Annotated in this window: 42 protein-coding genes and 1 pseudogene; 10 read left to right on the forward strand and 33 right to left on the reverse strand. The window is 43.6% G+C overall.

The features are described from left to right. The 12 genes and pseudogenes from HMPREF9380_RS03570 to HMPREF9380_RS03520 form a co-directional block, all read right to left on the reverse strand. On the reverse strand, window positions 1–3,593 hold a 3,593-nt coding region (locus tag HMPREF9380_RS03570), incomplete at its 3' end, for a CshA/CshB family fibrillar adhesin-related protein (RefSeq protein ID WP_002934115.1). Window positions 3,594–3,786: 193 nt separating this feature from the next. Continuing rightward, a pseudogene (locus HMPREF9380_RS03565) lies at window positions 3,787–4,183 on the reverse strand (flavodoxin family protein). A gap of 74 nt (window positions 4,184–4,257) precedes the next feature. Continuing rightward, window positions 4,258–4,977 (reverse strand): acetolactate decarboxylase, encoded by a 720-nt coding sequence (gene budA, locus HMPREF9380_RS03560; RefSeq protein ID WP_002921628.1) that lies wholly within the window; start codon window positions 4,975–4,977, stop codon window positions 4,258–4,260. After that, window positions 4,946–5,140: a hypothetical protein gene (locus HMPREF9380_RS11860; protein ID WP_162093960.1), complete on the reverse strand. Its 195-nt coding sequence runs from the start codon at window positions 5,138–5,140 to the stop codon at window positions 4,946–4,948. Before HMPREF9380_RS11860 ends, budA begins: the two co-directional genes overlap by 32 nt. Next, on the reverse strand, window positions 5,127–6,356 hold the full coding sequence (locus tag HMPREF9380_RS03555) for a tetratricopeptide repeat protein (RefSeq protein ID WP_080560670.1): 1,230 nt from the start codon (window positions 6,354–6,356) through the stop codon (window positions 5,127–5,129). Before HMPREF9380_RS03555 ends, HMPREF9380_RS11860 begins: the two co-directional genes overlap by 14 nt. Beyond that, window positions 6,343–7,521 carry an AI-2E family transporter gene (locus tag HMPREF9380_RS03550; RefSeq protein WP_002934120.1) on the reverse strand — a complete coding sequence of 393 codons (1,179 nt, stop codon included), beginning with the start codon at window positions 7,519–7,521 and terminating at the stop codon, window positions 6,343–6,345. The genes HMPREF9380_RS03555 and HMPREF9380_RS03550 overlap by 14 nt, the downstream gene beginning before the upstream one ends. A 170-nt stretch (window positions 7,522–7,691) precedes the next feature. Then, complete coding sequence (locus HMPREF9380_RS03545; RefSeq protein ID WP_002934121.1) at window positions 7,692–9,065, reverse strand: sensor histidine kinase; 1,374 nt, start codon at window positions 9,063–9,065, stop codon at window positions 7,692–7,694. After that, window positions 9,062–9,718 (reverse strand): response regulator transcription factor, encoded by a 657-nt coding sequence (locus HMPREF9380_RS03540; RefSeq protein WP_002897805.1) that lies wholly within the window; start codon window positions 9,716–9,718, stop codon window positions 9,062–9,064. Before HMPREF9380_RS03540 ends, HMPREF9380_RS03545 begins: the two co-directional genes overlap by 4 nt. A gap of 21 nt (window positions 9,719–9,739) precedes the next feature. After that, window positions 9,740–10,957, reverse strand: a complete 1,218-nt coding sequence (locus HMPREF9380_RS03535; RefSeq protein ID WP_002897806.1) for an ABC transporter permease — start codon at window positions 10,955–10,957, stop codon at window positions 9,740–9,742. A gap of 12 nt (window positions 10,958–10,969) precedes the next feature. After that, window positions 10,970–11,644, reverse strand: a complete 675-nt coding sequence (locus HMPREF9380_RS03530; protein WP_002895848.1) for an ABC transporter ATP-binding protein — start codon at window positions 11,642–11,644, stop codon at window positions 10,970–10,972. Beyond that, the gene (locus HMPREF9380_RS03525; RefSeq protein ID WP_002934122.1) at window positions 11,631–12,896 is read right to left on the reverse strand and encodes an efflux RND transporter periplasmic adaptor subunit; all 1,266 of its coding nucleotides are present in this window, start codon (window positions 12,894–12,896) and stop codon (window positions 11,631–11,633) included. Before HMPREF9380_RS03525 ends, HMPREF9380_RS03530 begins: the two co-directional genes overlap by 14 nt. A 28-nt stretch (window positions 12,897–12,924) precedes the next feature. Next, a complete protein-coding gene (locus tag HMPREF9380_RS03520) occupies window positions 12,925–13,197 on the reverse strand; it encodes a YgdI/YgdR family lipoprotein (RefSeq protein WP_002895853.1) in 273 nt (90 codons plus the stop codon). A 242-nt stretch (window positions 13,198–13,439) separates the two neighbouring features. Here HMPREF9380_RS03520 and HMPREF9380_RS03510 point away from each other — a divergent pair, with 242 nt between their 5' ends. Both HMPREF9380_RS03510 and HMPREF9380_RS03505 read left to right on the forward strand, forming a co-directional pair. Beyond that, a complete protein-coding gene (locus tag HMPREF9380_RS03510) occupies window positions 13,440–14,450 on the forward strand; it encodes a lactonase family protein (RefSeq protein ID WP_002934124.1) in 1,011 nt (336 codons plus the stop codon). A 68-nt stretch (window positions 14,451–14,518) separates the two neighbouring features. Further along, window positions 14,519–14,704, forward strand: coding sequence for a hypothetical protein (locus tag HMPREF9380_RS03505; protein ID WP_002934125.1), 186 nt, complete (start codon window positions 14,519–14,521; stop codon window positions 14,702–14,704). A gap of 48 nt (window positions 14,705–14,752) precedes the next feature. Here HMPREF9380_RS03505 and mgtE read toward each other — a convergent pair whose 3' ends face one another. Next, a complete protein-coding gene (mgtE, locus tag HMPREF9380_RS03500; protein WP_002934126.1) occupies window positions 14,753–16,093 on the reverse strand; it encodes a magnesium transporter in 1,341 nt (446 codons plus the stop codon). 351 nt (window positions 16,094–16,444) lie between these two features. After that, window positions 16,445–17,749, reverse strand: a complete 1,305-nt coding sequence (gene eno / locus HMPREF9380_RS03495) for a surface-displayed alpha-enolase (protein ID WP_002897814.1) — start codon at window positions 17,747–17,749, stop codon at window positions 16,445–16,447. A 209-nt stretch (window positions 17,750–17,958) separates the two neighbouring features. Between eno and HMPREF9380_RS03490 the strand changes: the two genes are divergently transcribed. Beyond that, window positions 17,959–18,408 carry a DUF1694 domain-containing protein gene (locus HMPREF9380_RS03490; protein ID WP_002934127.1) on the forward strand — a complete coding sequence of 150 codons (450 nt, stop codon included), beginning with the start codon at window positions 17,959–17,961 and terminating at the stop codon, window positions 18,406–18,408. Window position 18,409: 1 nt separating this feature from the next. Further along, complete coding sequence (locus tag HMPREF9380_RS03485) at window positions 18,410–18,748, forward strand: hypothetical protein (protein WP_002934128.1); 339 nt, start codon at window positions 18,410–18,412, stop codon at window positions 18,746–18,748. Here HMPREF9380_RS03485 and HMPREF9380_RS03480 read toward each other — a convergent pair. From HMPREF9380_RS03480 to HMPREF9380_RS03435, 10 genes are all read right to left on the reverse strand, one after another. After that, window positions 18,711–19,862, reverse strand: coding sequence for a glycerate kinase family protein (locus HMPREF9380_RS03480; protein ID WP_002934129.1), 1,152 nt, complete (start codon window positions 19,860–19,862; stop codon window positions 18,711–18,713). The two genes, HMPREF9380_RS03485 and HMPREF9380_RS03480, sit on opposite strands and share 38 nt — an antisense overlap. Window positions 19,863–19,871: 9 nt before the next feature. Beyond that, entirely contained in the window at window positions 19,872–20,519 is a 648-nt protein-coding gene (gene serB, locus HMPREF9380_RS03475) for a phosphoserine phosphatase SerB (protein WP_002934130.1), read from the reverse strand. Window positions 20,520–20,553: 34 nt separating this feature from the next. After that, window positions 20,554–21,222, reverse strand: a complete 669-nt coding sequence (locus HMPREF9380_RS03470; protein ID WP_002934131.1) for a hypothetical protein — start codon at window positions 21,220–21,222, stop codon at window positions 20,554–20,556. Window positions 21,223–21,315: 93 nt separating this feature from the next. Continuing rightward, window positions 21,316–23,040 (reverse strand): septation ring formation regulator EzrA, encoded by a 1,725-nt coding sequence (gene ezrA / locus HMPREF9380_RS03465; protein WP_032907454.1) that lies wholly within the window; start codon window positions 23,038–23,040, stop codon window positions 21,316–21,318. A gap of 86 nt (window positions 23,041–23,126) precedes the next feature. Continuing rightward, window positions 23,127–25,076 carry a DNA topoisomerase (ATP-hydrolyzing) subunit B gene (gyrB, locus tag HMPREF9380_RS03460; RefSeq protein ID WP_002895870.1) on the reverse strand — a complete coding sequence of 650 codons (1,950 nt, stop codon included), beginning with the start codon at window positions 25,074–25,076 and terminating at the stop codon, window positions 23,127–23,129. A gap of 12 nt (window positions 25,077–25,088) precedes the next feature. Then, window positions 25,089–25,655: an HAD-IA family hydrolase gene (locus HMPREF9380_RS03455; RefSeq protein ID WP_032907539.1), complete on the reverse strand. Its 567-nt coding sequence runs from the start codon at window positions 25,653–25,655 to the stop codon at window positions 25,089–25,091. 235 nt (window positions 25,656–25,890) lie between these two features. Next, window positions 25,891–26,439 (reverse strand): DJ-1 family glyoxalase III, encoded by a 549-nt coding sequence (locus HMPREF9380_RS03450; protein WP_002934134.1) that lies wholly within the window; start codon window positions 26,437–26,439, stop codon window positions 25,891–25,893. A gap of 72 nt (window positions 26,440–26,511) precedes the next feature. Continuing rightward, window positions 26,512–27,744: an FtsW/RodA/SpoVE family cell cycle protein gene (locus tag HMPREF9380_RS03445; RefSeq protein ID WP_002895877.1), complete on the reverse strand. Its 1,233-nt coding sequence runs from the start codon at window positions 27,742–27,744 to the stop codon at window positions 26,512–26,514. A gap of 12 nt (window positions 27,745–27,756) precedes the next feature. Beyond that, window positions 27,757–28,737, reverse strand: a complete 981-nt coding sequence (locus tag HMPREF9380_RS03440) for a YeiH family protein (RefSeq protein WP_002934135.1) — start codon at window positions 28,735–28,737, stop codon at window positions 27,757–27,759. Between the two features lie 99 nt (window positions 28,738–28,836). Further along, window positions 28,837–31,281, reverse strand: coding sequence for a bifunctional DnaQ family exonuclease/ATP-dependent helicase (locus HMPREF9380_RS03435; protein WP_002934137.1), 2,445 nt, complete (start codon window positions 31,279–31,281; stop codon window positions 28,837–28,839). 135 nt (window positions 31,282–31,416) lie between these two features. Here HMPREF9380_RS03435 and HMPREF9380_RS03430 point away from each other — a divergent pair, with 135 nt between their 5' ends. Next, window positions 31,417–32,055 (forward strand): MBL fold metallo-hydrolase, encoded by a 639-nt coding sequence (locus tag HMPREF9380_RS03430; RefSeq protein ID WP_002934141.1) that lies wholly within the window; start codon window positions 31,417–31,419, stop codon window positions 32,053–32,055. Window positions 32,056–32,124: 69 nt separating this feature from the next. Here the strand turns inward: HMPREF9380_RS03430 and ftsX are convergent, their stop codons facing one another. From ftsX to prfB, 3 genes are all read right to left on the reverse strand, one after another. Beyond that, the gene (ftsX, locus tag HMPREF9380_RS03425) at window positions 32,125–33,051 is read right to left on the reverse strand and encodes a permease-like cell division protein FtsX (protein WP_002934143.1); all 927 of its coding nucleotides are present in this window, start codon (window positions 33,049–33,051) and stop codon (window positions 32,125–32,127) included. After that, window positions 33,044–33,736, reverse strand: coding sequence for a cell division ATP-binding protein FtsE (ftsE, locus tag HMPREF9380_RS03420; protein ID WP_002895890.1), 693 nt, complete (start codon window positions 33,734–33,736; stop codon window positions 33,044–33,046). The genes ftsX and ftsE overlap by 8 nt, the downstream gene beginning before the upstream one ends. A gap of 44 nt (window positions 33,737–33,780) precedes the next feature. After that, window positions 33,781–34,876 (reverse strand): peptide chain release factor 2 gene (gene prfB / locus HMPREF9380_RS03415; RefSeq protein WP_097677707.1). Its coding sequence is split into 2 segments (ribosomal slippage): window positions 33,781–34,803 and window positions 34,805–34,876, totalling 1,095 coding nucleotides; the frame shifts between segments, so codons are not numbered across the junction. Window positions 34,877–35,185: 309 nt separating this feature from the next. Between prfB and HMPREF9380_RS03410 the strand changes: the two genes are divergently transcribed. After that, a complete protein-coding gene (locus tag HMPREF9380_RS03410; RefSeq protein WP_002934151.1) occupies window positions 35,186–36,046 on the forward strand; it encodes a metallophosphoesterase in 861 nt (286 codons plus the stop codon). Here the strand turns inward: HMPREF9380_RS03410 and HMPREF9380_RS03405 are convergent. The 3 genes from HMPREF9380_RS03405 to HMPREF9380_RS03395 form a co-directional block, all read right to left on the reverse strand. Beyond that, entirely contained in the window at window positions 36,040–36,831 is a 792-nt protein-coding gene (locus tag HMPREF9380_RS03405) for a DUF2785 domain-containing protein (RefSeq protein WP_002934152.1), read from the reverse strand. The genes HMPREF9380_RS03410 and HMPREF9380_RS03405 overlap by 7 nt on opposite strands. An 88-nt stretch (window positions 36,832–36,919) precedes the next feature. Continuing rightward, complete coding sequence (locus HMPREF9380_RS03400; RefSeq protein WP_002934153.1) at window positions 36,920–39,616, reverse strand: cation-translocating P-type ATPase; 2,697 nt, start codon at window positions 39,614–39,616, stop codon at window positions 36,920–36,922. A gap of 284 nt (window positions 39,617–39,900) precedes the next feature. After that, window positions 39,901–40,287 carry a YwiB family protein gene (locus HMPREF9380_RS03395; RefSeq protein ID WP_032907456.1) on the reverse strand — a complete coding sequence of 129 codons (387 nt, stop codon included), beginning with the start codon at window positions 40,285–40,287 and terminating at the stop codon, window positions 39,901–39,903. A gap of 115 nt (window positions 40,288–40,402) precedes the next feature. Between HMPREF9380_RS03395 and HMPREF9380_RS03390 the strand changes: the two genes are divergently transcribed. Genes HMPREF9380_RS03390 through HMPREF9380_RS03375 form a run of 4 tightly spaced genes read left to right on the forward strand, consistent with a single transcriptional unit; the run spans window position 40,403 to window position 44,979 of the window. Continuing rightward, entirely contained in the window at window positions 40,403–41,704 is a 1,302-nt protein-coding gene (locus HMPREF9380_RS03390) for an HD domain-containing protein (RefSeq protein WP_002934155.1), read from the forward strand. A gap of 1 nt (window position 41,705) precedes the next feature. Continuing rightward, on the forward strand, window positions 41,706–42,515 hold the full coding sequence (gene yidA, locus HMPREF9380_RS03385; protein WP_002934158.1) for a sugar-phosphatase: 810 nt from the start codon (window positions 41,706–41,708) through the stop codon (window positions 42,513–42,515). After that, window positions 42,515–43,729 carry an aminoacyltransferase gene (locus HMPREF9380_RS03380; RefSeq protein ID WP_002934160.1) on the forward strand — a complete coding sequence of 405 codons (1,215 nt, stop codon included), beginning with the start codon at window positions 42,515–42,517 and terminating at the stop codon, window positions 43,727–43,729. Before yidA ends, HMPREF9380_RS03380 begins: the two co-directional genes overlap by 1 nt. 14 nt (window positions 43,730–43,743) lie before the next feature. After that, on the forward strand, window positions 43,744–44,979 hold the full coding sequence (locus HMPREF9380_RS03375) for an aminoacyltransferase (protein ID WP_002934161.1): 1,236 nt from the start codon (window positions 43,744–43,746) through the stop codon (window positions 44,977–44,979). A gap of 36 nt (window positions 44,980–45,015) precedes the next feature. Here HMPREF9380_RS03375 and HMPREF9380_RS03370 read toward each other — a convergent pair whose 3' ends face one another. The 3 genes from HMPREF9380_RS03370 to HMPREF9380_RS03360 form a co-directional block, all read right to left on the reverse strand. Then, the gene (locus tag HMPREF9380_RS03370) at window positions 45,016–48,900 is read right to left on the reverse strand and encodes a GBS Bsp-like repeat-containing protein (RefSeq protein WP_002934163.1); all 3,885 of its coding nucleotides are present in this window, start codon (window positions 48,898–48,900) and stop codon (window positions 45,016–45,018) included. A 64-nt stretch (window positions 48,901–48,964) separates the two neighbouring features. Then, window positions 48,965–49,723, reverse strand: a complete 759-nt coding sequence (tpiA, locus tag HMPREF9380_RS03365; protein ID WP_002900651.1) for a triose-phosphate isomerase — start codon at window positions 49,721–49,723, stop codon at window positions 48,965–48,967. Between the two features lie 201 nt (window positions 49,724–49,924). Beyond that, the coding region (locus HMPREF9380_RS03360; protein ID WP_002934165.1) for an LPXTG cell wall anchor domain-containing protein at window positions 49,925–50,115 on the reverse strand (191 nt) is incomplete at its 5' end.

Raw genomic sequence — 50,115 nt, forward strand, 5'->3', positions numbered from 1 at the left:
AAAGTAATGGATCCGTCTGGATTAATTGAATATTCACCCACACCTGGAACTGACTTCGTGGTATTACCATCATCAAAAGTCATTGGACGATCCATATCAATTGGAACTGCAGGATCACCAGCATTAAAAGTAGGGGTTCCCTTCTGAGGCTGACCTTGGATACCGCTTGATTCAGCATTGGTGCTAGTTGGGGTTACTTGCGTAACAGTTGGCTGATATACTGCTTCTGCCGTAGAACCATTGCTATCCGTTACACGAAGACGCGCTGGAGTAGGTGTTCCATGGAAATCTGGAGCTGGTTGGAAGCTGATTTCACCATTTGGTTTAACCGTATAGGTTCCTTGTAACTTGCCACTTGCGTCGCTAACTGCCAAGGTATTACCCTGTTGAACTTGTCCATCCACAACGAATTGTGGTCCTGCTGGGTTTAATGGGACTGTTTGCGTTTGATTATTAACAGTTGCTTGACCTGGCACAAAGTTAAGTTGGCTAGTTTGAAGTTGCCCTTGAGGTCCAGTAGTCTGAGTATCTTGGCCTGTTGGAGTTGCAGCTTTAACATCAGCTTGGTAAGAAGCCGTTACTTCTGTACCATTCTTATCCACACGTTTAACCGTTTCAGGATTTGGGCGACCAGTGTAGCCAGGAAGTGGTTGGAAGGTTACACGTCCTGTATTATCCACTGTATAAGTCCCAACACCTGGAACTTCCTTAGTTGATTTACCATTGTCAAATGTTGGAGCAACGGCTTCATCGATTGGCACTCGGCTATCACCTGGGTTGAAAACTAGGTTGCCGGACTGTTCTGCCCCTTGAATACCTTCAGAGCTTGCATTCTGACCTGTTGGTACAACTCGAGTAACAGTTGGTTGGTAAGTTGCACGATGCTCATTACCATTTGCATCATTCACTTGCAAGTTAACTGGGTCTACGGTCCCAACGAATGACTTGTTAGGAGTGAAGGTCACACGTCCTGTAGCTGGATCTAAGCTAAAAGTCCCAACTTCCTTGCCACCAGAGGTCGCAGGAATGCTTGTCCCAGAAACAGGGTTGCCATCAGCATCTAGGAAGGTAGCTGGATTGCTTGCAGAAGGCTGAACAGGCGTATTAGCTGGATTTCCATCAGTAAATAAAATATCTTTTACTTGCGGTAAACCTTGAGCATCTGTTGAAAGATGTTCTGTAAAGTTAAGTACCTTTGGAATGTAACGAGCATCCATGGAATTTAGCGGCTGATTGACAACAGGCTCTGAATTGTTCTTTGCAGTCCATTCGGTGCTTGCGCCGTTGCTGTCAAAACGTCGGATGTTAATCCCTGAGGTAGTACCAACGTATCCAGCTTTTGGAACGAAGACGACGTCAACATTATCACCATTTGGTGTTACCTTGTAACGTCCCTCTGCCGTTGTATACCAACCCTCTGCGTCTGGACTGAGAACCGTACCCGCATTGTCTAAAACAACAGGTGCTTTGTTAGTATCAATAGTTGCTCTTGCATTTTCATCGTCTTTGGAGAAACCACGTGGCGTAAAGCGTAGGCTTGTTTGTTGTTGCTGATCTCGCAAGCCCTTAGTTTCTTTCTTCTCACCTTTTGGTGGGTAAGTAAGGTTAACTTGTAAATCTTCTACTTCACCACTAAACGCAGTACCTGTAGGCTTCTCGATGTCTCCTTGATTCAAGGCAATACGAACACGCATCCCAAGTTTCTTAACTGTATCGTCATTCATAGGAGCATGATTTCTGAAAGTAACTGTATAATCTCCTTCGGTTGTTACTTCCGTAAAATCACTAGCTTCATTATCATCGAAGACTCCATTATTATTGAAATCAATCCATGCTCGAACATAAGCTTTGTCATTACCATTAGCAGAAGCGTGGAAACGAATTGAATAATCACCATCACGAAGACGATCTGCCCGGAAGAGCTCATGGGTCTTACCGACTAAATCATCTGGTAAAAGTTGATCGATGCCTTCATCGGCATGATCTGTATTGTCATCATGCGTCCAATCGTTTCCTGAAGTGGTATCAATATCAGCTGGCTTCCGTCCAAGATATGGTTGTGGATTTTGTCCACCAGTAGCCGCATTATAGCCAGAAATAGTATGAACAGCATTTCCATAGCTCTCAGGCGCGTCACCAGTATCGACAACCATAAACCCAATCATGGCTCCCTGTTGACCAGATGAGGCGATATAAATGCCTACTTCAGATGCCTCACGAGTCATTACGATTGGCACAGTGTGATCCTTAGACGTGTTAGGACCAAAGACTTGTGATCCTAAACCCCCAGTTCTTTGATCTGGGTTAGTAAATTTAGTCCAGTCAATTGTTGGAGTAGTCGCGTTATCACCAATATACTGACCTAATCTGTTAGGATTCATAGGCGCATAAGTTTCGGTAATCACATTACCGTTTGGCGAAACACGTTTCCATTCTGCTAGATGCTCCCAGCCTTGACCATTAGTAGTAAAGATAGCATATTCACCTGGGTTAGCTTCTTCACCATCCGCCATAACGACGGTTGCTTTAACCGGCTTATTAAGGTAAGTAGCTTCAACCTTAAACTTCACACCGTAGCTAGCACCATTTTTAGGTACCTGTAGTTGAGTTTTCCGCCCGTTGGTATCGATTCCTTGCTCACGTAAGGCCGTCCATTGGTTCATCGGCGCCCCAATGATTTTTGGACGTGCAGAATCGCCTTCTTTAACTTGGCGGTTATAATCTGCAGGAACATATCTAAACCAAGTGTTTTTGGCATCAGGATCATAGGTATCAGCATACTGAGTGCCTGCTACACGATCACGATAGATTTCAGTTGAGTGGAATGGCTTCAACTCCGTAACTGTTAATTTAACAACATAGCCTGGAGAGATTTCTTTCTCATAAACACTCCCTACTTTAAGAGATCCATCAGTATCAAGATCTCTGAACGCTTGAGAATCACCAAAATCTAACCAGTTGATTTGTTTCACTAAGTCAGCAGGACGCTTCTTCTCTGAATCTGCTAAAGTAGGTTTCGCAATTGTGTTATTAGGATCACCATCCCGAAGACCGGTAGGGGCTGCTTCACGACGTGTACGACGTGAGCGGCTTGGTTGTGGGGTTTCCACGCTAATTGCAGGTTGGGTAGCTGTAGTGTCACTAGTAGGCACAGTTGCGCTCTCAACTGGCTTAGCATCTGAAGAGGTCGCAGGTTTCTCAACAGGCTTAGCTTCAGAAGAAGCAACAACAGGTTTCTCAATAGCTGGTTGAGAAGTAGAATCATCTGCATTTGTCTGGTCATTCGTTGGCTTGACATTTGACTCAGGTGAAACTGTAGCTGAAGTATCTGTAGATACTGGTTGAGGTGTAACTGAGAAAGTCGCACTTTCTGCAGGTTGTGAACTTACAACATCCGTAGCAGTTGTTGTAGAATTGCTAATGTCAGTTCGAGTCGCCTCGTTTTGACCACTAGAAGCTGTTGCTTCATCTGCATTGACCTGTGCTGCCGTACCCAAAAGAATTAGGGTAGACAAAAGCACAGAACAAACACCCACGTTCAGTTTTCGAATCGAAAACTTACGCAAATGGGGATTGAACAAATCTTTTCCCATAATAAACTCCTAAATTATTTTTTATTATAAGCTTTATTATACACCATTTTTTTTTACTTGGCTATATAAATGTTTAATATTTAAAGATGTTTTAAATATTTTTAACTATATTGTATTCGCTTTCTTTATGATTTTTTCTTTAAATATGATTTTTTCTTTAAAAAAGAAGCCATTTCAGCTTCTTCTATATTCTTCAATTGAATAAAACCTTATCTAATTTTTCCTGCAGGGCTGCTAATTCCCAACCTTCGATTTCTTTTAGCTTATGATTAGTCACTGCCAGCCCCTCATATTTGAGTCCGCAGTTCTGGCAAAAGCGGCTCATGCACATCAGCTACTCGGTCCAACAAAGTTTTTAGCAGACCTGAAAAAGACCACCAATAAATAGGGCTGGTAAAGACCAGCACATCAGCCTGACTCAGCTGCTCATAGACTTGAAAGAACTGGTCGTTTTCTGCTGACTGGCCATATTGCTCAATGTGGTAGTCCACTAATTGAAGAGCCTCATAATCTCTATCCCGCAGAAAAAAGTGCCCCAGCTTAAAACTATTGCCATTCCTATTTGGGCTGGCGTTTACCAAATAAATCATAGCTTCTCTTCTCCTCTGTTCTTTTTCCAATTATATCAAAAAAGAGGGAAGCAAACAATGCTCACCCCTACTATTTATTCCGACTTTTCCATATCTTCTTTCATCTCATCCATATTAAATTTAGCAAAGAGATACTTGCGATCTTGTACTGGGAAACGCTGATCCAGCTGGTCTACAGCACCCAACTCGACGACACCTTCTTTGATAACAAAATCCATAACATGTCCGCCAAAAGTCAGATCGTCCGATACAAAATGCAGATGATAGCCTGCCAGACTGACCCCGTGGAAAATCTCAGGCGTCCAGATACCAACGATGGTACCTGTGACATTTTCCTTACGATACTCAGGCTGATTAACCGCTACTTCCGCAAACTTCCGCTCCGTTGTAGACTTGGGAATCATCCGAACATGCATGCGAGCGAAATCACCGTGAATCTTGATAGAGCGGAAAAGATTTTCGCCATCATAGTAAGACTCAATCCGCTTTTCCAACTCCTTGTCATCCATCTCAAAGCGCTGACGGAAAATGACCTCCGCCTGATGGGGAACAACTGCCGCGTAAGGTACTGTCATATCTGGTGACACCTCAACCACTTCTGGCACTTCTCCAGATCCCTTTGCCTGATAAGCCTTACCATTGAGAACAATGAGCTCACCATCAATAGAGTCCAGCGTTCCCAAGCCCAAATCTCCATACTGAAGCAGTTCCCCAACAGTCATACTGCCGTCGTAAAGACCAGCCATCAAAGCTCCCAAAGTATTATATTGAAATAATTTGATTGGTTCTGCCATTCTTTTTCCTTAATCTTTCTCTTCCTAAAAATATTATTGCCCATCCAGCTAAGTTTTTTTCATCTTTATTACATTGGCTTACTGAATTTCTCCGCCAATCATTATACCATAAATTGTGAGAAAGGGCTGAGCGAGTGCTTCTTGAGCTGTTATAAGCTTTCATAAAGCTCCTGCATACTCCCATCATCAGGTACTAATCTCAGGTAAGAAACAGCAGCCTTTTTAGCTTCTTCAAATCGGCCTAGTTCTCGCAAAAGATAGACATACTGCTCCAAAAACTCTGGATTGTCTTGCAATTCACGAGCCAGTTGATTATAGAGTTCCTCTGCTTTTTCAAGATTTTCCAAGGCCTGATAAGCACGAGCCAGATTCCAGCGGGTCAAGGCGTTATCGACTTCTTGCTCTGCAAATTCTAAAATATCCCCATAGCGCTCCTGCTCCAAATAAAGAGTAGTCAGACGCAAGGCAATCTCTTCCAAATCATCCGCATCTTCCTGAGCCTGCAAGAGATAATGTTCAGCCGCTTTCTCATCATGAAGTTCATAAGAAAGCTGTGAGGCTAGGAGCAAGAGCCGAGTCTCAAAAGGATTCTTAGCCAAGCCTTGCTGGGCAAGAGTCAGGGCTTCAGCCGTCCGATGCTCCGCATGAAGAGATAGGGCATAGCCATATTCGTAGCCTTCAAAATCCGGCGACAGAGTATCCAATTGCTTGAAATAAAGATTGGCCTTTTGGTATTCTTCCTGATCCGCTAATATAGTTGCGAGCTCATAAACCGCAGCATCGTCATATTCCAGCTCAACTGCTTTCTCCAAAAACTCAATAGCAGCTGCAAACTTTCCAAGACTGGCATAGCAGACTCCAATCCGCTGATAGGTTGAGACGCCTGTCTGCTCAAAGATTGAGCGATTGTCTAGCTGGGCGTATTCCTTAATCGCCTGTGAAAAATCCCCCAGCTCCAAATCTATCTCAGCCAGGCCAAAGGTTACCAAAGGCTCATCAGTCATCTCTGCTGCCTGAGCTAATTTTTCACGAGCTACATCAGGCAGCCCCTCTAGCTGATAGAGGTCAGCCTTAGCCAAGAGAGCAGCTACATACCAGTCACTGTCTGGCTGAATCTCCTCCAGATAGGCAAATGCCTGCTCCAATTCCCCATCATCACTGGCAATAGCTGCCAGACTGATATAAGAAGCTGGATAGTCAGGAGCCAACTTTTCAAAAATACGCTTGGCCTGAGGGAAAAAGCCGATACTCTCTAAGTAATCGGCCAAGTCCAATAATTCTTCTTCGCTGTCTGTAGTCAGGGCTTGCTCGAAATAGCGGTCAGCCAGAGCTAGGTCCTGCTCCTGTAAAGCTGCCAACATTTGTTCACTCTTGCTCACTGATTTCTCCTTCTTTTTCAAAATCGGCTTCATAGAGGCCACTTACTTTCTGATACCACTTAAAGATGGCTGCAATGGCTACCTTGGCTGAAGCATAGGCGGGAATTCCTAGGAAAACGCCCCAAATGCCAAACATAGTACCAGAAGTTAATAATACGAATAAAATCGTAATCGGATGAATGCTGAGCTGACTGCCCAAGACCAGGGGAGAAACAAAACGCCCCTCGATTGTCTGCTCAACGATGAAAACGACAATGACCTTAGCCAGCATCACTGGGCCGCCAGCAATCAAACCGATTGCCAGAGCTGGAAGCATGGCCAAAAAGCTGCCCAGATAAGGCACCAGATTGAGAACGCCCGCAATTACTCCAAGAGTGACACCGTAGCGCAGACCAATAATCTTGAAGAAAACAATAAACATCAGAGCTACAATGATAGCAACCGTCACCTGACCTCGCACATAATTAGCCAGCTGGCTGTTGATATCCGTCATCACTTGACCAAAAGAAGCGCGGAATTTAGTTGGCAGAAACTGGGTCACATAGCCTTTCAGATTTTTCCCATCTCTCAGCAGGTAAAAAAGGATAAATGGCATGATGATAATAGCCACGACAATCTGCGAAGTTGTACTGATTAAGTTCCCCGCCCAGTTAACTGCCCGCGATGAAAAATTGCTGGCCCAATCGGTAATCTGGCTAGACAGATTGCTAGTGTATTCCTCAATCTGCGGCTTGAAATCTGCCGAAATATACTTAGTCACGACATCGTCGATGAACTTGTCAGCCTGCTTCAGATAAGCTGGAACATTTCTGACAAAGGCCATGACCTGATGCTGCAAGCTAGGAATAGCAACAGCCAAGCCCCAGATAATCAAAAAAGCAATTAAAACAAAGACAACGGTAATAGCAACCAGTCGATTAATCTTATGCTTTTCCATCCAGTCGACGATAGGATTTAACAGATAATAAAGCAGGCCAGCTAAAATAACCGGCAGCATAATCACTCCCAAAAATTCAATGACTGGACTAAAAATAAAACTGATTTTACTAAGTATAAAAATATTCAGCCCCATCAAAAGGGTCACTAGAAATACTGTAATGGCCTTGTTATCTAAAAACCATTTAAAAAACCAGGATAGGCTAAAATCTTTCTCTTTGTGCTCCATATTCTCCTCCTTTAACTCGTCATTTCATTGTAACATTTTTCAGAGAAAAATTCTCTGCTCAACTATAGGGAAAAGCAAAAAAAGAGAGGTGCCAGAAGACTTGTATTTTTCGCAAAATACAGCTTCTGACTTCTCTCTTCTGCTCCTGCACAGCCAGCTAGAATACGAGGCTATTTTTCGACAGCTGGCAGAGAAATGCTAAAGCGCATCTTCCGCCCATCAACGGCTTCAAACTGATATCGCAGACCATGCTTGTCCAAAATTTGCTGAACGATAAAGAGTCCCAGACCAGTTCCGCCATCCTTGCGATTGCGACTGTAGTCTGGCCGATAGAAAGGCTGAAAAATCTGCTGAATTTGGTCTTTGTTCAAGACGCGTTCCGCCTCATTTTCGATGACTAGCTTACGCTCTTCCTGCCTAAGTAGAATCTGTCCACCTTCTACTGTATAATGAAAGGCATTGTCCAGAAGATTCTTGATAGCCTTGAGCAGATAGGTGCGGTTCCCCTTGACCTTCGCTTCTGCCAGCTCAACCTGAAAATGGTAGTGTCTGACATCTGCTAAAACTCGATAGGTGCTCAGATTTTCCTCCAAGACCTGCTTGAGTGAAAAGACTTCCAGTTCGGTTTCAGTCTTCATCTCCAGTTTAGAAATGGCTAAGATAGACTGAACTAACTCCGACTGCTCCTCTAGAATTTCTCGGCACTTCTGCAAGTACTTGTCTCGATCCTTGAACTCTCCTACTCCATAGATCATGCCATCAACTATCCCCATCATGCTGGTAATGGGTGTCTTGAGCTCATGCGATGTCATTCGTAAAAACTCAGCCTTTTCTCGCTCGCTTTCTGCAACCTTTTCATTTTCTAGGCGCAGAGCCTCGATACTAGTCAGCAGATTAGCATAGAGATGATTAATGTCTTGGGCCAGTTCGGCAATCTCATCACGCCCCTTGACCTGACAGGTCACATCTGGAGCCAGACTCGTCATTTGACGGGTGCTTTTAGAGATGGCTTTAATCCGCTGACTGGAAGTCCGGCTATAGAGATAGGCAGCTAGACCACCTAAACTCAGAGAAACCAGCAAGACAAATGGATAGAGATTGAGCAAAATCCGACTAGCATCAGAAACAGGCTGTAAGGAATATTCCCCTCTCAGGACAACTTCTTTACCATCTGAAGTTCGAAAGCTTTCTGATAAACTCTTGCTCTCATAGTCACTGTTGGCAATTGTTGGGACGATGGTCAGTTGCAAAGAGCTTTCATCGCCAGCTTCGAGTGAGGGATAGAGAATGGTATTGTCTTTCGCCAGCAAGGTAAACCAAATCAGATTGCTCTTTTTACTATAATCACTCAAGAGCTCGCCTATTTCCTGACTGGACTTTCCCTTGACTTGCTTGGAAACCTGGTCAAATTCTCTCTTAGCTTCTCCACTCTTAACCTGCTGATAATACACCGGCATGGCAAAGTAAAGACTGGCTAGAACGATAGTCACCACCACGAAAATGATAGACGAGGTCAAGAGAAAGTTCTTTTTGACAATTTTCACTTGTCTTCTCCTCCAAGCTGATAACCCATACCCGTAATAGTTTTCAGCGGCACACCCGGAATCTTTTTACGGATATTCTTGATATGATTATCCAGCACCCGACTATCCAGCTCGCTGTAACCCCAAATAGTATTCATCAGCTGATCTCGGGTCACCAAGTGCCCCTTCCTCTTAGCTAGAGTCTGCAAGATTTCATATTCTTTCTTGGTCAGAGGCATCTTCTCACCTTGCCAGTAAACCGTGCAGTCATCAATCGAAACCGTCAGGTCGCCAACAGCAATCTCTGAAGCAACAGTATTTCTGCGCAGAATATTCTCAATCCGTTTGACCAAGATTAGCGGTGAAAAAGGCTTGGTTACATAATCACTGATGAGATGGTTAAAGCTGACCAGCTGGGTATACTCGTCATCAAGTGCTGTCAAAATCATGACCGGAATCTGAGAAGTCTTGCGGATTTCCTTCAGTACTTCCAGACCACTCTTGGTTGGCAGCATCATATCTAAGATGACTAGATCAAAGGGTTCTTCTTCAAAAGCCTGCAAAGCATCGCCACCATCAAATACTGGCCTCACCTCATACTGACTTTCCTTTAAAAACTCGCAAATCACTTGATTAATCGTCGTATCATCTTCCACCACTAGAATCTTGTGCATACTTAGATTTTTCTCCTTTACCTATTCAAATCGCAGGGCTTCGATCGGATCCAGCTTGGATGCTTTCACAGCTGGCAGGAGCCCAAATACTACTCCTATTATACAACAAAAGAGCAAACTTACAAAGACAGAAAAGAGGGATAAAATATACGGATAGGCTAGAGACTGGGTGATGGCAAAGCCTGAGGCGATACCAGCCACCACGCCAATAATCCCTCCCATCAGAGTCAGGATAACTGCCTCAATCAGGAATTGCTTGAGAATAATCTTCCGCCGAGCTCCCAGAGCCTTTTTAATCCCGATTTCACGAGTCCGCTCTGTCACTGAAACCAACATGATATTCATAACACCAATACCTCCGACTAAGAGGGAGATGCTGGCAATACCTGCTAGCAAGACGAAGTTAGACTTGTTGAGATTGTCCAGCTGCCGTTCAAATTCCTGCAGGTTGAGCACACCAAACATATAGTCTGACGGTGGCATTTGCTGATTGAGATAATCACTGACCTTCTTGGCCACTTTCTTCAAATCATCAGCCTTGTGGGTTTGGACAGTCACTTCAGGACTGACATTAATGGTATCAAAAATCCGATGCCACTGCTGCAAGGGAATATAGGCCACCTTTTCCGCACCAGCTGTTAAACCACTCTGCTCAGTCGACTCAAACACGCCAATGACCTTAAAGGGATTACCCAAGACTTCAACATATTTGCCTATACCATCACCCTTTGGAAAAAGACTGTCATAAAGTGACTTTTCTAAATAGGTCACCTGCTCTTGATTTTTAAAGGCTTCTGAGTCAAATCCTTCACCTTCAAGCAGACGCTGCTGCTTGATGTCAGCGGCTGTCTGCGAAACAGCCTGAATCTTCCCAGATGACTTTTGGCTCAGGTAGTAAATCTTCTCATCTGTACCATAGGTCAGCAGAGCATTCTTGACCCCAGAGATTTCCTTAATCTTGCTTAATACATCCTCTCCCATAAAGGGAATATAAGAAGGCTTCTGAGCTTGAGATTTCTCTGGAATGGTCGGATCAATGGCGCTTTTCTTGTCATAGACGACCTTGATTGTGTTATTGTTGCCGCCGATGAGCTGACGCTTAGTATTTTCCGTATTTCCCTCAATGATAGAAAAGATAGCGATGATAGCGCCTATCCCAATGATAATCCCCAACATGGTCAGCATAGAGCGCATTTTATGCGACAAGATTGAATTCAGAGCTACAAAAATATCTTCCATACAGCTTCCTTTCTATCCTATCGCTTTGCTCTCTATATTACCGTCCCGCAGGATAACCGTCTGCTTGCAGAGTTGGGCTACTTCCGGCTCATGGGTAATGATGACAATGGTCTTGCCCTCATCATTAAACTGCTTGAAAAGATCCATAATCTGCACACTGGTCTTGGTATCCAGGGCCCCCGTTGGTTCGTCCCCAAGGATGAAGCTGGGATTGGTTACCAAGGCTCGTGCAATGGCTACCCTCTGCTTCTGACCACCGGAAAGCTCCATAGGCTTGAAATCACTTCTTTCTTCCAGACCGACCAATCGCAACATTTCCAGAGCTCGCTCCCGTCTCTCTTTTTTAGGAATTTTCATGTAAGTCAGAGGCAGTTCCACATTTTGGCAGGCCGTCAGCTTGGGCATGAGGTTAAAATTTTGAAAAACGAAGCCAATCTTCTGATTGCGCAAATCGGACAGCTGATTGTCAGACAGCTCAGACACATCGGTCCCCTCAATATGATAAGTCCCTGAACTTGCCTTATCAAGACAGCCGATAATATTCATCAGAGTGGACTTACCAGATCCAGACGGTCCCATGATAGCCAGAAAATCCCCCTCTTTCACATGCAGATCAATTCCTTTTAAAATTGGAAATTCCTGACTGCCCTGCTGATAAGATTTGTGGATATCCTTAAGCTTTAACATGCTGTCCTACCTCCATCCCTTCTTCCATACCTGCTCTCGGTGTTGAAATGGTATCCTGCATAGTCAGACCTTCTGTAATCTCTACTAAACGGTCAGAAACTTTCTTGGTCTTAACTTCCTGCAATTTCAGAGTCTTGCCCTCTACCTTCCAGACATAGGTCTTGCCATTTTTACTGAAAGTATAAGCCTTATTGACAACTACCTTTCCTGCCTCGGGAGCATTCTCCACGATGTTGACATAGGAATGGGAACCCACCAGCGGCATTTCACCACCCTGATCCAGCTCAACTGTATAAGGATACTTACCTTGGTTAGGATTTTCCTGTTGCTTATTCCCACCATTATTATTGGAAGTATTTTCTGCTGTCAGACTGCCGACCTGAGTTACCGTACCACTCCAGCGTTTCTTAGGATCCTTGCGATCCACCACTTCCACTTTCTGGCCGACACTCAGCTTTTCACGGTCAAATTCACTGACAGTACCTTTGACCAGAGTTTTAGACTTGTCCATAATCTCAATAAAGTTTTCTTCTTCCTTTTTGGCCTTGGACTGATTGGGCAAATCTTCATTCATAGAGGTAATCGTTCCTGCTGTATCTGCAGTCACAGTATCATACTTCATCCGGTCTGATTCTGTCTGGGCTGTCACCTGAGCCTTTTCAGCCTCAATCTGAGCTGTCGTCACTTCATTATCCGCAGTCTTAGCATCGCTCAGCGCTTGAGCCAACTCGTCTTCAGCTGACTTTATCTGCTCCAGCAATGACTCATCCTGACTGGAATTGTATTTGTCCTTGAGTGAGTTTAAGCTGGCCAACTTGCGATTATAAGTTTCCCATTTAATCGCAGCGCTATTTTGAGCGGCTGTAATGCCATTTGCCTTGGACTGGGCATCATATTGAGCCGACTGGGCTGTCAATTGCTGCTCTGTCGCATAGGAAAAGAGCGGCTGTCCTTGTGTAACGGTATCACCATTTTTGACAAATACTTCCTTGACTTCCCCTTTAGACGGGTCAATCTTGACCTTACTGCTATTGTTGGCAACTACTTCCCCAGATAAAACCAGGCTTGTTTTTTTGCTGTTATTGACAGCTTCTTGGACTGTCAGCGAATCAATCGTCTTATCTACCATTTTCATGGCCTGTTGTTGATTGATCTGTCTAAAATACAGATAGCCTCCCAGCCCAGCACAAGCGAGAATGACCGTGCTGCCCAATAGAATGGTCTTACGATTCATTTTTTTTCTTCGAAACATATTGCCTCCAACCTACATGTTTTAATCTTTATTCAGCTTCTGAGCTAGATCCTGATCCATCTTCTGGAATTTCCTCACCATCTGCTGGGATTTGAATAACATTTCCATCAGGCATTGTGTATTCTGTTACTTCTTTGCCATCTACCGTCTTGGTCTTCTTGTCAACAGCATCCTTCTGGAAGTCTACTTGTTTTCCATCCTTAATTTCTGAGTTATCTGCTTCTTTATTTCCGCATGCGGCTAAAAAGAATCCAGACATTCCAATAAGGGCAACGAGCATAGCAATTTTTTTAACGTTCATTTGATTTCTCCTTTGTTTGACAAGCAGGAAGTTTGTTGCTTCCTGACAGTAATTGTTTTTTTGAACAATTCTATTCTAACAAAGTCATCTATCCCCTTCCTACCCGCTATCTGTTTTTTATCTGTTTTTTCGAAAACAATACTATTCTTTTGAAAATCAGGCAAATCCTCCGCTCTAAGCCCTATCTTCTGCTTTTATGATATAATGGTAGCAAGCAATCTAAATATATACGAGGTAATGTCATGGCACAAACAGTTTACTTTGGAACCTATACTCGCAGAGATTCCAAGGGAATTTATAAGGCAGATTTTAATTCTAACAAAGGAACTTTAGAAAACTTGACCTTGCTTGCTGAAGAGCCCAGTCCGACCTACCTAGCCTTTGATAAGGCTGGACATCTCTATTCTGTCGGAGCAAAGGACGGACAGGGAGGTATTGCAGCCTTTGATCAAGCAGGTCAGCTCCTCAACCATGTTGTTGAAGAAGGGGCTCCGCTCTGCTATGTGGCAGTCGACGAGGATCGTGACTTAGTTTACGGTGCCAATTATCATAAAGGACAAGTCTTGGTTTACAAACGCCTAGCTAACGGCAGACTGGAACTAGCTGACTCAGCTACCCACCAAGGTCAAGGACCACATGCCAATCAGGCCTCTGCTCACGTCCACTATGCTGACCTAACACCAGATCAATACCTGATCACCTGCGACTTGGGAACTGATGAAGTAACTACTTATGATGTTGCTGAAGATGGAAAGATCGCTCCTCTGGATACCTACAAGTGTGCCGCTGGAGCTGGTGCCCGCCATATCGTTTTCCACCATCATTATAAAATCGCCTATTTAATCTGTGAGCTTAATTCTACTATTGAAGTCCTAATTTACGACGGAGTCGGCCATTTTGAACACCTGCAAACTGTCTCCACCTTGCCAGAGGACTTTGAAGGTGCAAACGGAACAGCTGCTATCCGTCTGTCTGCTGATGGCAAGTTCCTCTACGGTTCCAACCGTGGTCATGACTCTCTTGCCGTTTACAAAATCTTAGCTGATGGTAGCTTGGAGTTAATCCAGATTGCACCTACAAATGGCCAAAATCCACGGGATTTCAACATTACACCAGATCAAAACCATATCATTGCTGTCCATCAAGACTCAGACAATGCAACCATCTTCAAACGCGATGCAGAAAGTGGAAAATTGACAGAAATCTCCCACGATTTCTACGTTCCCGAAGCTGTTTGTGTGACCTTTAAATAAGCAGAATTCTTGTCTTTCTATTAGAAATTTGATTAAATAGTATAAAAAATTACTAAGGAGCAACAACTATGAATCCATTAGATTTATTTAACCAAGTAAAAGAAATGATTGAAAAGAAAGACTTTGATGGCGCCAAAAAGTTTATCGAAGAAAACAAAGACAAACTCGGTGAATACCTAGATCAAGCCAAAAAATTAGTAGCTGAAAATGAAATGGCCAGCGGCGCAATTGATAAAATTAAAGGTTTGTTCTAAGTAAACATAACAAAAACGCTTGAAAAATCAAGCGTTTTTTATTCTTTTTTATAAAATCAATGGTAAGAAAATTTGTGCTAAGCCTAGAAAAGCTAGATAACCTAACACATCTGTTGCTGTGGTAATGAAAATGGTCGAGGCTAGAGCCGGATCCTGATGCAGGGTCTTGATAATCAACGGTACAAAGTAACCAAATAGAGCACCACATGCTAGATTGATCATCATAGCCAATACCACAATAACAGACAGATAGAAATTTTGATAGAAGACAAACATGACAATAGCTGCAATCAAGCCAGTAAAGAAACCATTAACCAAAGCTAGCACGATTTCTTTGAATACTAAATTCCGATCTTCTTTCAGATCCAGTTTCCCCAAGGCAATTCCCTGGATAACCAAAGCTAGTGTCTGAGAGGCAGAATTTCCTCCCATTCCTGTGATAATAGGACTAATCGCTGCTAATGCTACAACTTTTGAAATCGTATCATCAAAAAGTGCTACTGTCGCAGAAGCTAGAAAGGCTGTCACTAGGTTAATCATCAACCAAGGTAAGCGTTTCTTGAGTGATTCTTTGAAAGGTCCTCCAATTTCTTCACTTTCTTGGACACCCCCCATCCGCAAGATATCTTCTTGATACTCTTCTTGCAAAACATCGACGATATCGTCAATAGTGATGATTCCTAACAATACCTGCCGATGATTGACGACCGGTACGACAGATAAATTATATTTGGCAGAAAGCTGTGCCACTTCCTCTTGGTCAACCTCTGGCGTTACACTCACTATCTGAGTATTCATAAATTCACTGAGTTTCATCTCCGCATCATGAATAAACAAATCACGAATATCAATCCAGCCAACTAGCGAATGATGCACATTTCTAATAAATAAGGTATCAATAACTTCTGTATTGGGCGAAATCTCCCTCAATTTATTGAGAGTTGCTGAGACGGTCAGGTTTTCATTTAAGGTGATGAATTCTGTCGTCATCAGACCACCAGCTGTCTGAGGATCGTAAGCCAACATAGCTTTCAAATTCTCTTGACTGGTATTTTTCATCATACTTAAGTATTGCTTACGCAAGTCCACACTCAAGTAACCCAAAATATCTACTACATCATCATCTGGCATAAGATGAAAAAGAGTGCTGGTACGTTTGAAAGAAATCGATTGGATAATCTGTCGTTGCAACTCCGGCTCGGCTTCTTTTAAAATCTCTACCAATTGATCATCACTAGCCATTTCTGTAAAGGTTTTGAGAAGATTCCCTTCCTCATCCTCCAAAGCCTCCAAAGAAAGAGCAATATCAATGGGATAGTAATCATCAAATATCTGATTGAAAACTTCACTATCCTGTGATAGTAAGACCTGATTTAATAATTCTTCCATTGTACTCCTCCTTCCACTTTGCTAGTATACCATAAAAGACTGATTTTGATACAAGAAAGCTATAAAATCTTCAGTAAATCGCTCACTTTTTCAAGCATGTAGTCACAAGGAAACGCAGGGATTACTTGATTATATTTTCCGAAAGAAAAACTGTCATCTTGTCGTCTAATTTTTCAAGGGAAAGAACATGACCAGACCCACACAGTACTTCTAGGCAATTTTCTCGGAAAAGATGATAAATCTCCCTCTCATCAATTAGGGTGGTTCCTAAATCAAAAAATATCCATTGTTACATCTTTACACATCAAAAAAGCTAGGACTAAGTCCTAGCTCCTCTTAAAGGTTGTTAGATTATTTTTTCAAGTTATAGAAAGCTTGAAGACCTTTGTATTGAGCAACTTCACCAAGTTGATCTTCGATACGAAGCAATTGGTTGTATTTAGCAATACGGTCTGTACGTGAAAGTGAACCAGTCTTGATTTGACCTGCGTTAGTTGCAACTGCGATGTCAGCAATTGTTGAATCTTCAGTTTCACCTGAACGGTGTGATACAACTGCAGTGTAACCAGCTTCTTTAGCCATTTCAATCGCTTCAAAAGTTTCAGTAAGAGTACCGATTTGGTTAACTTTGATAAGGATTGAGTTAGCAGCACCTTCTTTGATACCACGTGCAAGGTAGTCAGTGTTTGTTACGAAGAAGTCGTCACCAACAAGTTGTACTTTCTTACCAAGACGTTCAGTAAGAGCTTTCCAACCATCCCAGTCATTTTCATCCATACCATCTTCGATAGTGATGATTGGGTATTTGTTAACCAACTCTTCAAGGTAGTCGATTTGTTCTGCAGATGTACGAACAGCAGCGCCTTCACCTTCAAATTTAGTGTAGTCGTATACTTTACGTTCTTTATCGTAGAATTCTGATGATGCACAGTCAAATCCGATAAATACATCTTTACCTGGAACATAGCCAGCAGCTTCGATAGCAGCGATGATAGTTTCTACACCATCTTCAGTTCCTTCAAAGCGAGGAGCGAATCCACCTTCGTCACCAACGGCAGTTTCCAAACCACGAGATTTAAGGATTTTCTTAAGAGCGTGGAAGATTTCAGCACCGTAACGAAGAGCTTCTTTGAATGTTGGAGCACCAACTGGCAAGATCATGAACTCTTGGAATGCGATTGGAGCATCTGAGTGAGATCCACCGTTGATGATGTTCATCATTGGAGTTGGAAGAACTTTAGTGTTGAATCCGCCAAGGTAGCTGTAAAGTGGCACTTCAAGGTAGTCAGCAGCAGCACGAGCTACAGCGATAGACACACCAAGGATTGCGTTTGCACCCAATTTACCTTTGTTAGGAGTACCGTCCAAAGCGATCATTGCACGGTCGATAGCTTGTTGGTCACGAACATCGTAACCGATAATAGCTTCAGCGATAACGTTGTTTACATTATCAACTGCTTTTTGTGTACCAAGACCACCGTAACGAGATTTGTCGCCATCACGAAGTTCAACTGCTTCGTGCTCACCTGTAGAAGCTCCTGAAGGAACCATACCACGTCCGAAAGCACCTGATTCAGTATAAACTTCTACTTCAAGTGTTGGGTTACCGCGTGAGTCTAGGACTTCGCGAGCGTAAACATCAGTAATAATTGACATTTCTTACTCTCCTTATTATTTAAAATTATTTACTAGTCTATGATACCTCAAAAAACGCTTTTTTTTCAAGGAAAAATAGAGAATCTAAGCAAATTTGAGAATTTTTGCACAAGAAAACGATTCCAAACTTACTATATAAATGTTTTTCCAGCGAGCCAGAACGAATATTCAACCTTTTAGAATTTCTCCTTTTATGGTACAATTTTATTATGACTGATATTAATAAAGTAATCATGGAAAAAGCTCAGAGCGGAGTCAAGCTCAATCCTGATGAACAGCGTAGATTTTTAGGGACTTTTGAGGAGCGAGTGCTAGCCTCCTGCTCTATTGAGCAAGCCAACGAGACCCTCATTCGCAGTCATTTCAAGGAAATGCTCAGTAGCATCATGAAAAACTGCCAACCTGTAATTGTTAAAATTTCTCCGGAAGTCGAGTCAGGCAATCAAATCTTTTATCTAAAAACCTCTAAGGAACTAGGCTGCGAGGCTACTATCGTCTCAAGCGATTACCAGTCTTCTCCTTTTGGCCTAATTGTCCATAGCGATCATCTTGTCCAAGTAGATGACAAGGATATGAACCAACAGTTTGCTAGCCTCCTTCAGCCAGCAGAAAAGCCTGCAAATGAAAAGCCCTCCCTCTGGAAAAAATGGTTTGGATAGGATGACAAATTTAGAAAAACTTTTTGCCTTCTTTGAAGCAGAAAATCAGCGTGATTGGCAAACCTATCAGACCTTTCTTTCTGATCATGTTAGCTGGGAATTAGAAGGTGACACAACCGAAATCATCAAAGGAAAAGCGGACTACCTGACTAAGATTCAAAAAGCCTACCATAAGAACCCCGTCCAATTTTCTTGTACTTATTATCAGCTTAGTCCTGACCAGAGTCGGATTGTAACTATTTTAGAAAATGACTTTTGTGACCTGTCTTGTGACATCTTCTTCTTTGAAAAGGGCATGATAGTCAAAGAAATTGAATACCTACTAAAAAAAGCGGATTAACCGCTTTTTTTATTTTTAGTAGATTACCAATATTTCTGGACGTTCGAATCAAATTTTGCTCCGCCTGCTCTAGGATCTTATCTAAACTATCTGCTTGTGCAATAATAGGAAAAGCTGCCTGAATATTCTCAACTGGGAAATCCGGTAAATCATCTGCCAGACTGCCGCAAATCGCCAGTACAGGAATGCCTTCTGGTGTTCGTCTGGCGACCCCGACCGGTGCCTTGCCCGCCAAAGACTGACGGTCCAACCGACCCTCGCCCACTACGACCAAGTCCGCTTTTTTAACTCTTTCATCAAAATCCAGTAAATCTAGACAGGTTTCAATACCCGAAACGATTTTTCCTCCGGCAAAAGCAACCAGTCCTGCTGCCATTCCGCCACCGGCCCCAGCGCCACCCATGTCAATCACCTGAGGATTGACCAACTGATAGAAATCTGCCACGGCTTGATCTACTTGAGAGAATAATAAGGGAGATAGACCTTTCTGACCTCCGAAAACAGTTGTCGCACCGCGAGCTCCACAAAGAGGATTATCAACGTCCGTCAAAATCTCAATCTCAACTTCTTTCAAGAAAGCAGGAACCTGCTCAGCTGATATTCGAGCGACCTTTCCCAAAGACGAGCCAATGGGGCGCAATCTATGATTCTCCGCATCGAAAAATTCATAGCCAAGGCCAGCTGCCAGTCCAATCCCACCGTCGTTGCTGGCCGAACCTCCAACACCAACTAAAATTTTTCTAACACCGTCTTCAGCCAGGTGCAAAATCAATTCTCCCAATCCTTTGGTCTCTATGGCCAAAGGATTTCGTTTTTCCTGAGGAATAGATGCGAGTCCGACCAAATCAGCCATTTCAAAAAGCGCTTGTTGACCATTTCTAGCATAAGACATTTTTACCGGCTGGCCAAAGGGTCCGGTCACAGTATGATGAAATTCAGCCCAGCCCAAGGCTGCTGTCAGCGCAGTCATTGTCCCCTCGCCACCGTCACCCACCGGCAGCAAGTCAAAGCTGGCATCTGGCAAGGCCTGAGAAAATCCTGTCTGCAGAGCTTGAGCAACCTGAGCAGCTGACAAACTTTCCTTGAATGAATCCGGTGCAATTAGAATATGCATGCCTCTCTCCTACTCTTTTCTATTGTCTAAAAGATCAATGACCCGATAGAGATTGCATTCTTGAATCTGGTAAGGAGCTTGCTCGCGCACGATCGGCTTGGCCATAAAGGCAATTCCCATCCCTGCCGCTTGAATCATAGGCAGATCATTGGCGCCATCTCCCATAGCAATCGTTTGATTTAATTCCAACTTGTTTTCGGCTGCCCATGCTTTTAGCATGGCGAGCTTGGTATCCTTAGTGACAATCTCTCCTAAGACTTGGCCTGTCAAAAGGCACTGCTGGATTTCCAAACGATTTGCCTTGACGTAGTCAATTCCAAGCTGCTCAGCCAGTCTGTCCACCGTCTCATGAAAACCACCTGACACCAAGCCTACTTTATAACCACGTTTATGCAGCTCCTTGACCAAGTCCTCGGCTCCTGGCGTGAAATGGATCCTTTCAGCAATTCGAGCAAAAATATCCTCCGGCAGACCTTTTAAAAGGGCGACCCGCTCACGTAAGGCAGCTTCAAAGTCCAATTCCCCTCGCATGGCACGCTCGGTAATAGCCGCAACCTGAGCTCCTACACCAGCCTCCTCTCCTAGCAGGTCAATCCCCTCTTCCATGATTAAGGTGCTATCTACATCCATGACTAACAAGCCTTTGACTGTTTTCATCTCTTAACTCCTTCCCAATTATTGATTATCTAGCTTATTCTTTAAATATAGTCAAATCTATTTGAACAGCCTTTTCCTTCGATTCCATTTGTATTGTAAGACTATAAATAGTTCCGCTGGAGTGATCTATACTTATTGTGCATTTTGTATCATCCGGTAAATCATACTTATTTTTTAAAGTTTTATAGAGTTCAGATTTATTTTCTGGCTGGTAGATAATATCGCGAAGCTCTGTTTCAGCGCTATCAAAAGTCTCTTTCACATTTAAGGATTCAAAATGATTTCTTTGAACAACTAAGTTAAGAATCTCTTCATCAAATAAAGGACTTATCTCTGAGCTGTAAGTTAGTTTGTCGTTAGAATAAGTAACAGGAACAGTCTCTTTGTTGTCCCCAATTGTTATTGTATAGTCACCCTTAATATCAGATTGGGTAGTATCTAAGTATACTTCGTATTCCTTAACTTCGTCTCCGTCTTTAACATAAACACTACTTGTATAAAGTTTTAATCCAGTAAAATCCTTTTTCTCTTGTTCTAAAAACTTAAACATTGATTCAAAAGTGCCTTCAAAATCATACTGTTCTCTTGTTCTGTTTTTTGGAATAGTATAATCATCTAAACGCCAGCCATTCATCAATGCTATCGATAAAACGGCTACACCTCCAAGAATAATGAAAGTAATATATTTTTTAATCTTTTTCATTTCTTTTATAGACTTTCCGCTTTCATTTGTCCCTCTATTATAACACAAGAGCCTTTTTGCTGAGAATGAAAAAAGTTCCCGAAGGAACTTCTTTTAAAAGCGAATATTCTCGCGTGTTTTTTCGTAGGAAGTCACAAAGCGCTCTGTCACACCTGGCTCGACAAGATCCAAAGCTTTTGAAATGATTTCCAAGGATTGAGCATAGTCGTAGTCATGTTCAAAGACATACAAGGACTTGTTAAAGGCTGCCTGTACATTATCATCAAAGGAACGATAGCGGTTTGAATACTGCAGCAACTGCTCAGTCAGGGTAGCATCTTGGACGATACGATAGGTTTCTTCTTCCAATTGCTCCATATCATTCCCTAGAATTTCCAGCCAACGGTTAACTGATTCAATATTGACTCGTGTAGCTTCCAATTCCTTAACCAACTCTTCAATATTGTTGCTGGTTGAGAAGAAAATTTCTAAGAAAGAGTCTGGAATACCTGGCAAATTGCGTTTTTCCATATATCTCTTAATGGTATGCAATTTGTTCGCATAGATATTGACTTTCTGGCGAGCATTGGCATCATCTTTTTCAATCTCTGCCAGGGCTTCACCAAGAGAAATCTGCTCATCTTCGATTTCTTTCAAACGCTCTTGGATAGCTTCCAACTCTTCCTGAACCACAGAATAAGCTTGTTTGGTTTCAGAAGAATCTTCTACCGCGCTCAACACCACATCTTCCTGGGCAGAAAGCTCAGCTTGCAACTCCTTGACATGAGAAGTTTCTGTATCAGAGAGAAGGAAGGTTTGAGATAAACGTTCTATCTCTTTTTGGAGTTGCTGGTTGTTTTCCTTAGTGTGAGCCAGATAGCTAGGCAAGTTTTTAATCAGCTTCTCCACTACTTTGTGGGCTTCAATTTCCCGCGTAAAAATTTCATAGAGAGCGTTAATTTCTTCTCGAGCCTGCTCATTTTCATACTCAGCATTATCCAGCTCTAAGGCCGAGATATTAGCTTCGTTGCGTTTGAGACTCGCATGGAGCTGTTGGAATCGAGACTCTATATCTGTTTCGATAAAGTGATAACCAGACTCCAAGAGCTTACGGTGACCAGATTCTAAGTCTTCCAACTGATCTGGCAGCTTCACAGTCAACTCTTCGACAATGGCAGGAACTTTCTCAACGATATGTGTCAGAGCAAGGATATGATCCTCAGCTTTATCCAAGATTTCAGCTGCCTCAACCGGGTCACCTGAAGAATTAAGGGTCACAAACTGAGAAAACTCTGACTGGATATTTTCCAGCTGTTTCTCAATCTCAGCTAAGGCTTGCCCATATGAATCTGCATTCTCCGCCACCTGGGTTTGCAGTTTTTCAAACAAATCCAGGGCATGGAGCACACGACCGCTGTTCTTAGACTCTTGCTCTTTAAGATCTTCCAAGGCTTCTCGAATCATCTTGATATCTTCTTCGATCAAATCAATCTGACTCTCAATATTGCCAATTGCATGCTTGGCTTTTATGAAACGAAAAGAATTGTTGTAACCTTCTGCTTCAAATAGATTATTTTCAATATCAGCAAATGAATTTAAGGACAAGTCTACCCATTTTTGATTCCATTCACGGAAGGCTACCTGACTCTGTCCAATCAAATGCATATTTTTTACTGCTTCAACTTCATCGTTTACAGGGAGATTGTAGAGTGTTTCTTTTCTCTCCTCCAATTTTTGAAGTAAAGCTTCATTTCTCTTTCTCATCAGAACTGCAGTACCATAGCCGACAACCAAAAGCAGAGCTACCACAATAACGAGAATAATTAGTCCACTAGACATATAAAACTCCTTCATATTGTTACTATAAAGCAAACATAATGATTATATCATATTTTTGCCCATAATGGTTGATTTTTCTGATTTTTTTAGACGTCGAGCGTACTGTATACAGCATTTTCTTCGATAAATTCACGACGAGGTTCAACGCGATCCCCCATCAGCATGTCAAAAATCTTGTCAGCTTCCGCTGCATCATCCACTGAAACCCGTGCCATCAAGCGATGTTCAGGATTCATAGTTGTCTCCCACAACTGATGGTCATCCATCTCTCCGAGACCTTTATAGCGTTGAATAGTTGGCTTGGAGCGGCCTTCACTGTAACGAGCCAAAGCTGCTTGAAGCTCTTCTTCCTGATTAGCACCTGGCTGGATATATTCTTTGACTTCACTTCCGACCTTGACACCATAGATTGGCGGCTGAGCGATATAGACAAATCCAGCTTCCAGAACCGGCTTCATATAGCGGTAAATCAAAGTCAAGAGCAGGGTCCGAATATGAGCTCCGTCTACATCGGCATCGGTCATGATGACTAATTTTTGGTAGCGGGCCTTGCTGACATCAAAGTCAGCTCCAAAGCCAGTTCCCATTGCAGTAAAGAGACTGCGGATTTCTTCATTGGCCAATATCTTGTCCATGCTGGCTTTTTCAACGTTGAGAATCTTACCACGAATTGGCAAAATAGCCTGAAATTCACGGTTACGGCCAGACTTAGCTGAACCACCCGCTGAATCCCCCTCCACGATGAAGAGTTCTGTTTCCTGTGGGTCGTTGGACGAGCAGTCAGCCAATTTACCTGGCAGATTGGAGATTTCCAAGCCAGACTTTTTGCGGGTTACTTCCCGAGCTCGCTTGGCAGCAATTCTGGCCTTAGAAGCCAAAATCCCTTTTTCAACGATTTTTCGAGCCACCGCAGGATTTTCCAAAAGGAAATCTGAGAAAGCTTCACTAAAGAGGCGATTGGTAATCTTGACCACTTCGCTATTGCCCAGCTTGGTCTTGGTCTGACCTTCAAACTGAGGGTTAGGATGCTTGACAGAGATGACCGCTGTCAGTCCCTCACGCACATCTTCTCCAGTCAGATTGTCCTCATTTTCTTTGAGAAGCTTATTTTTCTTGGCATAGTCATTGATAACTCGTGTCAGGGCTGTCCGAAAACCTTGCTCATGCGTTCCACCCTCGTGGGTATGGATGTTATTGGCAAAGCTCATGACTGTTTCATGGTAGCCAGTCGTATACTGCATAGCTACTTCAACCGTAATGTCATCCATCTCGCCATCGGTATAAATCGGCGTTTCAAAGATTACATCCTTGTTTTCATTGATGTATTGAACATAGCTGGCAATCCCACCCTCATAGTGGTAATCCTTGACCTGCTCCATTCCGTCTCGCTTATCGGTGATAGAAATTCTGAGACCACGATTGAGGAAGGCCAATTCTTGCACCCGCTTATTGAGCTTTTCAAAGTCAAATTCTACTGTTTCAGTGAAAATCTCTGGATCTGGTGTAAAGTGAACTGTCGTACCAGTACGGTCTGTTTCACCGATGATTTCTAGATCAGCGACTACATGACCGCGACGGTATTCTTGGTAATGAATCTGACCGTTCTTATAAACGCGGACATCCAGCTGAGTGGAGAGGGCATTTACAACGGAAGAACCCACACCGTGCAGACCTCCCGATACCTTGTATCCGCCACCGCCGAATTTTCCTCCGGCATGGAGCACAGTAAAGACGGTTTCCACGGCCGGCCGGCCTGTTTTCTCCTGAATATCAACCGGAATTCCCCGACCGTTATCTACTACTGTGATGGAATTATCTTTTTCAATAAAGACCTGAATGTGGCTAGCAAAACCAGCCAACGCCTCATCAATTGAGTTGTCAACAATTTCCCATACTAAATGGTGAAGACCTTCCTTGGAGGTCGAACCGATATACATTCCTGGACGCATACGAACGGCTTCTAGGCCTTCTAAGACCTGAATCTGACTGGCATCATATTCTTGGGCCTGTATATCTTGTTGCTTTTCTTCTGTCATAGTGTTCCTTTTCTAATCAATATCTATAAATTCTTCAAGATGCTGCATATTATCAAAGAGATAGGTGTCAAAGCCAGCTGCCTGCCCTGCTTCAATATCCAGCGGACGGTCACCAATGACCAAGCCAGAGGCAATCTGATACTTGTCTTTTAGATAGAGCATGGAGTCTGGAGAGGGTTTCCTTGGAAAACCATTTGCAGCTGTCACCACTTCTGTAAAAGCTGATGAAATGGCAGTTTTCTCCAAGATTTCCAGCACTTGATTGTCCCGATGGGAGACCAGAAAGTTCCGACCACCCTTGGCCACAATCCGCCTAAGCAACTCTGCCGAGCCGTCAAATAAGACAGGGTGAGTCAACTCTTCTGCTTCATTGGCCTTATAAAACTTCAAAAAGTCTTTTTCTTGGGGAGCAAACTGCTGGACTGCATAGTCCGTAGACACCTTGAGGGCCTTATAAACTTCGTCATGACCAGCTTGCAAACCGTATTCTTTCAACGTCTGAACAAAAGCTGCAGTCGAAGTTTCATAATTATCCAAGAGTGTTCCACCTAAATCCCAGATGTAATCTTGATAATTCATACCTTTCATTATACCATAATTTTCATGAAAAAGGGGCTAATATTTGCCCGAATCCAGCACTTTTCCGACTTTTTTCAACCCTTTTTCTAAACAAAATATCTCAAAGAATCCAAAATTTAAAAATGGCTGCTGGTTTCGTCCTTTTCAACAGCTCTAAACCCTTTCCATATAGAGGACTGCGAAGGTGCATAAGGGGTCAAAAAAGCTGGGACATTCCTTGAGTCCCAGCCTATTTTTAGTTTCCAAATACATCTGTATAAAGCATGGCATCAGCCAACTGTTCCGCGTCTCCGCCCAACTGGCGAACCAGCTCATAGGCAAAAGCCAAGGCAGTTGATGGACCACGACTAGTAATCAGCTTCCCATCAACAAGAACTGTTTCTTTAAGGTAAGTTCCATTTTTAATATTGTCTTGCGCACCATCATAGCAAGTGAAATACTTACCAGTCAAGATACCTGCGCGGTCAAGAGCAATGGGAGCGGCACAAATGGCAGCGATGAATTTATCCGACTGCTGAAAGTCCTGCAAAACCTGCATCAGGCTGTCATCATCACGAAGATTGGCCGATCCTGGCATCCCACCTGGCAAAATGACCATATCGTAGTCATCCAGTCGCCCCTTCCAGACCTGATCCGCTTTAACAGTGATGGCGTGAGAGCCAGTTACTGATTCATCAAAACCAATCATATCACAGACAAGACCGGCACGGCGCAAGACATCCACAACTGTCAAGGCCTCGATTTCTTCAAAGCCGGGAGCTAAGAGTAAAGCTGCTTTTTTCATGAAAATATCCTTTCTGATACGAGCCAATCACAAAATCACATCTGATTTGTGAGACAAAAACTTGCTTTATATTTATTTTAATTTCTTCAGTACGACTTTTTTTCGGACAGCAGGAATTCGCTCCTTCTTTTCATCCGTCAAGCTATTCTGATAGGAGACGGACAGCAGGAGACCAACACCGATGAGATTACTGATGATGGAAGAACCACCCTGTGAGATAAAGGGCAGCGGAATCCCTGTTAAAGGTAGAATTCCTGTCACCGCTCCAATATTTTCAAAGATATGGAAGAGCAGCATCATGATAAAGCCAGTCGAGATGTAGGTATAAAACTGGTTGTTGGATTTAATTGTAATCTTGAGCATGCGATAAATCAGCAGTAAATAGAGCATGATAACCAAGGTCGAGCCCAAAAAGCCAAAATCTTCTGCAATGACGGTGAAAATCATATCGCTTTCCCGAACAGGCACCAAGAGATTAGAGACATTAAAGCCTTGGCCAGTCAGACCGCCGCTTCCGACAGCGATTTGTCCCTGTGCTTGCTGGAAGGTGGTCGTCTGAGCGTAGTCAAAAGGATGAAGCCAAGCCAAAATCCGATTGATTTGGTAGGTTGGCATGCCTAGATTATGGAGAAAGGCACGACCGCCATCGGAAATAAAGATAAAGAGAAATCCTCCCAACAGCAGGACTCCTGTCAGAAAGACCGGCAGGATAATCTTCCAAGAAACACCTGACAGTAGAACGATGCCGCCGTATATAGCAACAAAAACCAGAGCCGTCCCCAAATCACTCTGAAGAGTTAACAGAACCAGAACAGGCACTGTGTAGAGCCCAAGCTTCAGGATTAGAAAAAAGTCTAAAGCCAAGGTTCGCTCATCCTGCTTGTGCTGCTGGAGAAAATGAACCACCAGCCGCGACAGCATGAGAATATATGAAATCTTCATGAACTCCGAGGGCTGAAAGAGGGTCACACCACGAATAGCAATCCAGTTTTTAGCACCAGTAGAGGCTACAAGAGATTCACTGTAAAAAATCAGAGGCAAGACCATGAGGCCAAGACCAAAAACATAGAGATAAGGCGTAATTTTCCAGAGAAACTTGGTGTTAAAAAACATGAGGATAAAGCTGAGCAGGAAGCCCACCGCAATCCAGGCAATCTGCTGACCAACCATGGGCCAGGCATTGTCAGGATAATCATGACTAACAGCAATGTAAATAGCCACAACACCGATTGAGAGCAGCATCAAAACAGGCAAAATTAAACTATAATCAATCCGAGACTCAAACGTCCGTCTTTGATAGGGCATAGTCCCTCCTTTTTAGAAAAAATACTGGATAATCAAGCTAGAAACAGCGACGCAGAACCAAGCAAAGGCACCAGTCAACAAAGGCGCTGCTCCTGCTTGCTTAAATTGCTTAAAGGAAACCTTGGCGCCAATAGCTGCCAAGGCCATAGCCATCAGCCACTGAGAAATGAATTTTGTATAGGGGATGACAGAGGCCGGCAGAAATCCAAGACTGCTGATAAGTGAAGCTAGGACAAACCAAGCTATAAACCAAGGAAAAATCTGTTTCAAGTTTGTCTTTTGTGACGACTTCTTAGACTTGATATAGCGATAAGCTGCGAAGATCAAGCAGGCCGGTACAATCATCAGAGCCCGACTAAGCTTAACAATGGTCGCCAAGTCGCCAGCTGACGGACTATATGTATAGCCTGCCGCCACTACTGACGAAGTATCATTGATGGCTGTTCCAGCCCAAGTCCCGAAAAAGGTATCCGACATCTGCAACAAATGCCCTAAAAAAGGGAAGATGAATACTGCTAAAATATTGAAAAAGAAAATAGTGGAGATAGACAGAGCGATTTCCTCTTCATCAGCTTCCAAGATTGGTGATGCGGCCGCAATGGCAGAACCGCCGCAGATGGCTGTTCCAAAACCAATTAAAATAGTCAAAACGCGGTTCATCTTAAAGAAACGCCCGGCCAGATAGGCCGCCAGAAAGGCTATCAGAATCGTAATAAGACTGATACGAAGAGAAGAAATCCCCGTCTCAGAAACCTGACCAATGGACATGGAAAATCCCAAAAAGATGATGGAATACTGCAACAATTTCTTCCCCGAATAGCTGAGTCCTTCCTGAAAAACAGCCGGCAGCTTCATGCTGTTGTTCAAAACAATCCCCAAGACAATAGCCAAAACACTAGAGCCTATCAAGGGAAGCAAACCGCCTAAAAAAATAGAAACAGCCGCTATGCCAAAGGATAACAGAATTCCTGGTAAATATTTTTTCACGAACACCCCTTCTTTCCTATGTCTCTCATTATAACAAATTTTGTCCCAAAAATCTGAATGAACCTAAAAAACCAGCCGATAAAACTCAGCTGATTTCAGATAGTTTCAGTCAAAAAAGTCTTGTAATTCCTGCATAATGGCTGCCTCTGGCAGAATATCCAAAGAAGCCAATTGTGATAGATGATGCTGAATCTGCTTGCCATAGCGTTTACTAGAGATGCGATTGTCCAAAAGAATGACAGCTGACTTCTGATGCTCATTGCGCCGAGTCCGGCCAATAGCCTGCTTAAGCCGTAAGATGGCAAGAGGCAGTTGATAATCATAAAAGGCATTATTACCTTCCGCTTTCAGGCGGCTGTTAATCTTCTGTACAAAGAAATCCTTGGGATTGTCAAATGGAATCCGCGTGATCAGCTGAATAATCTGGTCTTGCTCAGCAAAATCCGCCCCCTCCCAGAAGCTGCCAGAGCCTAACAGAATACTTGCTTCTCCTCTATCGAAACGCCGCTTGATATTACCTGCATCGCCATTTTTATATTGGGCCAAATGCGGCAGAGCCAGCAAGTCCGAAACAGTCAAAAGCAAGTCTTTAGAGGTGAAGAGGACGACGATAGGCAGACCAAGTTCTGCTACTTTTTGCAGGCAAGAAACAATTTCTCGAGCAAAATCCTCAGTTAACAAATCCACTACTACTGGAAAACTTTCATCTAAAAAGAGCTTCTGCAGTGGTTTCTTCTTGCTTTTCAGCTTGTAAAAGTGATAACTTTCAAAGCCTAGCAACTGCGCCAAATTGACCTTAGAGCTGATTTCCAGAGTAGACGAAACCAAGATGACCTTGGCACTTTCAGGTAAAAAGTTGGTAAAATGCAGCAATTCTGAACGGCCAGCATGCAGAGTCATCAAGCGATGATCTGCCAAATCTTCATCAACTAACCAATAATACTGGTATTTGCCACTGAACAAGTGCTGCAGCTCAGGCAATGCACTAGTTTTTAACTCGGACACATCCTGAAGCAGTCGGGCAATCTTTTCCTGACTTAGCTCAGATGCTTTCCTGCGATGCTTCTCTGCGGCATCAGCCAGCTCAAACTGAATGCTTTGCAAAAGCCGTTTCTGCAGAAGTTCCCCTTCTTCCTGAAGGAGATGATTTATCTGCTGCAGCGTTTTAGTTAGATTTATACTGGACTGAGAGAAGCTTTCCAAGGCGAAAAACATCTTCTGAGCTTCATCAACTACCAGAATACGATTGTCCAGCAAAGACTGGTCATCCTCTAAACGCGTCAGCAGGTAAGCATGATTGGTAACCACGACTCGACTGGTGGCCGCCTTAACCTGTCCCAGCCGCCAAAAATCTTCCTCATAAAAAAGAGAATGCTTGCTTAGCTTGCCATCATGACGGATTTCATTGAAGTAGCTTGAGAAGCGATGAGCTTGCCCGATTTGATTCAAATCACCTGTTTTGGTTTCTGTCAGCCAAACCAAGAGTTGCAGCTTGCAGCGATTAACCAAACGGTTGTCATATTCCCTGTCCAGTGTCTGATAGAAATGGTCCAGTTTGAGATAATTTTCCGGACTCTTGAGACTGTGAAAGGAAACACCAAAGACTTCCTCCAACAATCGCCCTTCCTTCTGCAGCAGCTGGTCCTGCAGGATCTTAGTCGGAACCGTCACTAGTACTTTTTCCTGGCCTCTAGACAGAATAGGTAGCAAATAGCCAAAAGTCTTGCCCAAGCCTGTCTGCGCCTCTAAAAAACTAGGCTCCTGCTGGTCCAAAGCTTCCTCCATAAAACGAGCAAATTTGAGCTGTTCAGACCGCTCTTCTAAGCCCAGCAGGTATAGATTGGTCAGGAAATCCTGCGACAGCTTCTTTTCCGAAGTCAGCTTTTGGGAACGTCGCAGGAAAATACCATGGCAGGATTGCAGTTCCTTATCTTGCTGATCCGGCATTGTCTGATAAACTTCCTCGATAGCCAGACGCGACTCATAGATAATGCTATCCGCCAAAGTTAGCATTTTCTCAACCAAGGCCTTGGGCAGGCTCTTGATTTTGTCTTGTATTTTTAAAAATAGCTGAGCCGTTGCTTGAGCATCTGCCAGAGCAGTGTGGGCGTTTTCCAAAGAAATATCCAATAAATTACAGAGATTGCCCAAGGAGTATTTATCAAAGGTCGGGTAAAAGACCTGAGCCAACTCTACCGTGTCCACACGCGGTGTCAGCAAGTCAAACCCTTCCCAGAAAAGGGCCTCCGCTAGTAGATTGGCATCAAACTTGACATTATGAGCGACAAAAATCGCATCCTGAATCAGCTCATATACCTCAGCTGCTACCTGAGAAAACTCCGGGGCTCGGCCAAGCCGCTCATCATTCAATCCCGTCAGCTCTTTGATATGCTCATCCAGTTCCTCATGAGGATTGACATCTGTTTCATAAGTCTTGGTAATGATTCCATTCTCAATCAGAACAATGCCAATCTGGATAATCTTTGCACTGCTGCCCGTTCCTGTAGCCTCCAAGTCCACAACGGCATACTTATAATCATTTTGTGTCATACTGCTATGATTATATCATAAAAGCCTTTCTGAGACATCTGAAAATTTTCAGCCCTAGTTTATGAAGCAATTCTGTGCAAAAAATCCGCTTTTCTGTTACACTCAATAGCAGAATACATTTTCCGAGGAAATCAGATGAAGATTCATAAAATTATCAACCTTGTTGCTTTTGAAAATACCTATATCTTAGAAAATAACCAGGGCCTCCTAGTCGTCGATCCTGGCAGTGACTGGAAAAAGATTGAGCGCAAGCTAGAAGAACTAGCCAAGCCTGTTATTGCTATTCTCTTGACCCACACCCATTATGACCATATTATGAGTTTAGAAAAGGTCAGAGAGCACTATGCTGCCCCACCTGTCTATGTGGCTGAGAGCGAAAGCAGCTGGCTCTACACACCGACAGATAACCTATCTGGTCTGGCGCGCCATGCTGATATGGATGATATTATCTGTCGACCAGCAGAAGAGTTTTTCTCCTATGAAACAGACTATGATCTTGGAGGTTTTCACTTCTATGTGCTTGCAACACCTGGCCACTCCATCGGAGGTGTCTCTCTAGTCTTTCCTGATGACCGCCTTGTTTTGACAGGTGATGCCCTCTTTCGGGAAAGCATCGGACGAACGGATCTGCCGACTGGAAACATGGAGCAATTACTGATGTCCATTCGCGAGAAACTTCTAATATTACCTAAAGACTACGCTATTTACCCTGGTCATGGTCATGATACCACTATTTCACATGAAAAAATCTTTAACCCATTTTTAGCTCAGTAGCCATTAAAGCAATTACCTATAACAAAAACAGAGTTTGAAATTCTTCAAACTCTGTTTTTGTTTGACTTATTAAATCTTCAAGAAACGTCTCATAGAGAAGACAGATCCCAATGATCCGATAAGAATACCCACTACAAATAGTGCTGCAATCATAATCGGACTAAAAAGCTTCGGATCAATCATAGAAAGCCCTTGACCGACTAGACTCTTATTCATAGTCTGGAAGGCTATTTTATATATAAAATACACTGCAACCGCTGGAATTGTTGCCCCTAGCAAGCCAATCCACGCCCCTTCAAACAAGAAAGGTCCGCGGATATAGCTATTCTTGGCACCAACCAATCGCATGATTTGAATTTCCCGACTACGGGAAATAATAGTAATCCGAATAGTATTGGAAATGAGAAGGACAGCAACAAAAATCAGAAGTGCTGCACCAATCAAGCCCCACGTTTGGATAAAATTAGAAAGCGCAAAGAGCTTTTTAGTGTTGGTACCACCATTTTGGACCTCTGAAACACCATCGATCTTCCTCGCATCTTTTGTAACAGATTCCACATACTTAGGCGCCTTGGTCTCAACAATATAAGCATCGTAAAGTGGGTTGGCATCACCGTCAAAAATTTTCCACTCACTACCCATGGTTTCTGTTAACTGCTCATATTGCTCTTCCTTACTAGAAAAAGTAACCTTATCCACATTTTTCATAGAAGTCAGAGCATCATAGACCTTATGGTAGTCCTCATTCTGAACTGTTTGACCTTCTTTTACAATCGTTTCGCTATTATCGAAAACATCCTTACGCATGTATACCATGACGCGGACATTATTGGAAATATCATTTGCCAGCTTGGCAGTATTCAAAATTACTGAAGCAAAAACAGCTACTAAACTCAAGGTAATCATAACCGAGCTGACAGCTGCTACAGTCATCCAACCATTCCGCGTAAGACTCTTAAGCGACTCAATCAAATGACGAAAAAATCTTCTAATCATCGTATCCGTATTCTCCTTCCGCTTCATCACGTACCACACGGCCATTTTCAATAGCAATAACGCGGTGACGCAGAGTATTTACAATCTGGCTGTTGTGGGTGGCCATCAGGACAGTTGTTCCCTGAAGATTAATCCGCTCCAGCAGGTTCATAATCTCCCATGAATTATCTGGGTCTAAGTTTCCTGTCGGCTCATCCGCAATCAGGACTTTAGGGTTATTGGCAATAGCACGCGCAATGGCAATCCGCTGCTGCTCACCACCGGAAAGCTCATTAGGGAATGAGCGGACTTTATGCTTAAGACCAACCAAATCCAGCACTTCCATAACCCGCTTTTTAATATTGCGGCGGCGCTCACCGATAACTTCCATGGCGTAGGCAATATTCTCATACACCGTCTTTTTAGGAAGAAGTTTATAGTCCTGGAAGACTACTCCAACCTGACGGCGCAGCATTGGAACATCACGCTTCTTAATCTTAGCTAAGTCAAAATCAGCTACTTTCAGACTTCCCTTATCCAGCTTTATCTCCCGGTAAAGCAAACGAATAAAGGTTGACTTTCCCGCTCCTGAAGGGCCTACAATATAGGCAAACTCCCCAGGTTCTACGTTAATTGACACACTACGCAAGGCAGTGGTCCCGTTGCCATACTTCTTGACAACATCTTTCATTTCAATTATTGACATCTATTGAAATTTCCTTTCAATCTAATTCTAATCTCTTACATTTCCTAGTTCAAACGCCATTTCAAATAAGCATCTATGAAACCATCCAAATCTCCGTCCATCACCTTGTCCACCTGTGCTACTTCGTAACTAGTCCGATGGTCTTTGACCATGGTATAAGGTGTAAAGACATAGGAGCGGATTTGGCTGCCCCAGGAAATTTCCTTCTTATCTCCCTTGAGTGAATCGACTTCAGCTGCTTGTTTCTCTTGCTCTAGCTGATAAAGCTTAGCCTGTAGCATCTTCATCGCCCGATCACGGTTCCCATACTGAGTCCGGTCAACCGTAGACTGCACCACGATTCCTGTCGGAATATGCGTCAGTCTCACACCAGTCGAAACTTTATTGACATTCTGCCCGCCGGCTCCTCCCGAACGGAAAGTGTCCATCTTAATATCGTCATCGCGAATTTCCACCTCAATGGTGTCATCCAGCTCTGGCATGACCTCTACTGAGGTAAAGGAAGTATGGCGACGTTTAGCTGAGTCAAATGGCGAAATCCGGACCAAACGGTGGACTCCCATTTCTGACTTAAGCAGACCATAAGCGTGCGGCCCTTCAAATGAAAGAGTCACTGACTTAATGCCTGCCTCATCTCCAGCTTGATAGTCCAAGACCTCTACTTTGAAGCCCTTGGCATTGCCAAAGCGTGTATACATACGCAGCAGCATATCTCCCCAATCCTGGGCCTCTGTACCACCAGAGCCCGGGTGAATTTCAAGGATAGCATTGTTATTGTCGTAAGGCTCAGATAGGAGCAGGGTCATTTCATAGCTGGTCATCATTTTCTCGAGTTCCGCCAGCTTTTCTTCCAACTCACCCTGAACCGACTCATCCTCAGCCAGAAAATCAAGCAAGATTTCCGATTCATCAAAAAGCTCAGTCATCTGATGAAAATTTTCATAGGTTTGCTTGAGTTCATTCAGCTCTTGAGATGTCTTCTGGGCTGCAATGTTGTCATCCCAAAAGTCGGGTTCTGTCATCTTATTTTCTAAGATGGCAATTTCTTCTTCCAGACCTTCTAAGTCAAAGAGACCCCCTGAAAGAAGCTAATTTTTCACGATTTGCGTCAATCTTTTGACGAATTTCTGAAATGTCCATAAATACCTCTTTTCACATATCGTTTAATTATAACATAAATTAAACAGTTTGCCTAATCTCACATTCAGCAGCTTACATTTTATCGGATTTTCCCTAGCTAGGCAAGACAAGCGACTCCTTGTCACCTAATTGTTAGAAAAGTAATATAATGACATGGGGTTGGAAGAATTATTTCAAGCCTCCTAGACCTCGTCCATGAATAAACGCAATATAAAATTACGATAATTTATGAGGTGTTCTGATAAAAGGGAGACTCTCCATAGGTGCTTAAGCATTTCCAAGTTTTGAAAAATATGCTAGACTAAAACCATGACAAGAATCGGATTTATGAGCGACCTCCATCTGGACTCCAATCAGTTTGGAGATTTTGAGCGCCAAGCTCTTCGCCAGATTTTAAAAGAGGAAGGGATTGACCACCTACACATCGCAGGGGATTTATCTAACGACCTGACCAAGATTAGTCTCCCTTTTATTGCAGACTTGAAGAAAGATTTCTCCCTCTCTTTTAACCTGGGAAACCACGATATGCTGGGACTTTCTGAGCAAGAAATTTCAAACTATGATTTTCAGGTCCAGCAGTTCGGCCAGACCAAGCTCGTCAGCTTTTCTGGCTGGTATGACTACAGCTTTGTTCCAGAAAAAAGCAAGGAAGAGCATCTGAGAACCAAGACTAATTTCTGGTTTGACCGCAGATTGGAACGTAAACTTGACGACCTTAGCATTACAGCTCAGACTCTGAAAGAGTTAGAAAAATTGCTGATGACTTTAGATGGTCCCATTATTGTTGCTCTGCATTTTGTCCCCCATCAAGTCTTTCTATACGATCATCCCTATTTCCAGCGCTTCAACGCCTTTCTAGGAAGCCAAGCTTTTCATCGGCTCTTTGTCAAATACAGAGTGAAAGAGGTGGTTTTCGGTCATCTCCATCACCGCCACCAAAGCCGTGTCATCGAAGGTGTCCGCTACCATATGCGTCCTCTGGGCTACATTCGTGAATGGGAACTGACTCGGAACTTTTTTAATGATTTTCCTCAGTATCAGATTCCCCAGATGTACCGCCTGCACAAGCGTTATAATGCTGTTAAAGATTTAGCCGAATTTCGAGACTATAAGAAAAAACACCTAGCAGCTGAATTGCGAGATGCTTTAACAATGATTGAAGTTCAGTAATGGAAATGTTGAATTGCAGCTCTCAGCTCATCTGAGAGCTGTTTTTTGCTGTCCAACTGCACATAGACTTCTAATAAACAGGAACGAAAATTGGAAAAAGTAATGAAATCTTGGTTGTTTTCCAATGGAAAACTATGTGATTGAAGCCACAATCTCAATTCATGCTGCGACAGTTTTTTCTTTAAGACAGCTTGATAGAGCACCTGGGCTAAGCGCCAGTCCTCATCATTTCTGAAACGGACTGGAACTCTTTTAAAAACTTGATGAATGACCTCTAAAACCTCTGGCATCCTACTGGAGGGAAAGTCCGGATGACAAGCCACTTCTGTCAATAAGTCTGCTCCATGAGCGAAGGCATGAACCCAACCGTATTTCCTGGAGTAAGCCCTTGTGTCTCTTTCGACTGACAAGTAGGTTATCCCCTTATCTAGTAAATATTTTCTTTCTTGCACTGATAAAGCCTGATAATACGAAGAGTTTGGATTACCATCGCAGTTTAAGAGATTGGCATAAAGTAAAGCTGTGAAAGAACGTGTTAAAGTAGCTTGACCATTTTTATCACTCTCGTAAAAAAGTCCTTGTCTTTTGACTGCTTCGTCAGCCAAAAAACGAAACTGTTCAGCTGAAAACTGTTCAGCCTGAAGTCCCCTTGCTAAGGACGAAAAGACTAACTCATCACGGATTGTCGCTTCTGGATGACCAATATGATCCAGTAACCATAAGATTTCTTCCTCATAATATAAAGGAGAAGCTTCTTCCAACTTCTTTCGTAAGTTTTGATACATACTTTCACCGTCCTTTCGAGTTGCTTTCTTTAAATTTGATTATATCGTCTTGTACGCAAAAAAGCCATCCGCAGATGACTTTTTGCTGTTAAATAGCATTTTTATCCATACCTAATTTACGTTGGATGAACTTAACAATTTCAACAATAACAATCATGGCAAAGCTACCAATCAGAACAACTGCCCATTGTGACAAGTCTAGCTTGGTCACATGGAAAATCTTTTCCAGTGGGTCAATTACAATAGTTGAAATCAATAGGATGAAAGAAACTAGGATAGACCAGTTAAAGGTCTTAGACTTGAATGGCCCAACTGTAAAGATAGACTGGTAAACAGATTTTACATTATAAGCATGGAAGAGCTGGATGAGGCCAAGCGTTGCAAAGGCCATTGTCAGAGCATCCGCATGGATAGCCTTGATATCACCGACATGGACGGGATTAGAGATAGCATAACCATAAACCGCCAGAACTAAAGCCCCTTGCAGGACACCCTGATAGATGATAGAGCTCATCACTCCACCTGAGAAGAAGCTAGACTTACGGCCGCGAGGCTTATGACTCATGACACCTGGCTCAGCAGGTTCAACCCCCAGAGCAATGGCAGGGAAGGTATCCGTTACTAGGTTAATCCAAAGCAGATGAACTGGCTGCAGCACATCCCAACCAAAGAGGGTTGCTAAGAAAATAGTCAGCACCTCAGCTGTATTAGCTGAAAGGAGATACTGGATGGTCTTTTGAATATTAGAGAAGACCTTGCGTCCTTCTTCCACGGCTACAATGATGGTCGCAAAGTTATCATCTGCCAGAATCATGTCAGAGGCACCCTTAGATACTTCTGTACCTGTAATACCCATACCGATACCGATATCGGCTGTCTTCAAAGCTGGTGCGTCATTGACACCATCACCTGTCATGGCTACGACCTTACCTTGGTTTTGCCAAGCTTTGACAATCCTTACCTTATGCTCAGGAGAAACTCGGGCATAGACAGAGTATTGGCTAACAACCTTTTCGAATTCCGCATCAGAAAGCTCATTGAGCTCTGCACCAGTTAGGACATGGTCTTCAGTATCTCCATCTTCGATGATACCCAAGCGCTTAGCGATAGCTTCTGCTGTATCCTGATGGTCACCGGTAATCATAATCGGACGAATACCTGCTTCCTTGGCTACACGAACCGCTTCTGCTGCCTCTGGACGCTCAGGGTCAATCATACCGATTAAACCAGTAAAGATTAAATCATTCTCTAGACTTTCAGATGTCAAGTCAGTCGGAACAGCATCGATAATCTTGTAGGCACCAGCCAGCACGCGCAGAGCTTGGTGAGCCATCTCTGAGTTGTTAGACTTAATCAGCTGTGAAGTAGCGTCATCAATCGTTGCAACATCTCCAGCCTTATCACGGGCAACACAGCGTTTCAATAGTTGATCTGGTGCTCCCTTGACTGCCACTAAGAATTTCCCATCTGGCAATGGATGGACAGTAGACATGAGCTTACGGTCTGAATCAAAGGGCAGCTCAGCTACACGAGGATATTTCTCTAAAAAGGCCTTCACATCATAGCCCTTGTCCAAAGCATACTGGATAAAGGCTGTTTCTGTTGGATCACCAATCAGCTTCCCTTCTTGATCAATCTTGGTATCATTGGCTAAGACAACTGAACGTAAGAGAGGCAGCTCCAAGCCAAGTTCAATATCTTGGCCAGCTTCATTCAGGACTCCGTCGTAAAAGACTTTTTCGACCGTCATCTTATTCATGGTCAGGGTACCGGTCTTATCTGAAGCAATAATCTCCGTTGATCCCAAAGTCTCAACAGCTGGAAGCTTACGAACAATCGAATTCCGCTTAGCCAGAACCTGAGTTCCCAAAGCCAGCACGATGGTAACGATAGCAGGCAGACCTTCTGGAATAGCCGCAACTGCCAAGGCTACAGAGGTCATCAGCTCATCCAGTGGATTTTTACCTTGAATGAAGACACCGACTACAAAAGTCACTGCAGCAATCACCAAGATAGCATAGGTCAGAACCTTAGACAGACTATTAAGATTTTGCTTGAGCGGTGTATCCGTTTCATCCGCATCCTGCAACATACCTGCGATATGGCCGACTTCCGTATACATCCCTGTATTGACAACCAACCCAACACCACGACCATAGGTCACATTTGAGTTTTGAAAGGCCATATTCACACGGTCGCCAATACCAGCATCTGCAGCTACCTCAACAGTCAAATCTTTTTCAACCGGCACAGACTCACCTGTCAGAGCCGCTTCTTCGATTTTCAGTGAATTAGCTTCTAAAAGCCGCATATCTGCTGGGACAACATCACCGGCTTCCAGTCTAACGATATCACCAGGTACCAAGTCCTTAGAATCTACTTCTGTGACATGACCATCACGCAGGACACGTGCAGCCGGGCTGGACATGGATTTGAGAGCTGCAATGGCTTCTTCAGCCTTGCCCTCCTGATAGACACCGAAGATGGCATTGATGATTACGACTGCTAAGATGATTAAAGCATCTGCGATGTCTTCACCACCTGATGTGACAACAGACAAGACCGCTGCTACCAACAAGATAATAATCATCAAATCCTTGAACTGCTCCAAAAACTTCATTAAGAGAGATTTTTTCTCCCCTTCATCCAGTTCATTGCGGCCATAATCAGCTAAACGCTTGGCTGCTTCTTGACTGGACAAACCTTGCTCTGAAGCGTCCAAAGTTTTGAAAATTTCCTCAGGACTCTGGGTGTAAAAAGCTTGGCGCTTTTGTTCTTTTGACAATGTATTCCTCCTCTTGGCCTCTTTTATTTCTGAACTTTTCTAACCACTACGACTCATCATCTCAAGCCGAATCAGTCATATCCAAAAAGTCAGAAACAAAAAAGAGACCTGTTTATTAACAAGTCTCGCTATTTCATACAAGGCCGGAAATTTCTTTCGTATTGACGACCTTGTAACGGTTATTCCGTTAGCTACTCCCTTGAGTAAAAACTATTATACCAAATTTTCAAGCTTTTGCAAGGGGAAACATTATGATTTTCAAGAGTTTTCTTGGAGAATAGCAATTAACCCCAGCTAATCTCCATTTCATAGCTGGCAAAAATCTGCTCTCCATCAACAGTTTTCAGCTGATAATGAAGTTGCAGGACTTGATTAGTAAAATCAACCTTATAGAAAGAAGTATCGGTCACAAACTGCTGCATGCCCACAGGTGTATGGATGCCAACCAGCGCCTGCCCTTGACTGATGAAGCGCATGATAGACTTAGGCTCAGAAAAGCGCGTCATAACCAGCTCTTTATCGTGAAACTTCAGAACTACTTTCTCTCCTTCCTCATTCTTGTATAGCAGATAGTGATAGTCTCCTTTTTGCATCCAGTCCGTATCGTAGACCTGATCGATTAGCTCGGTATGCCCGTCCAGCTGGATTTGATTTTTTATTCTGATTTGCATCTTCATCTCATTTCTGTTTTTCTTTCCCTATTTTATCAAAAAAAGGACAAAATTGCTCTTCTTTCAGTCGCAGCTTTGATTTTTTTCCTACTATGATTTATGGTATAATGGTAGCATGATTGAAAAAGTATTTCGGGACCCGGTTCATAACTATGTTCATGTGGACCATCAGGTTATCTATGATTTAATCAATACTAAAGAATTTCAACGACTGCGCCGCATCAAACAGCTGGGTACTTCTGGCTATACTTTCCACGGCGGGGAGCACAGCCGTTTTTCGCATTGTCTGGGAGCTTATGAGATTGCCCGGCGCATCACTAAGATTTTCAATGAAAAATACCAAGCCAACTGGGACAGCCACGAAAGCCTGCTGACCATGACAGCTGCTCTCCTGCATGACTTGGGACACGGAGCTTATTCACACACTTTCGAGCGTCTTTTTGACACTAATCACGAGGACATTACGCGGCAAATCATCACTAGTCCTGAAACAGAGATTCATCAGGTCCTGGTGCAGGTTTCGCCGGATTTCCCAGAAAAGGTAGCTAGCGTCATCAACCATACCTATCCCAATAAGCAGGTGGTCCAGCTGATTTCCAGCCAAATTGATGTGGATCGGATGGATTATCTCTTGCGAGATTCCTTCTTTACTGGTGCTTCCTATGGACAATTTGACTTAACCAGAATTTTACGAGTGATTTGTCCTGTAGAGAACGGCATCGCCTTCAAGCGCAATGGCATGCATGCGGTAGAAGACTACGTAGTCAGCCGCTACCAGATGTACATGCAGGTCTATTTCCACCCAGCTAGCCGTGCTATGGAAGTTCTGCTGCAAAATCTGCTCAAGCGAGCCAAGTTTCTCTATCCGGCTCAGAAGGATTATTTTGCGCTGTCATCGCCCAATCTCATTCCATTCTTTGAAAACAGAGTGACCCTGCAGGATTATCTGGCCTTGGATGATGGTGTTATGAATACCTATTTCCAAGTTTGGATGACTAGTCCAGACAAGATTTTATCTGACTTGGCTCAGCGTTTCATCAACCGCAAGGTCTTTAAGTCTATCGTCTTCTCTCAGGAAAACGAAGCGCATTTGGATATCATGCGAGACCTAGTTGGACAGGTTGGTTTTGATCCTGATTACTATACTGCTATCCATCGTAATTTTGATTTGCCTTACGATTTCTACCGGCCTGACGTTGAAAAACCCCGGACCCAGATAGAAATCCTGCAAAAAGATGGCAGCTTAGCAGAACTGTCCAGCCTGTCTCCTATCGTTCATTCGCTAGCCGGGACCAGACAGGGTGATAATCGCTTTTACTTCCCCAAGGAAATGCTGGCAGAGACGGGACTTTTCAGCGAAAAAAACCATACCTTTATGAACTATATCAAAAACGACCAATTTACCTACGGAGAATAATATGTCTATCAAATTAGTTGCCGTTGATATTGACGGTACCCTTTTAAATAACCAAAAAGAAATCACTCCTGAAGTCTTCAGCGCTGTTCAGGATGCCAAGGCTGCTGGTGTCAAAATCGTTATTGCAACCGGCCGTCCTATTGCGGGTGTTCAAAAGCTTCTCGAGGAGCTAGAGCTTAATCAGCCAGACAACTATGTAGTTACCTTCAACGGCGGACTGGTGCAGGATACTGTCACAGGTCAAGAATTAATCAAAGAAACACTGACTTATGATGACTATCTGGATATCGAACCGCTCGGGCGAAAATTAGGTGTCCACATGCATGCCATCACCAAGGACGGCATTTATACAGCTAATCGTAACATCGGCAAGTACACTGTTTACGAGTCCAATCTGGTCAGCATGCCTATCTTCTATCGCACACCTGAAGAAATGGTCAATAAAGAAATCGTTAAATGCATGTATATTGATGAGCCAGAAATTCTGGATGCGGCCATTGCCAAGCTGCCACCGGAATTAGCCGAAAAATATACACTGGTCAAGTCAGCTCCTTTCTATCTGGAAATTGTCAAAAAGACTGTCAATAAAGGAGCTGCTATCCTTCATCTGGCTGAAAAGCTTGGCTTGAGCAAGGAGCAGACCATGGCTATCGGTGATGAAGAAAACGACCGCGCCATGCTGGAAGCTGTTGGCTCTCCTGTTGTCATGGAAAACGGCAAGGAAGAACTCAAGAAAATCGCCAAATATATCACCAAATCGAACGACGAATCCGGCGTAGCACACGCCATTAGAGAGTGGGTTTTAAAATAATGTTTAGCTACAAAATTGGAATTTCAGCTCAGGAACACGACGATTTTGTCACGGCTCATCCGCAGGCCAATCTTCTGCAGAGCTCAGCCTGGGCTCAGATTAAGGACAACTGGGAAAACGAACGCTTGGGCTTCTATAAAGACGACCACTTGGTTGCTGCAGCCAGTGTCTTGATCAAACCACTGCCCTTGGGGATGACCATGCTTTATATTCCGCGCGGTCCCATAATGGACTATGGTGACAAGGAGCTGCTGACCTTTGTTTTGGCCTCGCTCAAGAAATTTGCCAAGGAGAAAAAAGCGCTCTTTATCAAGTTTGACCCTAGCCTCTTTCTGGCAGAAAGCAAGATGGGCGGTGAATTGCAAGACAAGGCAGAAACGATTGAGCTGATTCAACAGTTACAGGAAGCAGGCGCTGTCTGGGTCGGACGGACTGAGTCTCTGGACGAAACCATTCAGCCTCGCTTGCAGGCCAATATTCATAAAGAAGATTTCAGCGAAGAGTTGCTTTCTAAAAGTACTCGCCAGGCTATTCGTACAGCCCGTAACAAAGGCATTCAAATCCAATTTGGTGGAGCAGAATTACTGGACGACTTTTCAGGCCTGATGAAGAAGACAGAAAACAGAAAAAACATCCACCTACGCGGCAAAGACTATTACCAAAAACTCTTGGAAACTTATCCTGAGCACTCCTATGTCACCTTGTCCACTATTGATCTAAAGGCACGATTGGAAGACTTGCAGGCTCAGCTGACTAAGACACTTAAAGAAGCAGAGAAATTTACCGAGAAAACCAAGCCTGGCAAGATTGAGAATAACCAGCAAGAACAAAAACGTCTCCAAGAAGAAATTGACTTCCTGCAGGACAAAATCAGCCAAGGTGCTGCTGTCGTTCCCCTGTCTGGCACCTTGGTCTTAGAATACGGCAAGACTTCTGAAAATATCTATGCTGGAATGGACGAGGAATACCGTCGTTACCAGCCAGCCATCATCACTTGGTACGAAACGGCCAAACATGCTTTTGAGCGCGGAGCGGATTGGCAAAATATGGGCGGAATCGAAAACGACCTCAAGGGTGGTCTCTACAGCTTTAAATCCAAGTTCAATCCGACCATTGAGGAATTTGCTGGTGAGTTTAACCTGCCAACTAATCCTCTCTACCACCTCTCCAATCTGGCCTACACTATCAGAAAGAAACTGCGCAGCAAGCATTAACAGAAAGGAAGCCTATGACCTTTAAACTTCTCAACCAAGAAGAATTCATCCAGCATACCTCAGCTAGTTCCCAACGCTCTTTCATGCAGACAGTGGAAATGGCAGAGCTGCTGAGCAAGCGGGGCTTCAGTACCCAGTATGTCGGCTACACTGACCCGCAGGGACAGGTCGTAGTGTCAGCTGTCCTCTACAGTATGCCGATGACTGGCGGCCTCCATATGGAAATCAACTGCGGCCCTGTCTCTACCGATGCTCAATACTTGACTCCCTTCTATCAAGCTTTGCAGGCTTACGCTAAAAAAGAAGGCGCTCTAGAGCTCATCATCAAGCCCTACGAGACTTATCAGACCTTTGACAGCAATGGCCAGCCCACATCTGATGAAAAAGTCGAGCTTATCCAGCAACTGATTGATTTGGGCTTTGTCTTTGACGGCTTACAGACAGGCTATCCAGGCGGGGAGCCTGATTGGCATTATGTCAAAAACTTAGCTGGTCTGACAGAGAAAGACTTGCTCAAGTCCTTCAGTAAAAACGGCAAGGCGACCGTCAAAAAGGCGAATACCTTTGGTATCAAGCTAAAAAGACTGGAACGTGACCAACTCAGCATTTTCAAAGACATCACAGCTTCTACTTCTGACCGGAGGGAATACGATGACAAGCCACTAGACTACTATCAAGATTTTTATGATAGCTTTGGTCTGCAGGCGGACTTTATGACAGCCAGTCTCAACTTCAAGGACTATCTTCAGAACTTACAAAAAGACCAAGAGAAACTGGGCCAGAAAATCCAGAAACTGCAGGCGGACTTAGAAAACAATCCTCAATCTGAAAAGAAACAAAATCAGCTGCGAGAGCTTTCCAGCCAGTTTGATAGCTTTGAAACTCGCAAAGCAGAGGCCCAAGAGCTGATTGACAAGTATGGCGACCAAGACCAAATTCTGGCTGCCAGCCTCTTTATCTACACCCCCCAGGAAGCAACCTATCTCTTCAGCGGCTCCTATCCTGAGTTTAATAAATTCTACGCTCCAGCCCTGCTGCAGGAATACGTTATGACCGAAAGTATCAAGAGAGGCATTCCATTTTATAATTTCCTCGGCATTATGGGAATTTTCGACGGTTCTGACGGTGTCCTGCGCTTCAAACAAAACTTCAACGGCTTCATCGTTCGAAAAATGGGAACTTTCCGTTATTATCCTAACCCTCTCAAGTTTAAGTTGCTTCAGCTCATAAAGAAAATTCTAAGACGTTAAAAAAAGCCAAGGTTTCCCTTGGTTTTTTTTACGTGTTTATTTATAACGAGGTGTCGCAAAACCACGGATATTTCCATGACCGATGCGGTAAGTGTTGCGTTTAACTACGTTATTGCTGTTGCCTTCAATCGTGTGAATGATGCCATTTTCTACTTTTTCGACAATACCGATATGATCAGCCCAGCCATCATTTTGCTGGGTATCTTTGTCCCAGTTAAAGGTGATGATATCACCTGCGCTAGGAGTCGAATTACCATCTTCATTCCAGATACCTAGTCTTTGGAAAATATGAATATGGCGCTCTACACCGCACTCACGTCCGATAAGATCGCTCAAGCCTTCTCTTTGGAAAATAACCGTCGTGAAAATGTCGCACCAGTCATCTGTGTTTTTCACAGCATAGCCAACTGGCAGCGGTCTGACACTGTTATAATCGTTGACCAAGCGCTGATGCTCGGCACTGCCTCCCCTGACACCTACCATAGCAGCTGCCGCCGCAAGAACACGGTCTCGCTGACTAGCTGCCTGAGGACGGTTTACAGAGATAGAGGTCTTTTCTCCGCCTGCTCCCTGCAGCTGATTTTGATTATTTAAGTAATACAAGTGAACATTGTACTCGCCTGCATTATTCTTATGGTCACGCGCATATACATGCTTACGATAAGTTCCATCAGCCTGACGATCCGCTGTGTACCATTGGATATCATCTTGACCATTCGCTTCTGACCAAGTCGGCAGGTAGACAGTCTTGAGGCCTTCTGGTGCCACAATGCCTGATACTACAATGTCAAACTCTCCAGTATCGTTATTCTTATTTTGAATACTGATTTTACCCTGCGGCTTACTGATAGAAACGTTGGTCTTGATGCCACCTGCTCCTACCAGCCTGCCATCATTTTGGACATAGTAGAGATGTACATTATATTCGCCCTGAACGTTGTTATGGTCGCTCGCATGAACTCGTTTCCGATAGGTACCATCCGGCTGACGTTCTGCGTTGTACCACTTGATATCATCCTGACCGTTGGCCTCTGACCAGGTTGGCAGGGAAACATTCTTGAGACCGCCTGGCGATACAATATCTGAAACCACAATATCAAAATCGCCGGTTTCGCTATTGCGATTCTGAATGCTGATTTTGCCTTGAACTTTTGGTTTTTCTGTAGAAATAGTCGTTTTAGTGCCGCTTACACCGACCAACTGGCCATCATTTTGCACATAGTAGAGATGCACATTATATTCGCCCTGAACGTTGTTATGGTCGCTCGCACGAACTCGCTTACGATAGGTACCATCCGGCTGACGTTCCGCGTTGTACCACTTGATATCATCCTGACCGTTGGCCTCTGACCAGGTTGGTAGGGAAACATTCTTGAGACCGCCTGGCGATACAATATCTGAAACCACAATATCAAAATCGCCAGTTTCGCTATTGCGATTCTGAATGCTGATTTTGCCTTGAACTTTTGGTTTCTCTATGGAAATAGTCGTTTTAGTGCCGCTTACACCGACCAACTGGCCATCATTTTGCACATAGTAGAGGTGCACATTATATTCGCCTTGGACATTATTATGGTCGCTCAGGCGAACTCGTTTCCGATAAGTACCGTCAGCTTGGCGCTCCGCTGTGTACCATTGGACATCATCTTGGCCGTTGGCTGTGGACCAGGTTGGCAGGGAAACTCCCTTCAGACCGCCCGGAGAGACAATACCCGAAACCACAATATCAAAATCTCCGGTTTCGCTGTTACGATTCTGGATGCTGATTTTACCTTGAGCTTTTGGTTTCTCTATGGAAATAGTCGTTTTAGTACCGCTTACACCGACCAACTGCCCATCATTCTGTACATAGTAAAGGTGCACATTGTACTCGCCCTCAACATTTTTGTGATCGCTCAGACGGACACGCTTACGATAGGTGCCATCAGCTTGACGCTCAGCGTTGTACCATTTGATATCATCTTGGCCGTTAGCCTCAGACCAAGTTGGCAGGGAAACTTCCTTCAGACCGCCCGGAGATGAAATACCTGAAACCACAATATCAAAATCGCCAGTTTCTTTGTTTCGATTTTGAATACTGATGGTGCCCTTAGGTTTGCCAAGAGAAACGGTCGTTTTAGTGCCGCTTACACCGACCAACTGGCCATCATTTTGCACATAGTAGAGATGGACATTGTACTCGCCCTGCACATTATTGTGGTCGCTTATGCGTACCCGCTTACGATAGGTGCCGTCAGCCTGACGTTCTGCATTGTACCACTTGATATCATCTTGACCATTGGGCTCTGACCAAGTTGGTAGAGAAACAGTCTTAAGACCTCCTGGAGATGAAATACCTGAAACAACAATATCGAAATCACCAGTTTCGCTGTTGCGATTCTGAATGCTGATTTTGCCCTGTGGCTTGATGACAGATACATTAGTCGTAGTACCGCCGACACCGACTAATTGGCCGTCGTTGCGGACATAGTAGAGATGGACATTGTACTTGCCAACTGAATCCTTATGTCTGCTAGAATCAACAGAAACTTTATAAGTACCATTGGCCTGCTGAGTCGCTGTGTACCAGATAATATCGTCTTGACCATTAGCTTCAGACCAAACCGGAACACTAACAACAGACACTCCATAAGGAGCAGAAACGTTTGAAATCACAACATCAAAGCTGCCGTTGACATTATTCTTATTCTGAATACTGATATTACCCTTTAAAGGCTGCTTAGCAAGAGCAGACTGCTGGGTAAATCTTCCAGTGTAATCAACACTATGGTCAAATACATGCTTACCAGCTAACAGCTGAGCCTGAGCTGTAAACTGCCATGCTCCAGCGCCACTGTTGTATTTGAGAGATTTAGCTCCATCAAGATTTAAATTAGAAGACGGATACTGGGCCACCCAGAAGTTGCTATAGCCAAATTGCGATGTATTAACCGGTCCCTTGCTGCGAAGATTATTTTGATCCAGCCAGCTGGCACTGGTATAGTACATCAGGTTAGAATAACCCAGTCTGCGCATCTCATCCACCCAAGCCTGGGTATGCTGGTTAATCCCATTTTGCATTTTAGGATCTTCCATGTCGTTGACCATAACTGTATTTTTAGGCAGACCTAGTCTATTGGCAAAGGCAGCGTAATAGCGCGCTTCAGCTCTCGCTTCTTCATCACTGGTATAGTGCGAGAAGGCATAGGTCGATACTTGTAAACCAGCTCCCTGCGCATTTCTCACCTGAGACTCAGCAAATGGATTAGTGTAATGGGTTCCTTCTGTCAGTTTGACAACAACACCGCCAACCCCTTGCTGGGCTAATTTACGATAGTCGTCTACGCTGATATGGCCATTGTGGCTGCTGACATCTACAAAGGAAGTGCCTTTAATCTCCGCTTGGGAATTCCCGCGGGCTGCCTGAGCCTTTGACCCAGCATTATAAAATACAGTTTTTCCAGCATTATTAGCTTCTGGTGCTGATGCTACTGCAGGACTAGTCTTGGGTTCTGAAGCAGGGGAAGTCTCTGCTGCAGAAGGGAGTCCTTTTGCTGACTGATCAGCTGCAGTTTCATTCTGATTAGAAGCATTTGCTTCTGACGGGCTTTGCTCTTCTAGCTTATCAGGGGCTACCTTAGGTGATGCAGTTGCTGATTGAGCTGCTCCTCCAGACTCAACAGCTGTTCCTACAGCATTAGTTGCTTGCTCCTCTTGCTTAACAGCTTGAACTGACTGTTCTACAGATGATACTGCTACAGTCGGCTGATTAGATGTTTGTGTTGCGGGCACATTGACTGTTTGATTCTGGGAACTAACAGACCTTTCTGTTTTTAAAACTTCTGACTCAGCGATAGTATGTTCCTCGGCTTTTGCAACATTGGCAGTCGCTGCCAGCAAAATAGCCGTACTCGCTAAATAAACTAATTCTTTCGATTTCAACTTTTCTCTCCAACTTTTAAAAAACTTGCCATCTTTGGGAGGACAAGTTTTAAGTCTGTATTTTTTATTTTACAAAATCAAGCAATGCCAAGAAGCTTTCAGCTTCAAGTGATGCACCACCAACAAGAGCACCGTCAACATCTGGACAAGCCATGTAAGACGCAACATTTTCAGGTTTTACAGAACCGCCGTACTGAACGCGAACCTTGTCCGCTACTTCTTGACCAAAGTCAGCTGCTACAACGTCACGAACTGCTTTACACATCTTTTGAGCGTCGTCTTGAGTTGCTGACTTACCAGTACCGATAGCCCAGATTGGCTCATAAGCGATAACCAATGATGCAACTTGCTCAGCTGTCAAGTCTTTCAAAGCAGCTGATACTTGAGCACCAACGAAATCTACAGCTTTACCAGCTTCGTAAGTTTCAAGCGATTCACCACAGCAGATGATTGGCACCAGACCATTGCGGAAGATAGCGTGCGCTTTTTTGTTGATGTCTTGGTCTGTTTCATGGAAATAATCGCGGCGTTCTGAGTGACCGATAACGATGTAGTCAACTCCAACTTCTGCAAGAACTTTAGGGCTGTTTTCACCAGTGAAAGCACCTGCATCTTCAAAGTAAGCATTTTGCGCTGCAACCTTAAGATTGCTTCCTTTAGCTGCTGCCAAAACAGTTGTCAAATCAAGTGCTGGAGCAGCGATACCAGCTTCTACTAAATCTGAAGAAGGTAGCTTAGCAGCAACCGCTTCTACAAAAGCCTTAGCTTCTTCAGGATTTTTGTTCATTTTCCAGTTACCAGCAATAAATGGTTTACGTGACATATTCACATACCTCTTCTATTTTATTTATCTGTATCATTGTAACACAATTTGATGAAATAATAAAGGTTATCCACAGAATTTCATCAAATTGAAACATCTTATATAAGCAATACCACACTTTTTCTCATCTTAACATAAGTCTCTCATTAGTAAATCAAAAAAAGAAACTAGGACATCATCCTAGCTCTTTTTTAATATCAATTAATCTTGACGCTTCTTACGGTTGATAAAGCCTGCGAAAGCAGCCAGCATCAGACCCATAATACTCAAGAGGATGTTAGAGTTTTCACCTGTCTTTGGCAACACTTTCTTCTCCCCTGTTTGACCTTCCTGACCTTGACCAGAAGGAACTTGACTTGGGTTGGTATTATCAGTAGATACTTTTGTACCGA

Source organism: Streptococcus sanguinis SK49 (assembly GCF_000212815.1).
In the GTDB taxonomy this organism is placed as follows: domain Bacteria; phylum Bacillota; class Bacilli; order Lactobacillales; family Streptococcaceae; genus Streptococcus; species Streptococcus sanguinis_C.

Excerpts from the sequence above, each read along its gene's own strand:
- HMPREF9380_RS03445 (WP_002895877.1), bottom strand. The coding sequence starts at position 27,744 with ATGCCCTATCAAAGACGGACGTTTGAGTCTCGGATTGATTATAGTTTA.
- eno (WP_002897814.1), bottom strand. The coding sequence starts at position 17,749 with ATGTCAATTATTACTGATGTTTACGCTCGCGAAGTCCTAGACTCACGC.
- HMPREF9380_RS03525 (WP_002934122.1), bottom strand. The coding sequence starts at position 12,896 with ATGTTTCGAAGAAAAAAAATGAATCGTAAGACCATTCTATTGGGCAGC.
- HMPREF9380_RS03390 (WP_002934155.1), top strand. The coding sequence starts at position 40,403 with ATGATTGAAAAAGTATTTCGGGACCCGGTTCATAACTATGTTCATGTG.
- HMPREF9380_RS03405 (WP_002934152.1), bottom strand. The coding sequence starts at position 36,831 with ATGTATCAAAACTTACGAAAGAAGTTGGAAGAAGCTTCTCCTTTATAT.
- ftsE (WP_002895890.1), bottom strand. The coding sequence starts at position 33,736 with ATGTCAATAATTGAAATGAAAGATGTTGTCAAGAAGTATGGCAACGGG.
- ftsX (WP_002934143.1), bottom strand. The coding sequence starts at position 33,051 with ATGATTAGAAGATTTTTTCGTCATTTGATTGAGTCGCTTAAGAGTCTT.
- tpiA (WP_002900651.1), bottom strand. The coding sequence starts at position 49,723 with ATGTCACGTAAACCATTTATTGCTGGTAACTGGAAAATGAACAAAAAT.
- HMPREF9380_RS03435 (WP_002934137.1), bottom strand. The coding sequence starts at position 31,281 with ATGACACAAAATGATTATAAGTATGCCGTTGTGGACTTGGAGGCTACA.
- HMPREF9380_RS03485 (WP_002934128.1), top strand. The coding sequence starts at position 18,410 with ATGACAAATTTAGAAAAACTTTTTGCCTTCTTTGAAGCAGAAAATCAG.
- HMPREF9380_RS03520 (WP_002895853.1), bottom strand. The coding sequence starts at position 13,197 with ATGAACGTTAAAAAAATTGCTATGCTCGTTGCCCTTATTGGAATGTCT.
- budA (WP_002921628.1), bottom strand. The coding sequence starts at position 4,977 with ATGGCAGAACCAATCAAATTATTTCAATATAATACTTTGGGAGCTTTG.
- HMPREF9380_RS03505 (WP_002934125.1), top strand. The coding sequence starts at position 14,519 with ATGAATCCATTAGATTTATTTAACCAAGTAAAAGAAATGATTGAAAAG.
- HMPREF9380_RS03430 (WP_002934141.1), top strand. The coding sequence starts at position 31,417 with ATGAAGATTCATAAAATTATCAACCTTGTTGCTTTTGAAAATACCTAT.
- mgtE (WP_002934126.1), bottom strand. The coding sequence starts at position 16,093 with ATGGAAGAATTATTAAATCAGGTCTTACTATCACAGGATAGTGAAGTT.
- HMPREF9380_RS03480 (WP_002934129.1), bottom strand. The coding sequence starts at position 19,862 with ATGCATATTCTAATTGCACCGGATTCATTCAAGGAAAGTTTGTCAGCT.
- yidA (WP_002934158.1), top strand. The coding sequence starts at position 41,706 with ATGTCTATCAAATTAGTTGCCGTTGATATTGACGGTACCCTTTTAAAT.
- HMPREF9380_RS03470 (WP_002934131.1), bottom strand. The coding sequence starts at position 21,222 with ATGAAAAAGATTAAAAAATATATTACTTTCATTATTCTTGGAGGTGTA.
- HMPREF9380_RS03530 (WP_002895848.1), bottom strand. The coding sequence starts at position 11,644 with ATGTTAAAGCTTAAGGATATCCACAAATCTTATCAGCAGGGCAGTCAG.
- HMPREF9380_RS03540 (WP_002897805.1), bottom strand. The coding sequence starts at position 9,718 with ATGCACAAGATTCTAGTGGTGGAAGATGATACGACGATTAATCAAGTG.
- HMPREF9380_RS03455 (WP_032907539.1), bottom strand. The coding sequence starts at position 25,655 with ATGAATTATCAAGATTACATCTGGGATTTAGGTGGAACACTCTTGGAT.
- HMPREF9380_RS03380 (WP_002934160.1), top strand. The coding sequence starts at position 42,515 with ATGTTTAGCTACAAAATTGGAATTTCAGCTCAGGAACACGACGATTTT.
- HMPREF9380_RS03550 (WP_002934120.1), bottom strand. The coding sequence starts at position 7,521 with ATGGAGCACAAAGAGAAAGATTTTAGCCTATCCTGGTTTTTTAAATGG.
- HMPREF9380_RS03450 (WP_002934134.1), bottom strand. The coding sequence starts at position 26,439 with ATGAAAAAAGCAGCTTTACTCTTAGCTCCCGGCTTTGAAGAAATCGAG.
- HMPREF9380_RS11860 (WP_162093960.1), bottom strand. The coding sequence starts at position 5,140 with ATGAAAGCTTATAACAGCTCAAGAAGCACTCGCTCAGCCCTTTCTCAC.
- HMPREF9380_RS03375 (WP_002934161.1), top strand. The coding sequence starts at position 43,744 with ATGACCTTTAAACTTCTCAACCAAGAAGAATTCATCCAGCATACCTCA.
- HMPREF9380_RS03490 (WP_002934127.1), top strand. The coding sequence starts at position 17,959 with ATGACTGATATTAATAAAGTAATCATGGAAAAAGCTCAGAGCGGAGTC.
- HMPREF9380_RS03535 (WP_002897806.1), bottom strand. The coding sequence starts at position 10,957 with ATGGAAGATATTTTTGTAGCTCTGAATTCAATCTTGTCGCATAAAATG.
- gyrB (WP_002895870.1), bottom strand. The coding sequence starts at position 25,076 with ATGACAGAAGAAAAGCAACAAGATATACAGGCCCAAGAATATGATGCC.
- HMPREF9380_RS03510 (WP_002934124.1), top strand. The coding sequence starts at position 13,440 with ATGGCACAAACAGTTTACTTTGGAACCTATACTCGCAGAGATTCCAAG.
- serB (WP_002934130.1), bottom strand. The coding sequence starts at position 20,519 with ATGAAAACAGTCAAAGGCTTGTTAGTCATGGATGTAGATAGCACCTTA.
- HMPREF9380_RS03410 (WP_002934151.1), top strand. The coding sequence starts at position 35,186 with ATGACAAGAATCGGATTTATGAGCGACCTCCATCTGGACTCCAATCAG.
- HMPREF9380_RS03395 (WP_032907456.1), bottom strand. The coding sequence starts at position 40,287 with ATGCAAATCAGAATAAAAAATCAAATCCAGCTGGACGGGCATACCGAG.
- ezrA (WP_032907454.1), bottom strand. The coding sequence starts at position 23,040 with ATGTCTAGTGGACTAATTATTCTCGTTATTGTGGTAGCTCTGCTTTTG.